Below are 56226 nucleotides of genomic sequence, written 5' to 3' on the forward strand. Positions count from 1 at the left end.
GAGCACCATCGGCGATGCACTGCTCGACACCGCCAAGCCCGTGAAGGCCCTCGTGGTCTACAACAGCAACCCGGTGGCGGTGGCGCCCGAATCGGCCAAGGTGGTGGCGGGCTTCGCGCGCGAAGACCTCTTCACCGTGGTGCTCGAGCAGTTCCGCACCGACACCGCCGACTACGCCGACTACCTGCTGCCCGCCACCACGCAGCTCGAGCACTGGGACATCCACTGCAGCTACGGCCACACCGACGTGCTGCTGAACCAGCCGGCCGTTGCGCCGCGCGGCGAGGCCCGCAGCAACGCCTGGGTGTTCCGCGAACTGGCGCGCCGCCTGGGTTTCGACGAGCCCTGCTTTTCGGAGAGCGACGAGTCGCTGTGCCGCACCGCCTTCGCCGAGAAGGCGATCGACTTCGAGCAGCTGCGCGCCCAAGGCTTCACCAGCCTGAAGCTGGCCGAGGCGCCGTTCGCCGAAGGCATGTTCCCCACGCCTTCGGGCCGCTGCGAGTTCTTCAGCGAGCGCCTGCAGGCGATGGGCATGGACGGCCTGCCCGACCACGTGCCCAACTGGGAGCCGGCCGGCAGCTCGACCGAATTCCCGCTGGCGATGATCTCGCCGCCGGCGCGCAACTTCCTCAATTCGACCTTCGTCAACGTGACCAGCCTGCGCGCCATCGAGGTCGAGCCGCTGCTCGAGATCCACGCCGACGACGCCGCCGCGCGCGGCATCGAGGACGGCGCCACGGTGCGCGTGTTCAACCAGCGCGGCGAGCACCGCTGCCGCGCCGAGGTGTCGCGCCGCGCGCGCCAGGGCGTGGTGCACGGCATGGGCATCTGGTGGCGCAAGCTCGGCATGGACGGCACCAACGTCAACGAGCTGACCAGCCAGCGCCTGACCGACATCGGCCGGGGCCCGACCTTCTACGACTGCCTGGTGCAGGTCGAAAAGGCGTGATGCGACGGCTGCGCGCGCCCGCGCTGGCATTGGCCGGCGCGCTTTTCTTGAGTGGCTGCGCCGACCTCGGCTACTACTGGCAATCGGCCAACGGCCACCTCGACATCCTGCGCGCGGCCAAGCCCGTGCCCGAATGGCTGGCCGATCCGGCCGTGGGGGCGCCGCTCAAGGCCAAGCTCGAACTCGCGCAGCGCATCCGCCGTTTCGCATCGAGCGAACTCGGCCTGCCCGACAACGCGAGCTACACCTCGTATGCCGATCTGCACCGCCCCGCGGCCGTGTGGAACGTGGTGGCCGCGCCGCCGTACTCGCTCACGCTCAAGAGCTGGTGCTTCCCGGTCGCGGGCTGCGTGGGCTACCGCGGCTACTACGACGAGGCCGCCGCGAAAACCGAGGCCGAGGCGCAGAAGACGAATGGCCTCGAAGTGGCCGTGTACCCCGTGCCGGCCTACTCCACGCTGGGCTGGATGAACTGGGCCGGTGGCGATCCGCTGCTGTCCACCTTCATCGGCTACCCCGAGGGCGAGCTGGCGCGCCTCGTGTTTCACGAGCTGGCGCACCAGGTGCTCTATGTGCCGGGCGACACGGTATTCAACGAGTCGTACGCCACGGCCGTGGAGCGCATCGGCGGCGCGATGTGGCTGCAGCGCGAAGCCGGCGATGCGGCGCGCGCCGAATACGCGCAGTTCAATGCACAGCGGCAGGACTTCCGTGCGCTCGCGCTCAACACGCGCCGTGCGCTCACGCAGGTGTACGAGTCGCCCGAAGCCAAGGCGAAGGACTGGACGAAGGTCGAGGCACAGAAGCAGGCCGCCATGGCCGACTTCCGCGAGCGCTATGCCGCGCTGAAGGCAGCATGGACCGGCCCGCGCCAGAACGCCTACGACGGCTGGGTGGCGCGCGCCAACAACGCGGCCTTCGGCGCGCAGGGCGCCTACGACGACCTGGTGCCGGGCTTCGAAGCCCTGTTCGAACGCGAGGGCCGCGACTGGCCGCGCTTTTACACTGCGGTGCGGCGCATCGCCGCGCTGGCTACGACGGAGGAGCGCCGCAGCGCCCTGCAGGCCGCCACGGGTATCCTGCACACCCATGCGCGCCACGGCCGCACACACGACAACAACGGAGACGACGGTGCCTGACATCCAAATCGAACGCAACCACACGCTGGGCATTGCCGGCGCCCGCGAAGTCGCGCGCCAATGGGTGCATCAGGTCGAGCAGGACTACGGTCTGGAATGCACCTACACCGAGGGCACCGACTGCGACCGGGCCCAGTTCAGCCGCGCGGGCATCGACGGCACGGTGGAGGTCACGGCCGACACCTTCCGGCTCGAGGCGACGCTGGGTTTCCTGTTCAGCAGCTTCAGCGACCAGATCGAGCAGAAGATTTCGCGCAACCTCGACGCGCTGCTCGACGCGCCGCAGGGCGGCACCCGCTTCGCCTGAGGCGGAGACTCTTCTTCAGGCGATGGTGTAGCCGCCATCGACCGGCAGCGCCACGCCGCTGACCATCGCCGCGCCGTCGGACAGCAGGAACAAGATCGGCGCGACCACTTCCTCGACCTGCGCGAAACGTCCCAACGGAATGTTCTTGAGCGCTGCCGCGCTCTTGGCCGGATCGGACCACGCCTGCTCGGCCATCGGCGTGAGCGTGACGGTCGGGTTCACGCTGTTCACGCGGATACCGTGCGGCCCGAATTCGAGGCACAGCGCACGCGTGATGGCGTCCATCGCCGCCTTCGAGGCGCTGTAGCAAAGGTGGGCGTCGAGCGCGACCAGCGAGGCCTGGCTCGACACGTTGACGATGCTGCCGCGCATGCCGGCCGCGATCATGGCCCGGCCGCAGCGCGCGGCCACGAGCGCCGCGGCGCGTGCGTTGACGGCCATCACGGCGTCGAAGCTCCTGGCCTGCAGGTCGATGGCGCGCTCGATGCGTGTGGTGCCGGCGCAGTTCACGACGAGGTCGAACGCGGGCAGCGGGGCGAGCGCCTTTTCCAGTGCGGCGACGTCGGCCACGTCGAGTGCCAAGGGCGAGCAGCCGGACTCGGCCTGTAATGCTTCCAGCGCGTCGGCGTTGCGACCTACGGCTGTGACTTGTGCGCCTGAGTGGGCGAGCTGCGCTGCGACTGCGCGGCCGATGCCGCTGCTGGCGCCGGTCACGAGGGCGCGCTTGCCTGAAAAGTCGAAGGTAGGTGTCATGGTGTTCTGCTCATCAAAGGTTGTGGTTCAGGGCGCGTGCACAGGCCACCGGGTACTTCCCTCCGCGAATGTCCCCCGGCCTGCGGCCTCCTCCTTGATTTCGCTGCGGGAAGCACCCAGTGTCCTGCGCACGGGAAGCGGCGCTGGTGTGCAGCCGATCAACGACCGCACTGCCCACGCTCACGTCGATGCGGTGCCTTGCGCAGCGAAATCAAGGAGGAGGGCGAAGCCCGGGGGACATTCGCGGAGCAAGGTACCGCGTCGGCGGGAGCGTCGCCCTGAACAGCGCATGCGTCATCCCAACCGATGCATCGCATCACGCAGCGCCGGGTACAGCGAGGTGTAGATCTCGAAGCGCTCCCGGTAGACCGCCTGCGCCGCAGGCTCGGGCCGCGCGCGTTCCACCAGCGTGACCCATCCACGCTCGGCGGTGGCCGCGTCGACCAGCCTGGCCCCGAGCGCCGCCAGCATCGCCGCGCCGAGGGCGGCCTCGACCTCTTCCTCGATCGTGAACACGCGGTAGCCCGTGACGTCCGCCACGATCTGCATCCACAGGTCGGAATGCGCGGCGCCGCCGACCACGATCAGGCGGTCGTCCAGCGGCTGGCCGCTGCGCCGGCCGGCCTCGATGTTGTGCTGCAGCGCGAAGCTCACGCCTTCGAGCACGGCGCGGTACAGGTGGGCGCGGCTGTGCGCGAGCGAGAGGCCGAGGAAGGCGCCCTTGGCCTGCGCGTCCCAGATCGGGCTGCGCTCGCCCATCAGGTAGGGCAGGAAGACCAGGCCGTCGGCGCCGGGCGGCACGTCGACCGCACGGCGTTCGATGAGGGCGTGCGCGTCTTCGCCGGTGCGCGCGGCCTCGGCCATCTCGGCTTGGCAGAAGGCCTCGCGAAACCAGGTGACGGCCGCGCCGGCCGTGATCGCACCGCCGAACACGTAGCTGCGGTCCGCGCCGCGGTACACGTGCGGCATCGTGATGAGCTGGTGGCGCGCGTCCACCGTCGGGCTCACGAAACCCCAGCACATGCTGGTGCCGATCATCGCGACATGGTCGCCGCTGCCGGTGACGCCCGCGCAGAAGGTGGCCACCGCCGCATCGACACCGCCAGCCATCAACGGCATGCCTTCGCGCAAGCCCAGCTGTGCGGCCCACTCGGCGCTCAGGTGGCCCACCACCTCGCTCGATTCGACGAGCCGCGGCGGCATCATGCGCGCCGGAATGCCGAGCATGTCGAGCGCCTGCGCCGACCAGCGCCGCCGCGCCGCGTCGTACACGCCGCCGATGTTGCCGGCCGAGCTGTGGTCGACCGCGAGCTGGCCCGTCAGCCGCCAGTTGATGTAGCTGTTGGGCGGCAGGAAGTGGTGCGTCTTCGCCCACACCTCGGGCCGGTGCTCGCGCAGCCACAGCATCTTGGTGAAGCCGTAGTAGCTGTCGACGCCGTTGCCCGTGATGGCCTGCAGCCGCGCCACGTCGACTGTCGCGTTCACCGCATCGACCTCGGCGGTGGCGCGGCGGTCCATCCAGATCAGGCAGGGGTGCAGCGGGCGCATGGCCTCGTCGACCGGGATGCCCGCGCCGCCGTAGAGGCTGCTCACGCACATCGCGGCGATGTCTGTCGCGGCGATGCCGCTTTGCGCCACGCAGGCACGCACGCTCTCGCACACGGCGTCGAACCAGACCTCGCAGTCCTGCTGCGCCCACAGCGGTTTCGGCGTCTCGGGCTGGTAGGCCACGCTGGCCTGCGCGTGCACCTTTCCGTCGATGCCGACCAGCAGGCACTTGGTGCTCTGCGTGCCGATGTCGACGCCGATCACGTACGTCATGCCGCGCTGCCCGACGCCTGCGGTGCAGGCTTGAGCAGCACCTTGATCGAATCGAGCGAGTTGGCCAGCGCGAAGGCGCGCTCCCATTCGGTCAGCGGAAAGTCGTGCGTCACGATGCCCTTCGAGGTGACGAGCCCGCGCGCCAGCAGGTCGATGGCGACCGGGTAGCAATACGGGCCCAGGTGCGCGCCGCGCACGTCGAGTTCCTTGCGGTCGCCGATGATCGACCAGTCGGCGCTCGTCTCCGAACCGAACACGCTGAACTCGACGAAGCGGCCGAGCTTGCGGATCATGTCCAGGCCCTGCGTCACGCCGATGGGCGCGCCGGTGGTCTCGATGTACACGTCGCAGCCGTAGCCTTCGGTGAGGCCCTTGACGATGGCGTCGGCGTTCTCGGTCTTCGGGTTGATGACGACGTCGGCGCCGTACTGCTTCGCGAGTGCCAGGCGCTCGGGCACGAGGTCGATCACGATGAGCTTCTTCGGTGTCTTGAGCGCTGCCACCTGCGTCATCATCAGGCCGAGCGGGCCGGCGCCGGCGATCACCACCACGTCGTCGAGCTGGAGTTCGCCGCGGGTCACGGTGTGGATCGCACAGGCCAGCGGCTCGATGATGGCCGCGTCTTCCAGTGAGATGCCGTCGGGGATCTTGTGCACGCGCGAGGTCGGCGGCAGGCGCATGTAGTCGGCCATGCCGCCATCGGCCACGACGCGCTGGAAGCCGAAGATGTGGTGCACCTCGCACATCCAGTACTTGCCGCTGGTGCAGAAGCGGCACTTGCCGCAGGGCACGATCTGCTCGGCGATCACGCGGTCGCCTTTCTCCACGCCGAAGTGCTCGGCCGCGCCTTCACCGAGCGCCTCGACGTAGCCGAAGAACTCATGGCCGGGAATGACCGGCGCCTTGACCCACGAGGGCTGGCCGTCGCCGCCCCAGAACATCTTCGCGCCCGAGTGGCACTTGCAGTCGGAGGCGCAGATGCCGCAGGCTGCGATGGAGATGAGCAGTTCGTTCGCGCCGATGACGGGCATTGCGACGGTCTCGAGCCGGTAGTCCTTCGGGCCGTGGCACACGACGGCCTGCATGGCGGCGAGTTCGCCGATGGCGCCCGTGGCGCCGGGTTGGAGCTTTTGATACGACATGGATTCCTTGAGATCAGGAGGGGTGCGAAGAAGTGGAGGAGAAGAGGTCAGCGGCGGGCTTCACGGCTGATGAAGATGGCGAGCAGCACGATGCCGCCCTTGATGATCAGTTGCAGGTACGGCGACACGCCGATCATGTTGAGACCGTTGTTGAGCACCGCCAGCAGCAGCGCGCCGACCAGCGTGCCCACGATGGCGCCGCGGCCGCCCGCGATGGACGTGCCGCCCATCACCACCGCCGCGATGGCGTCGAGCTCGAAGCCCACGCCCACGCCGGGCTGGCCGCTGGTGACGCGCGCGGCCTGCACGATGCCCGCGATGGCGGCCGTGAGACCGCTCAGCACATACACCAGCAGCTTGTAGCGCGACACGCGCACGCCCGACAGCCGCGTGGCTTCCTCGTTGCCGCCGATGGCGTACACGTAGCGGCCGAAGGGCGCCATGTTGAGCAGCACGTAGGCCACGAGGTAGGTGGCCAGCATGATGAGGATCGGCGCCTTCAGGCCCGCGAGCGTGCCGCTGCCGAGGAAGGCGAACGACTCGGGCAGGCCGTCGATGGGGTAGCCGCCGGTGTAGATCAGGGCGATGCCGCGCGCGATGCCCATGGTGGCCAGCGTCACGATGATCGGCGGCATGCGCAGGTAGGCCACGCAGTAGCCGTTGAACAGGCCGATCACCGCGCCCACGCCGAGCCCGAGCGGCACGGCGAGCACGGGCGGCAGGCCGAAGTGCACCATCAGCCCCGAAGCCAGCGTGCCCGACAGCGCCACCACCGCGCCCACCGAGAGGTCGATGCCGCCTGTGAGGATCGCGGCCGTCATGCCCACCGCGATGATCGCGTTGATGGACGACTGCAGCGCGATGTTCTGCAGGTTGCTCACCGAGAGAAAGTTGTCGGTCGCCACGATCATGAAGACCGAGATGGCAATAAGGCCGACCAGCGGCAGGAAGGCCGTGGAGCGACGCAGCTGCGTGAAGAACCCGCCCGCGGGCACGGGGGGCGTGGGATGGGTGGCGGTGGCAGTCATGGGGGGCTTCCGGAGGAAGAGGGAAGGGAGGGAGAGGACGAGGTCGCGTGGCGCATGATTTCGCCCGCGTTGATCGCGTCGCCCGTGAGCGTCGCCACGATGGCGCCGCCCGAGAACACGGCGACGCGGTCGCACAGGCCGACGATTTCGGGCAGCTCGCTGGAGATCATCAGGATCGACTTGCCCTGGCGCGTGAGTTCGCGCATCAGCTGGTAGATCTCGGCCTTGGCGCCCACGTCGATGCCGCGCGTGGGCTCGTCGAAGATCAGCACGTCGCAATCGTGGCCGAGCCAGCGCGCGATCACCACCTTCTGCTGGTTGCCGCCCGACAGCGTGGCCACGCGGGTGTCGATGCCCGGCGCCTTCACGCCCACGCGGCGCGAGAGCTCGCCGGCTGCGCGCTTTTCAGAGGCCGTGTCGACCACGCCCGCGCGGCGGTGCCGCCCGAGGTTGTTCAGCGAGATGTTGAAGCGGATCGTGAAGTCGGTGATCAGCCCTTCCACCTTGCGGCTTTCGGGCAGCAGGCCGATGCCGTGCGCGAGCGCCTGCGTCGGGTCGTCCAGGCGCACGGGCTGGCCGTTGCGCAGCACCGTCTTGCGGTGCGCGCGGTCGGCGCCCATCATGCCCAGCGCGAGTTCGGTGCGGCCCGACCCCACCAGCCCCGCGAAGCCGAGGATCTCGCCCGCGTGCAGGTCGAAGCGGTTGACCGGGCCGTCCTTCACGAGCTGGATCCCGGGCACCTCGAGCACCTTGCGGCCGTTCGGCGCGGGCTGCGGCTTGGGCGGAAAGCTCTGTTCGATGCGCCGGCCCACCATCATCTCGACCAGCGCGTCCACGGTCGTGGCGGCCACCTCTGCGTGTCCTGCGTTGGCGCCGTCGCGCAAAACGCTGATGCGGTCGCACACCTCGAAAATTTCATCGAGGTGGTGCGAGATGAAGATCATCGCCACCCCCTTGGCACGCAGCGCGCGCATCACCTTGAACAGGTGCTCGGCCTCGTTGGGCGTGAGCGTGGCGGTGGGCTCGTCGAGCACCAGCAGCCGCGCCTTCAGCGACAGCGCCTTGCCGATCTCGACGAACTGCTGCTGCGCCACCGAGAGCTGGCAGATCGGCACGCCGAGGTCGATCTGCACGCCCAGTTCGTCGAACACCGCGCGGGCCTCGCGCTGCATGGCGGCCTGGTCCATGAGGCCGAAGCGGTTCGTGAGGTAGCGGCCCAGGAAGATGTTCTCCACCGCGTTCAGGTACGGCACCAGGCTGAACTCCTGGAAGATGATGCCGATGCCCGCCGCGATGGCGTCGCCGTAGCCGGCGAAGTGGCACTCGGTGCCGTCGATGACGATGCGGCCCTCGTCGGCCCGGTGGATGCCGCCGAGGATCTTCATCAGCGTCGACTTGCCCGCGCCGTTCTCGCCGAGCAGCGCGTGCACCTCGCCCTGGCGCACCGAGAGGTCGATGCCCGACAGGGCCTTCACGCCCGGGAAGCGCTTGGACACGCCCTCCAGCCGCAGCATCTCCCGGGGTGGTTCGTACGTGACGGTCACGGGCGGCGCGTCCGGCAACTTACCAGCTGAAGGTCTTGGCGCCTTCGGCGTCGATGAGCTTCACGTCGACCGGCACGGCCGCGGGCACGTTGGCGCCCCACTTCTTGGCCAGCGCGATGCCGATGGCCAGGCGGATCTGGTCGCGCGGGTACTGCGCGGTGGTGGCGATGAACTTCGAGCCCGCCTTCTGCATCGCCTTGATGGCTTCGGGTGCGCCATCGACGCTGGTGAGCTTCACGTCCTTGCCGCTGGCCTCGATGGCCGCGAGCGCGCCCATCGAGCCGCCGTCGTTCACGCTGAACACGCCCTTGAGGTTCTTGTTGGCCTGCAGGATGTTCTCGGTCACGGTGAGCGCGGTGGCGCGCTCCTGCTTGCCGTTCTGCGTGCTCACGACCTTGATGCCGGGGTACTTGGCCAGCGCTTCGCGGCAGCCCTTCACGCGTTCCAGGATCGGCACGACCGGAATGCCGTCGAGGATGGCCACGTCGCCCTTCTCGCCGATGTTCTTCGCGAGGTACTCGCAGGCCAGGCGGCCGGCGTCGAGGTTCTTGGAACCCACGAACGAATCGACCGGGCCCTGCGCGTTGGCATCGACCGCCACCACGATCACGCCGGCCTTCTTGGCCGAGCGCACCGCCGACTGCACGCCGGCCGAGTCGGTCGGGTTCAGCAGCAGGATGTCGATCTTCTTCTGGATCATGTCTTCCACGTCGCCGATCTGCTTGGCCACGTCATGGCGCGCATCGGTGGTGACCACGGTGGCGCCGATGCTGGCGGCGGCTTCTTCCAATGCCTGCTTCATCGTCACGAAGTAGGGGTTGTTGAGTTCCTGGAAGGTCATGCCGATGCGCAGCGGCTGCTTGGGCGCCTGTGCCAGTGCGGCGGTGGTGCCGCAGGCGAGAGCGGCGACGAGGGCGGTGGCTTTGAGAAGGCTCTTCATTGGGTTGTCTCCTTGAGGTTGGTTGTGTGACGGTCTGCAAAAAACGCGGGCAAAGGGGCGCCCTGCGCGGCGCGGAGTGCGCCGCGCCAGGAACGACGCGGGGAACACGGGGCGGCGCGCTACGGCGGGCTGTTGGCGGCGCGCGATGCAGCGAGCTGCATGCGATGGAAATGGCGGAACTTGGTCGGCGGCATGCGCTTGTGCAGCAGGAACTGCCGGTTGAAGTTCGACACGTTGTTGAAGCCCACGTCCATGCAGACGTCGAGCACGGGCTTGTCGCTGTTGGCAAGCAGTTCGCAGGCGCGGCCGATGCGCAGCCGGTTCACGTAGCGCACGAACGACTGCCCCGTGTGCTTGCGAAACGACCGCGAGAACGCACTCGGGCTCTGGCCCACCAGCTCGGCAAGCATCGGCTCGCGCAGCTCGTCGCCCAGGTTGGCGGCGATGTGCGCCAGCACGTTGTTGATCGCGTGCGACATGAAGGCCTTCGGGTCGGGCGTGAACGCGGGGCTGGCCAGCCGCTGGCGGTCGTCGCTGGCCACCAGCAGTTCGAACAGCGACAGCAGCAGCACCACGCGGCGCAGCCCGCGCGCCTCGAGCAGCGCTTCCATGATCGGCTTGGCCGCGGCGGCGGTGGCGGCCGAGAAGAGCAGGCCGGAGGCCGACTCGGCCAGCAGCGGCTCGATGCGGCGGAACTCGGGGAAGGTGGCCGCCATGTTGCGAACCAGCGCGGCCGGAAACTGGATCACGATGCCGCGGCGCTCGACGCTCTGGCCGGCGGGCACGTCGCTGATCCAGTTGTGCGGCAGGTCGGGGCCCATGAACACGAGGTTGCCCGGCTCGAAGTGGCCGACGTGGTCGCCCACGAAGTACACGCCCTGGGTCTCGACGATCAGCTGGATCTCGTACTCGGGGTGGAAGTGCCAGCGCACCGTGCGATACGGATAGCCGTGCGCCCAGGCGGTGAACGATTCGTCACCTTGGACTTCGACGATTTCCAGATCGGGTTGCATGGCCGGCGGTCTTTCCTCTGTGTATGGCCCCCGGGTTGGGGGTGAGGCGGACTGTACGAATCGCTCCGGATACCAACAACCAGCGTTGGGGTGCGCAACTGATACTTTTTTGAGGCGCGGTCCTGCCCGGTGGCGAGGGGTACGGCGGCTCGCTGCGCTGCAGCAAACCCCTTTCTCCTCGGGGCGTGGCGCATGCCGGAGCGCAATTGCTGCGGTGCAAAAGAGCCGCTTCGCGCCGTGTCAAGATTTCATAGGTGTTTTCCCGGCCCGACCCGGTGTCCGGGGCGGCACGGCACACTCCCAAACCATGACGCAAAGCTCTCTTTCCCTTCCGGCCGCGGGTCCGCTGGCCGGCCTCAAGGTCGTCGAACTCGGGCAACTCATCGCCGGCCCGTTCGCGGCGCGCACGCTGGCCGACTTCGGCGCCGACGTGGTCAAGATCGAGCCGCCCGGCGCGGGCGATCCGCTGCGCACCTGGCGGCTGCTGAAGGACGGCACTTCCGTCTGGTGGCAGGTGCAGTCGCGCAACAAGCGCTCGCTGGCGCTGGACCTGCGCCAGCCCGAGGCGCAGGCCATCGTGCGCCAGCTCGCGGCCGAGGCCGACGTGCTGGTCGAGAACTTCCGCCCCGGCGCGATGGAAGGCTGGGGCCTGGGGCCCGACGAGTTGCTGGCCGCCAACCCCGCGCTCGTGATGCTGCGCATCAGCGGCTACGGCCAGACCGGCCCCTACCGCGACCGCCCCGGCTTCGGCGTGGTGGCCGAGGCCATGGGCGGGCTGCGCCACCTCACGGGCGAGCCGGGCCGCGTGCCGGTGCGCGTGGGCGTGTCGATCGGCGACACGCTGGCCTCGTTGCATGGCGTGATCGGCGTGCTGATGGCCATGCAGCACCGCCACGCCACCGTGAGCGCCGAATTTCCGAAGGGCCGAGGCCAGGTGGTCGACGTCGCGCTGTACGAGGCGGTCTTCAACTGCATGGAAAGCCTGCTGCCCGAGTACGCCGAATTCGGCGCGGTGCGCGAGGCCGCCGGCAGCGCGCTGCCGGGCATTGCGCCCACCAACGCCTACCGCTGTGCGGACGGCGGCTACGCCATCGTCGCGGGCAACGGCGACAGCATCTTCAAGCGGCTCATGGCCTGCATCGGCCGGCCGGACCTCGCGGCCGACCCGGCGCTGGCCGGCAACACCGGGCGCGTGGCGCAGGTCGGGATGCTCGACGCCGCCATCGGCGACTGGGCCGCGCAGCGCACGGTGACCGAGGTGCTGGCGGCGCTCGATGCGGCGCACGTGCCGGCCGGGCGCATCTACACCATCGCCGACATCGCGGCCGACCCGCACTACGCCGCGCGCGGCATGCTGCAGCAGGTGAAGATGCCGGACGGCAGCGCGCTCGCGGTGCCCGGCTTCGTGCCCAAGCTGTCGCTCACGCCGGCCGGCCACCGGCGCAATGCGCCGGCGCTGGGGGCGGACACGCAGGCGGTGCTGGAGGAGATCGGTTTGAGCGCGGAGCAGATCGTCGCGCTGCAGGAGCGCGGGATCGTCGGCTGATCGGTCAGCCTCGGAGGGATTCGATCAGGTCGATGTACTTCTGCTTCGCCTCGTCGGCCGTGGCGCCCTTCTGGGCGGTCCACGCGTCCCACTTGGCGCGCGCGACGATGTCGCTGAAGCTGGGCTTCTTGGCGGTGTTGTCGCCTTCGGTCGCCTGCTTGAACAGGGCGTAGATTTTCAGCAGGGTTGGGTTGTCGGGGCGCTCGGCCAGCAGCTTGGAGTTGGCCTGGGCGGCTTCGAATTGGGCGTTGAGGTCGGACATGAGGGAAGAAAAAAGGAGATAGCAAAAGACGCGATCTTAAGCAGGGGGCTGAGAAATCCTCGGATTGCACGGCGCCGGAGTTTGTGGGGCTAGCGGCGTATCGGGACCGTTGCTCAAACTGATTCGTCAAGATGATGCTTGCACTAGCTGCCTAGCTCGTAGCAACGCTTACTATCTTTTGATGTGATTTGTAACAGGCATTGCAATGGACCGGTCGATACGACAAGCCAGGGATCTAAGGGAAAAGGAGCCGCTGACTACGATTGTGGGCAAACCTCACGATGGTCGAGCCGTAGTCCGGCCTGTGAGTCAAGTGACGTTGCGATTAAAAGCGATAGAAAATCGGGACCAGTTTGCGGCGACCGTTGACAACATCCTCCGATGGATGAACAAGCGGGCTGGTCAGACACTGCCTGAAGCGGCGTGGCAAAGACAGTCGTTTGAGTTATCGGAAATCGGGGCTCAACGGACCGCTGCCGTTGCCCTTAAGGAGCCGAAATATTGGGCGGCACGGCTGGACGATGCTGATAAAACTGTTCCGCTGAGAACTTGGGTTACGGAGATTGGTGTCGGAGTTGATGTCAAGGGGGACGTGCTTTTCGGGGTTCGCCTTGTTTGTGCCACTCGCGGAGTGGATGAGCCTTTCGATCGAAGCGTACCTGGGTTTGTCAAATCCATTCTCAGTTCAGGCGTAGTCGAACTCGACGGTGTAGTTCTTGAGAAAGAGCCACGCTTTGTACAGTCGGAGGACGACGTCGCAAATCTTGTCGCATTGCTCGAGTCTGCAGATCGTCAAGCCGATGTCGTGGTTTTTTCGTTGCCTGAGGGCTCGGAAAATTTTGCGGAAACTGCAGCCTCAAGTGTGCGGGTTCACGCAAAACTTTACGGGGTTGCGCATGTAGTTGTGATTGACGGGCCTGCAAGCTTCATGCTGACTGACGCGGTTGGGCGCGAGCTTTCAGTTTTTCGACAGGCTGTGCGTGTGTATCGACCTGGATTTCGGTCGTGGCTTGATGATTCGAGCAAGCATCCCTTGATCTTGCCCAAACGGATTGCAGGGTGGGAGGATGGTGGCTCAATAGCGTTTGAGCGATGGATATCGAACCAATTGCTAGCCGGATCTGTCCGCGGTCGAGAGCGACGTGATCGATTGCCCTCCTTCAATGTCGTGCGTCAGCATGCCGCTCAAGCAGAAATGCATAGTTTGCGAAATGCAGGAGGAAGCGATGCAGAGATCCTCAAGCTTTATGAGCAAGACAATGATCAGCTTCGGACTGAGCTAAAGGAACAGAAAGAGCAGTACGATGGACTGTTGGCGGCGGCCGATGTTGAGAGAGATGCTTTAGTACAAGGGGCCGAGGCAGCGCGAGCCCAAGCACTTGAACGTCTGCATCGCATACGCATATTAGAAGGCCGGCTCAAGCAGCATGCGGAGCATCGGGAAATCGCAATTCCGGAGTCGTTGGATCAATTTGAGGATTGGTGTAATGAAAACCTAACGGGCGCCGTAGAGTTGGTCGGGAGGGCGTTTCAGGGGGTGCGAAAGTCCAACTATTACGATCCACAATTCATATATAGATCCTTGCTCTTGCTTCGCGATCACTATGTTCCGATGCGGATCGGGGGATCTTCTGAGCGACGCCAAGCCTATCAAGATGCGTTGAATGAACTAGAACTCGAGGAGAGTCCGACCGGGGACGGCATAAATTACGCAGCCGATCTCTACTCAGTTCAGTATGGGGCGGTTCGAAGGTCGCTGGACCGACATCTAAAAGGCCGAAACTCGCGGGATAGGAGATTTGGCTTCCGCTTGTATTTTTTTTGGGATGAAGAGGAGCAAATGGTCGTGGTCGGTTGGCTACCGTCTCATTTGAACAATCGCGCTAGCTAGTTGATCACACTAACTATGAAGTTGATCTGCTGAAACTTTCATAGCTCACCTCAATCCGTCAGGCCGGCGCGCGCCAGCTCCACATCCAGCCGCTCCCGCGCATCCGCCGGCGTCAGCGTCGCCGCCTTCTCGTACAGCCCGTTCGCCTCGCCGAGGCGCGACTCGCCGTGCAGCATCAGCAGCGCACGCGCGTACTCCATCATCCCGGCCGCCGATTGCGGGTGCAGCGCCAGCCCGCGCTCGAACAGTTCGATCGAGGTCTCGGCGCGCACGCCGTAAGTCATGCGCCCGACCAGCGCGCCGACCTTGTCGATCACTTCGGCGTGGAAGGCGGCCAGCGCGAGGTGCGCGTCGCCGTGCTCCGGCTGCAGTTCGATCACGTGCTCCAGCGCACCCTTGAGCTTGGTGCCCAGGCCCTGCGCCAGGGCGCGCGCCACGCTGATGCCCTGGCTGTAGCGGCCCAGCGCGTAGGCCTGCCAGTAAAGCGCCTGGCAGTTGTCGGGCTCGGCGGCGACCTGCGCGCCGGCGCGCTCGATCACCTGGCGGAACATGGCGAGCCGCACGGCCTCGCGCGGCTCCAGGTAGTTGGCGTAGATCGCGGTCGCCTGGTTGGCGAGCGCCAGGCCGTCGGGGCCGTGGCGCAGGCCGAGGGCGGCGGCGCGTTCGAACTCGCCGCTGTGGTACAGCGCCCAGCCTTCGGCCAGCGGTGCGTCGGGCGCGGGTGGCGGCAGCGCGTGGCCGGCGTGCAGGCGCGGCCAGTGCGTAAGCAGGCTGCGCGCGTCGTAGCGGGGCACGTCGGGGTAGGGAAGGGGCGTCCAGGGTTCGGTGCCGGCGGTGGCCGTGGCCGCGGCAGGGCCGGCGGACAGCAGCGAGAGCGGTTTGAAATCGGAGTGGGGCATGGATGTTCTAGGCCGCCATATCGACCGTCGGTGGCACGGGGCTGGGGTCGCTGGCGGCGCTTTCGCCGTTGTAGGCATTGCTCAGCGCGAGCAGGTGGCGGCGCTGGTCGCGTGCGAGGTAGGGCGCGAGCAGGTGCAGCGTGTGGTGGCCGCCGCGCATCAGCGCGCCCTGCGCGTGCGCGGGCTCCAGCGCCTGGCGCGGGTTGCGCACGTACTCGTAGCTGAGCCAGTAGGTCAGCACGACGACCATGCTCTGGGCCAGCGTGTCGACCTCGTGCGCGTCGATGTCCAGGTGGCCGGCGCGGCTCAGGCCGGCGATCAACTGGCGGATGGCGCGCGCCTTGTTCTTGAGCACGAGCTGGAACTGGGTCTCCAGATGCCGGTTCTTGCTCAGCAGGTCGTTGAGGTCGCGGTACAGGAAGCGGTAGCGCCAGATCAGCTCGAACAGGCTGTGCATGAAGAACCAGGCGTCCTCCACGTCGTGCACGCCCTCGCTGGCGTGCAGCAGCTCGTTGAGCTCGGCTTCGTAGCCTTCGTAGAGCTTGTTGATCAGCTCTTCCTTGGCGGGGTAGTGGTAGTAGAGATTGCCGGGGCTGATGTTCAGCTCGCCGGCCACCAGCGTGGTCGACACGTTCGGTTCCCCGAAGCGGTTGAACAAATCCAATGCAGCTTCGAGGATGCGTTGCGCAGTGCGGCGTGGCGCCTTCTTTGCCATGTCGGTGCCCCCGTGGTTTCTCTTGGTCTTGGGGGCACTCTAGCGCATGTGCGCTGCACCATGAACGGTGCAGGACATGTTTTGCGGCGTTGAATTTTTGTGCAGTGCCGCAATTACAGAACGATGTCAGCCGGCCTTGGTGCGGCGCAGGGTCTTCTTGGCGGCGGGGGCGGTGGCGGCCTTGCGCGCGGCGGACTTGCGGGGCGCCGTGGCGGCGGTCTTGGCGTCGCGCTGCTTGAGCTGGGCTTCGAGCGCCTCGACGCGCGCCTGCAGCGCGGCCACGTCGGCGGCCGAGGGCACGCCGAGTTTTTCGAGCGCGCGCGCCACGCGGTCTTCGAAGATGTTCTCGAGCTTGCCCCACTGGCCGGCGGCCTTGGTGCCGAACTCGCTGGCGAAGCCGGCCATGCGCTGCTGGGCCTGGGCCAGCGTTTCTTCAGCGGCCTGCTGGGTCTTCTTCTGCATGCCGGCGCCGTCCTTGACCAGCGCCTCGAAGGCCTTGCTGCCTTCCTGCTGCATCTTGGCGAAGGCGCCGAGGCCGGCCAGCCAGATCTGCTGGGCCGAGTCCTTGATGCGGTCGGTCTTGTCGTTGCTGTCGTCGTCTCGGGAGGTGGCCATGCGGTGTGTTCCTTGGGATGCAATCACACGACTCTAGCCGCCCGGGCGCGCCGTGGTTAGGGCGCGCCGCCTATCCCCGCGCCCGTGATCAGGGCGTGCCGCCGGCGGCGCGGCTGGCGTCCAGGTGCGCCTTGGCGCGCTCGGCCAGCGCCATTTCGCCGGGCGTGCCGGGCACGAAGGCTTCCACCGGCAGCGGCCGGCCGTGCGAGTCGACCGAGACGAACACGATCAGGCATTCGGTGGTCTTTTCCATCACGCCGCCCTTCATGTCGCCGCTGCGCACCTCGACCGAGATGTTCATGCTGGTCTTGCCGGTGTAGGCCAGGCGGGCCTCGACCTCGACCAGGTCGCCGATCATGATCGGCCGGTGAAAGCGGATGCTGCCGATGAAGGCGGTGACGCAGTAGCGCTTGGCCCAGCTGGTGGCGCAGGCGTAGCCGGCCTCGTCGATCCACTTCATGACCGTGCCGCCGTGGACCTTGCCGCCGAAGTTGACGGTGCTGGGTTCGGCCAGGAATCGGAGGGTGATGGAAGACATGGGGCGCCTTTTTTCTGTGGGCTGTGGGTGGGGAGCCGCGATTATGCGAGCGCCCGGGCGTCCTTTGGCGCTCGCCCGCCGCTGTTCAGCTGCCGCTGAACAGCTGGGCCAGCGTGCGGCGCAGCCAGGCGTTGCCCGGGTCGGCGTGAAAGCGCTCGTGCCAGTGCTGCTTGACCGCGTAGGCGGGCAGCGTGAAGGGCGGCGCCAGCACCTTCACCGGCTCCTGCGTGGCCAGCACGTTGCCCAGGATGCGCGGCACCACCACGATCAGCTCGGTGTGGGCCACGATGCGCGCCACGCTCAGGAAGCTCGACAGCCGCACCACCACGTTGCGCTTGAGGCCCAGGCGCGCGATGGTGGTGTCGACGATGGCGTGCCCCGTGCCCGAGCTGGACACCACCGCGTGCGCCTCTTCCTCGAAGCGCTTGCGCGTGAGCTTGGCGCCGATGCGCGGATGGTTCTGCGCCGCCAGGCAGACGAAGTTCTGCATGAACAGCACCTGCTGGTAGAAGCCCGCGTCCAGCTGCGGCATGAAGCCCACGGCCAGGTCGACGTCGCCGTCCTGCAGCCGGCGGCCGCTGTGGGTGGAAATGATCTCGGTCTCGATGTGCACGCCCGGCGCCGCATGGCGCAGGTGGTCGAGCAGGCCGGGCAGCAGCACCACCTCGCTGATGTCGGTCATGCAGATGCGAAAGCGCCGCTGCGCGCGCGCCGGCTCGAAGCTGCTGCGGTTGCCCTGCGCCTGCGCCAGCTGCGCCAGCGCCTCGCGCAGGTTCGGGTAGATGCGCTCGGCGTGCGGCGTGGGCTGCATGCCCTGTGCGGTGCGGGTGAACAGGCGGTCGTCGAAGTGCGCGCGCAGCTTGTTCAGCGCCGTGCTGGCGGCCGCCTGCGCCATGCCCAGGCGCTCGGCGGCCTTGGTGACGTTGCCGGTCTTGTAGACCTCGTCGAACACGGCGAGCCATTCGAGATCGAGCTTGGACATGGGGTGAGGCGGGACGGAGCCCTGAAGGCGAAAGGCACCATTATCGAAATTTCGAATTCCGTGTATTGGCATGCGGTCTTGAGGAAATAGTGGTGCGGGTCAACAATGCCGCCAACGGAGACACCGACCCCATGAACCCCGCTTCTTCCCATGCCGCCAGCGTGCCGGCCAACGCCGCCGAGCGCCGCGACTACTACGCCCGCATCCGCCCGCTGAACCTCTCGCCGCTGTGGGAGTCGCTGCACGCGCTGGTGCCGCGCGAGCCCGCGAGCCCGTGCGTGCCGGCGCTGTGGCGCTACGACGAGATCCGCCCGCTGCTCATGGAGTCGGCCGACCTCATCACCGCCGAAGAGGCCGTGCGCCGCGTGCTGGTGCTCGAGAACCCGGCGCTGCCCGGCAACGCGTCGATCACGCAGTCGATCTACGCCGGCCTGCAGCTCATCATGCCGGGCGAGGTGGCACCGTCGCACCGCCACGTGCAGTCGGCGCTGCGCTTCATCGTGGACGGCAAGGGCGCCTACACCACCGTGGGCGGCGAGCGCACGACGATGCACCCCGGCGACTTCATCATCACGCCCTCGTGGGCCTGGCACGACCATGGCAACGAAGGCATCGAAGGCGTGACCGAGCCGGTGGTGTGGCTCGACGGGCTCGACATTCCCATGCTGCGCTTCTTCGACGCCGGCTTCGCCGAGAACGACGACGCCAAGGTGCAGCACGTGGCGCGGCCCGAAGGCCACAGCCTGGCGCGCTTCGGCCACAACATGGTGCCGGTGCGGCACGACCACACCTCGGCCACCTCGCCGATCTTCAACTACCCCTACCTGCGCAGCCGCGAGGCGCTGGCCCAGTTGCAGAAGCAGGAGGCGCCCGACGCCTGGCTGGGCCACAAGCTGCGCTACATCAACCCGCTGACGGGCGGCTCGCCGATGCCGACCATCTCGACCCAGCTGCAGCTGCTGCCCAAGGGCTTCGCAGGCCAGGCGCACCGCGCCACCGACGGCACCGTCTACAGCGTGGTCGAAGGCCATGGCACGGCCGAAATCGCCGGCCAGCGTTTCGACTTCGGCCCGCGCGACACCTTCGTCGTGCCCTCGTGGGCGCCGCTGCGCCTGTCGTCGCCGAACGAAGACACCGTGCTCTTCAGCTTTTCCGACCGCCCCGTGCAGCAGGCCATGGGCATCCTGCGCGAAGCCTTTCTCGAAGACGCCTGAAAGCGCGGCGACCTTCTTTCCTTCTTTTTCTTGTTTGTCTGATGTGCCGTCCCACGCGGCAGGAGCTTCCATGTCCTTCGTCTTCACGCCCCCTTCCATCGTCGGCCTGCCCATCGTCGGCTCCGACCAGCAGTTCCCCGTGCGCCGCGTCTACTGCGTGGGCCGCAACTACGCGGCGCATGCGCGCGAGATGGGCTTCGACCCCGACCGCGAACCGCCGTTCTTCTTCTGCAAGCCCAACGACGACGCCTCGGTCGTGCCCGTGGCCGAAGGCGCCACCGCAGCCATTCCCTACCCGCCGCTCACGAGCAACTACCACTACGAAGCCGAGCTGGTGGTCGCCATCGGCAAGGGCGGCAAGGACATCCCGGTCGACCAGGCCGCCAGCCACATCCACAGCTACGCCGTGGGCCTGGACATGACGCGCCGCGACCTGCAGATGAAGATGCGCGAAGCCGGCCGCCCCTGGGAGATCGGCAAGGCCTTCGACTTCTCGGCCCCCATCGCGCCGCTGCGCACGCTGGCCGACGTGGGCGAGATCAACGCCGGCGCCATCACGCTCGAGGTCGACGGCCAGGTGCGCCAGAACAGCGACATCACGCACCTGATCTGGTCGGTGAACGAGGTCATCGCCAACCTGTCGACGCTGTTCGCGCTGCAGCCCGGCGACCTGATCTTCACGGGCACGCCCGAAGGCGTGGGCGCGGTGAAGCCGGGCCAGACGATCAAGGTCAGCATCGAGCGTCTGCCCTCGCTCACGGTCCGTATCGACTGAGCGCCCCGGCCCGCGCATGACCTTCTCGAAGCATCCTCCCTCCGTGCTGCTCGTCGGCGGCGGCATCGGCGGCATGGCGGCCGCGCTCGCGCTCGCACGCCTGGGCGTGGCCATCGACCTGCTCGAACAGAGCGCCGTCATCGGCGAGATCGGCGCCGGCCTGCAGCTCGGCCCCAACGCCTTCGCGGCGCTCGACGCGCTGGGCGTGGGCGAGGCCGTGCGCCGCAGCGCGGTGTTCACCGACCGGCTCGTGATGATAGACGCGGTCGACTGCAGCGAAGTCGCCTCGGTGCCCGTCGGCGAGGCCTTCCGCGCGCGCTTCGGCAATCCGTATGCCGTGAGCCACCGCGCCGACCTGCACGGCGCGATCCACGAGGCCGTGAAGCAGCATCCGCTGATCCGCTTCCACACCTCGGCGCAGGTCGAGGCGATCGACACCGGCACGCACGGCGTCACCGCCGTCACGCGCGACGGCCGCCGTTTCCAGGCCGACGCCATCGTCGGCTGCGACGGCGTGAAGTCGGTGGTGCGCGCCAAGCTCATCGGCGACGCGCCGCGCGTGTCGGGTCACGTGGTCTACCGCGCCGTCGTGCCCGCGGCCGACATGCCCGCCGACCTGCAATGGAACGCGCCCGTGGTCTGGGCCGGCCCCAATTGCCACCTCGTGCACTACCCGCTGCGCCACGGCGAGCAGTACAACCTGGTCGTCACCTTCCACAGCCGCGACGCCGAAGAGTGGGGCGTCACCGACGGCAGCAAAGAAGAGGTGCTGTCGTACTTCGAGGGCGTGCACGCCCGCCCGCGCCAGCTGCTCGACCGCCCGACCTCGTGGCGCCGCTGGAGCACCGCCGACCGCGACCCCGTCGAGCGCTGGAGCGACGGCCCGGCCACGCTGCTGGGCGACGCGGCGCATCCCATGATGCAGTACCTCGCGCAGGGCGCCTGCATGGCGCTCGAAGACGCCGTGACGCTCGGCGAGGCCGTGAAGGCCTGCGACTTCGACATGACCGCCGCCTTCCAGCGCTACGAGCAGGCTCGCATCGCACGCTGCGCGCGCGTCGTGCTGTCGGTGCGCGAGATGGGGCGCCTGTACCACGCCCAGGGCGTGGAGCGCCTGGTGCGCAACAGCCTGTGGACCGGGCGCACGCCCGAACGCTTCTACGATGCGGTCGAATGGCTGTACGCCTGGCGGCCCGAGCATTGCCTGGGCGAGACGCACGCGCCGCGCTGACACGGTTTTTTCACCCGATCCCTACCAACGAGGCCGAAGGCCCAGGAGACACCCCATGAACTTTCCGCGCGCATTGCTGACGACCGCCGTCCTGGCCCTGACCGCCGCTTCCGGCGCCTGGGCGCAGGGCAGCGATTACCCGAGCAAGCCGGTGACGCTGATCACCCCGTTCGCGGCCGGCAGCGGCCCCGACGCGGTGCTGCGGCTCGTGTCCGACAAGCTCTCGCGGCTGTGGAACCAGCGCGTGGTGGTCGACAACCGGCCCGGCGGCGGCGGCTTCATCGCCATCGACCAGGCGCGCCGCGCCGCGCCCGATGGCTACACGCTGCTGCAGCTGGACAGCGAGCACATCGCCGCGCTGCCGCACCTGTACAAGTCGCGCAACTTCGTGACCTTGCAGCACTTCGACCCGGTCGCCTCGCTGTTCCGCACGCCCTTCTTCGTGGCCGTGGCCACCGAGTCGAAGTGGAAGACCATGGGCGACCTGATCGCCGCCGCCAAGGCCAACCCCGAGGGCATCGTCTACGGCTCGTGGGGCGTCGGCAGCCCGGGCCACCTGGGCGCGCAGCAGCTCGAAGCGCTCACGGGCATCCGCATGCGGCACGCGCCGTACCGCGAGGTGTCGCAGCTGTATTCCAACGTGGGCACCGGCGAGGTGCCGTGGGCCTTCGCGAGCATCCCGTCGAGCCAGGGCATCTACAAGGCCGGCAAGCTGCGCTACATCGCCGTGGCCGCGCCCAAGCGCATCCCGCAGATGCCCGACGTGCCCACCATGGCCGAGGCCGGCGGCCCGGCTTCGCTGGAGGTCAACTCCTTCGTGTCGCTGCTGGCGCCCAAGGGCGTGTCGGCGGCCGTGAAGGCCAAGATCAACGCCGACGTGGCCAAGGTGATTGCGGACCCCGACATCCGCGCCCGCTTCGACACCTTCGCCTTCGAGCCGCTGGCCTGGTCGCCCGAGGAGATCGAGCGCAACGCCGAGGCCAAGTCGAAGGTGTACGGGGAGCTGGTGCGCCGGGGCAACATCAGCCTCGACTGAGGAGGGGGCGCCTTGCCCAGGGCTCGGCGCGCCAGTTAAGCTGGCTCTCTTTGCATTTTTGTTTACCTTTTAACTGTCTTTTTCCATGCAAGCCACCAAGAGAGCCCTCCTGATCGCCTGCGGCCTGGCCGCCACCGCGGCGCTGCCGCTGTCCGCCAGCGCCGACACCCCCGCGTGGCCGACCAAGCCGATCCGCCTGCTGGTGGGTTTCCCGGGCGGCTCCACGCCCGACATCGCGGCGCGCACCATCGCCGAGCCGCTGTCCCGCGCGCTGGGCCAGCCGGTCGTGGTGGACAACAAGGCCGGCGCCTCGGGCAACATTGCGGCCGACCAGGTGGCCAAGGCCACCGACGACCACACGCTGGGCATCGTCATCAACGGCAACCTCACGTCGTCGAAGATGCTGTACCCCAAGCTGCCGTACGACCCGGCGAAGGACTTCACGTACCTGTCGCTGATCGCCACCGCGCCGCTGGTGCTCGTGGCGCAGAACAGCCTGCCTTCGGGCACGGCCTTCTTCGACGCCGCGCGCCAGGCCGGCGACAAGTGGAACTACGGCTCGGTGGGCGTGGGCTCGGTCGGCCACTTGGGCATGGAGCTGCTCAAGAGCCGCGTGAACGGTTTCAAGCCCGAGCACGTGCCCTACCAGGGCAACCCGCAGGTCGTCACCGGCATGCTGGGCGACCAGGTGCAGATGGGCCTGATCCCGCCGGGCGTGGCCATGCCGCAGATCCGCGCTGGCAAGCTCAAGGCCGTGGGCCTCACGGGCGGGCGCAGCGCGCTGGTGCCCGAGATCGCCCCGCTGGCCGATGCCGGCGTGAAGGACTTCAGCCTCGAGGTGTGGGTGGCGCTGCTCGGCCCGGCCAGCCTGTCGAAGCCCGCGCAGGCGCGCATCAGCCGCGAGATCGAGATCGTCATGAAAGACCCCGACGTGCGCCGCAAGCTCTTCGAGCAAGGCTGGCAGGCCGTGGGCACCTCGCCCGACGGCATGCGCACGCGCGTGAAGGAAGAGGCGGCGATCATGAGCAAGATCATTTCGACCCGCGGCATCAAGCTCCAGTGATGGCGACGACGCAGCAACAACACACCCTGACCGAACCGGCACGCGCACTGCCGGTGTTCGGCGACTTCGACGTGGTCGTGGTCGGCGGCGGTCCCGCCGGCATTGCCGCCGCCGTGAGCGCCGCGCGCCACGGCGCGCGCACGCTGCTGGTGGAGCGCTACGGTTTTCTCGGCGGCATGGGCACCGCGGGCGGCGTGACCAACTTCGCGGGCCTGTACGGCAAGCGCCGCGGCGAGATGACGCAGCTGGTGCGCGGCGTGGTCGACGACCTCATCGACCGCATCGCCGGCTTCAACGGCATGAACGCGCCGCAGAACGGCATGGGCGGGCGCATCTGCGTGCGCTCGTACGACACCTCGGCCTACAAGCTGGCCGCCGACCAGCTGCTCGAAGCGGCCGGCGTGCAGATGCTGTTCCACGCGTATGCCGCGGCGGTGCTGCACGACGGCGCGCGCATTGCTGCGCTGGTGGTCGAAACCAAGTCGGGCCGCCAGGCGATCCGCGCCAATGCCTTCATCGACGCCAGCGGCGACGCCGACGTGGCGGCCTTCGCGGGCGTGCCCTTCGAAGTGGGCGACGGCCACGGCAGCGGGCTGTTCCCGACCACCATGTTCCGCATCGGCCAGGTCGACGCGCCGGCCGCGCTGGAAGCGGTGGGCGAGTTCTCGGCCATCAACGGCTTCATGGCGCGCGCCGAGCAGCAGCATCCGGGCAAGTACAGCTTTCCGCGCGAAGGCGCGATCCTGCGGCCCAACAAGGACCCGCGCGAGTGGCGCGCCAACGTCACGCAGATCCGCAACGCCGAAGGTCGCGCAATGAACGGCGTCGATGCGCGCGAACTCAGCGACGGCGAGCTCGAAGGCCGGCGCCAGATCGCGGCGTACTTCAAGTTCCTGCAGGCCGAGGTGCCGGGTTTCGCGCCGTCGGCCATCGTGGAGATCGCGCCGCAGGTCGGCATCCGCGAGACGCGGCGCATCCAGGGCCTGTATGCGCTCGGGCGCGAAGACATCCTCGGCTCGGCCACCTTCGACGACACCATCGGCCTGAACGCCTGGCCGATGGAAATGCACGCCGACGGCCGCATCGAATGGGCCTTCCCGCGCGACGAAGCCAACGCCTACAACCACCTGCCGTGGCGCATGCTGGTGCCGCAGACGCTCGACAACCTGCTGGTGGCCGGGCGCTGCGCCTCGATGACGCACGAGGGCCAGTCGGCCGCGCGCGCCAGCGGCGGCTGCTTCGTCATGGGGCAGGCGGCGGGCACCGCGGCGGCTTCGCTGGGCAGCGGGCGCTTCGCGGCGATCGACGTGGCGGCGCTGCAGAAAAAGCTGCTGGCCGACGGCGTCGACCTGGACCGTTGAGCGCGGCGCGGCGCTAGAGTCCGGGGCTGGATGAACTCGAACCCCGGACACACCGTGCCTCTTTCTTCTTCGCTGTCGACCCCCGCGCGTCGCTTCTTCCTGGCGCTGGCCTGCGCCGCCTTCGGCCTGCTGCAGGTGGGCTGCGCCAGCACCCCCGAGGGCGACCCCGTCCACGGCAAGGACCGCGTGCTGAGCTTCGTCGCGGCCAAGGACGGCCGCAAGGTCGCCATCGCCGGCGACAAGTACCACTACGTGTTCGACGGCGACCCGTCCGTGGCCGCGCTGCTGCGCTGGGACGGCCGCACCAAGGTCACGCCCGCGCTCATCGGCGAACTGAAGGTGGCGCGCAACCAGAGCTTCGAAGGCCAGTACGTGCTGATGGCCTTCGACGCCGACCTGACCCCCGAAGACCGCAACTTCCTCGTCCAGACCGGCTTCGCGAAGGCCGAGGTGAAGTACGGCGACCGCACTGGGCCGGTGCTGCGCTACTTCGGCACGGTCTACGGCAAGCGCTACGCGGCGGTGGCGCTGAAGTCGGCCGACACGGTCGATTTCTCGCGGCGCCAGTACCTGAAGTACGTCGAGCAGGAAACGCTCAGCGGCCCCTTCACCCAGGCCGCGCGTTCGCCGCTGGCGTACGGCGCCGACGGCGCGATGCTGCTGGGCGGCGTGCCGGTGCGCATGGTGGATGGCGGCACCGATCACGGCTGCAGCCTGCGCCTGATGCTGGACATCTGCTTCTTCAAGTAGGCCCGCCGGGCGCCGCTGACCGGGCCGCGACAGCGCGCGGGCGCGGCCTTTGCTATCGTCGTGGATTGCTTTTCTGCGCCGAATCCCTTCCCCCGATGACCCCCGAACCCGTCCTTGCCGCCCGCCTCGTTGCCGACCTCGTCGCCCTCATGCAGCTCGAACCCCTGGGCGGCGACCGCTTCCTGGCCCAGAGCGAGGACATCGGCACACCCGCCGTCTTCGGCGGCCAGGTGCTCGGCCAGTCGCTCATGGCCGCCAGCCTCACGGTGGGCGCCGAGCGCCCGGTGCATTCGATGCACGCCTACTTCCTGCTGCCCGGCGAGCACGCGCCCATCGAGTACAGCGTCGACCGCGTGCGCGACGGCCGCAGCTTCACCACGCGCCATGTGGTCGCGCGCCAGCAGGACCGCATCATTTTCGAGATGTCGGCCTCGTTCCAGACCGTGGACGAGGGCGTCGAGCACCAGTTCCCCATGCCCGCGGTCGAAGGCCCCGACGGCCTGACCAGCGAACTCGACCAGCGCATCGCGCTCGGCGACCGCCTGCCCGAGCCCTGGCGCTCCAAGGCCATCCAGCCGCACGGCATCGAGTACCGGCGCGTCGATCCCGAAGACCTGCTGCGGCCCGAGGTGCGCCCGACCGAGAACCAGAGCGCCATCTGGATGCGCGCCATCGCGCCGCTGCCCGACGACCTGACGGTGCACCGCGCGCTGCTGGCCTACGCCTCCGACCACGGCCTGCTGCGCGCTGCCATGCTGCCGCACGGCCTGAGCTTCATGAGCGGCCAGGTGCGCCCCGCCAGCCTGGACCACGCGATGTGGTTCCACCGCGATTTCCGCTTCGACGACTGGCTGCTCTACGTGGTCGACTCGCCCAGCGCGGGCGGCGCGCGCGGCCTGTGCCGCGGCAGCCTCTACACGCGCGACGGCCGCCTCGTGGCGTCGGCGGCGCAAGAGGGCATGCTGCGCATCCGCAAGCCGGGATCGCCGCGCACGCCGATCACGGGCTGAACGGCCTGCCTCTTCTTTCAACACCCATTCACTCGCTCACTCCGGCCATGAAGATCTTCTTCTCTCCCGCGTCTCCCTTCGTGCGCAAGTGCATGGTCGTGGCCCACGAGCTGGGCGTGGCCGATCGCATCGAGAAGCTCCCGAGCGCGGCCGGCCCGGTGAAGCGCGACGCCCGCATCCTGCCGACCAACCCGCTGGGCCAGGTGCCGACCTTTCTCACCGACGACGGCCAGGCGCTGTTCGACAGCCGCGTGATCTGCGAGTACCTCGACACCGCGTACGCCGGCGGCCTGTTCCCGGCCACCGGGCCTGCGCGCTGGGCGCGCCTGACCGAGCTGTCATTGGCCGACGGCATGACCGGCGCCGCGCTGCTCGCGCGCTACGAGACCATGCTGCGCCCCGAGGCGCTGCGCTGGAGCGACTGGACCGACGGCCAGCTCGACAAGGTGCGTACCGGCCTCGAATGGCTGGAAGCGGCGGCGCCGTCGTTCGGCGATCGCGTCGACATCGGCACCATCGCCTTCGGCTGCGCGCTGGGCTACATGGACTTCCGCTTCCCCTCGGTGGACTGGCGCGCCCAGGCGCCGAACAGCGCGAAGTGGTTCGCCGTGTTCAACCATCGGCCGTCGATGCAGGCCACGTTGCCGACGGCCTGAACGATGACGTTCGACGATCTCTCGCGCCGCACCGGCATCGAAATTCCCCCGCTGCTGCAACAGCTCCTCGCCAGCGGGCCGCCTGATCTGGTCGGCTTCCCCGACTTCGAGTGGCTGGACGCCGAGCAGGCGGCCAACGACCTCGATGAGTGGCTCGACGCCAAGTGGCAGGACGGCCGTCGCTTCCTGCCCTTTGCGCAATCGGGCGCGGGCGACGCCTACTGCCTCGTGCCGCTGGATGGCGGCGCCGTGGGCGTGGCCTTCGTGTGGCACGACGACGAGGAAAGCAGCGTCGGCCATGGCTCGTTCGCCGATTTCGTCTGTGCGAAATTCCTGGAAGCCTTCGTCGACCTGAGCTACCTCGGCGACTGGGACCTGTCCGAGCCCGAGATGGCCGAGCGCATCGCGGCCGACGTGGCCACCGTCACGGCTTTCATGGACGACACGGAAACCGCCGCCTACCTGCGGGCGCTGAGCCGGCAGCCGCTGGTGTCGCGGCCTTTCAAGACGGGCCCGCGCGCCAGGCCCGAGCAGGTGCCCTCGCTGATGCCGCAGGCCGAGTTCGAGGAAGACCTGAAGCGCTTCACCCTGCAGGACAGCGCGCCTTTCCCCGTGAAAGCGCGCTGGGACATCGAGGGGTAGGCTACGGGGTTTCATCCGAAGGAGGAACCCACCATGTCAGATCAGAAAGTAGCCATCGTCACCGCCGGCGGCAGCGGCATGGGCGCCGCCGCGGCGCGCAAGCTCGCGGACGACGGCTTTCGCGTCGCCATCCTGTCCTCGTCGGGCAAGGGCGAGGCGCTGGCGCAGGAACTCGGCGGCATTGGCGTGACCGGCTCCAACCAGTCGAACGAGGACATCCAGCGCCTCGTGGACAAGGTCATCGCCGAATGGGGCCGCATCGACGTGCTCGTGAACAGCGCCGGCCACGGCCCGCGCGCGCCGATCCTGGAGATCAGCGACGACGACTGGCACCGCGGCATGGACGTCTACTTCCTGAGCGCCGTGCGCCCCGCGCGCCTCGTGGTGCCGCACATGGTGAAGCAGGGCGGCGGCGCGATCATCAACATCTCGACCTTCGCCGCCTTCGAGCCCGACCCGGTGTTCCCGACCTCGGGCGTGTTCCGCGCCGGCCTCGCGGCCTTCACCAAGCTCTTCGCCGACCAGTACGCCAAGCACAACGTGCGCATGAACAACGTGCTGCCCGGCTTCATCGACAGCCTGCCCGAGAAAGAAGTGTTCCGCGAGCGCATCCCGATGGGCCGCTACGGCCGCAGCGCCGAGATCGCCGCCACCATCGGCTTCCTCGCCTCCGAGGGCGCGGGCTACATCACCGGGCAGAACCTGCGCGTGGACGGCGGCATCACGCGCTCGGTCTGAACCCGGCAAAGGCGCCCATGACCGTCCCCACCCCGGTGCGCCAGCACATGGACCGCACCATTGCGTCCTACGAAGCGTCCGCGCGCGACTACAACGCGATCGTGGCGGGCCACCGGCCGCCCGAGATCGAGGAGTCGGTGCGCCGCATGATGCAGCGCGTGCCCGCCGGCGGCACCGTGCTCGAGATCGGTTCCGGGTCGGGGCAGGACGCCGATCTCGTCGAATCCCTGGGCGGGATCGTGAGGCGCACCGATGCGGTCCAGGCGTTTCTCGACCTGCAGGCCGAGCGCGGCAAGAAGGGCGAGCTGCTCAACGTCGTCACGGATGCGCTGGGCGGGCCCTACGACGCGATCCTGGCGATGTGCGTGCTGATCCATGTCGATCGCGCGCAGATCGCGCCGGTGCTGCGCAAGGTGTTCGACGCGCTCGCGCCCGGCGGGGTTTTTCTCGCGGCCATGCGCATCGGCGAAGGCGAGACCCTTGGCGACTACCAGACCGTGTACTGGTCGAGAGACGCGTTCGCCGAAGCGCTGGCGGCGGCGGGCTTTCACCTGCAATGGGACAGCCAGTGGATCGGCCGCGACGACGTGACCTGGGCCAACTTCCTGGCGTGCCGTCCGCGCTAGCGGACGAACGAGCGAAGACTCACACGCCCAGGTAGCGCGTCCACAGCGACCGGTCGGCGTCGAGCGCGGCCGAGTCGCCCTGCCACACCACGCGCCCGCGTTCGAGGATCACGTGGCGGTCGGCCAGCGGCAGCAGGCGCTGCACATACTTGTCGACCACCAGGATCGCCTCGCCTTCGGACTTCAGCGTGGCGATGCAGTGCCAGATCTCCTCGCGGATCACCGGCGCCAGGCCTTCGGTGGCTTCGTCCAGGATCAGCAGGCGCGGGTGCGTCGACAGCGCGCGCGCAATGGCCAGCATCTGCTGCTCGCCACCCGAGAGCTGGTTGCCTGCGTTGGCCTTGCGCTCCGACAGGCGCGGAAAGAGCTTGTACAGCGCCTCCACGGTCCAGCGTGGCGCGCTGCCGGGGCGGGGCCGTGCGAAGGCGCGCAGGTGCTCGTCCACGCTGAGGTTGGGGAACACATGGCGCCCCTCGGGCACGATGGCCATGCCGCGCCGCGCGATCGCGTCGGGCCGGTGGCCGCCGATGGCCGCGCCGCAGAACTGCACGCCGCCGCGCATCGGCGCGATCGTGCCGGTCAGCACCTTCAGCAGCGTGCTCTTGCCCATGCCGTTGCGGCCCAGCAGCGCCATCACTTCGCCCGCACCGACGCGCACGTCGATGCCGAACAGCACCTGGCTGGCGCCGTAGCCGGCTTCGATGGCGGTGGCCTCGAGCAGGGTGGATTTTGTGGTCGTGGTGCTCATGCGTGTCCTTCCGCTTCGGTGCCGAGGTACACGGCTTGCACATCGGGGTGGCCCCGCACTTCGTCGGCCGTGCCGCTCATCAGCACCTTGCCCTGCACCAGCACCGTGAGCCGGTTGGCAAGACGGAACACGGCGTCCATGTCGTGCTCGATGAGCAGGATGGCCATCGATTCGCGCAGCGATTCGATCAGATCGACCATGCGCGCCGACTCGTCGGGGCCCATGCCGGCCATCGGCTCGTCGAGCAGCAACAGCTTGGGCTCGGCGGCCAGCGCCAAGGCCACGTCGAGCGCGCGCTGCGCGCCGTGCGGCAGCGTGCCCGCGATGCGGTGGCGCTCGCTGCCCAGGCCCACGCGGTCGGCCAGCGCATGGGCGCGGTCGACGAGGTCGCGTTCGTTCGCACGCGGTGCCAGGAAGCGCAGGCTGCTGCCCGCATGGGCCTGCGCCGCGAGCATCAGGTTGTCGTGCACCGTTTCCTTGGCGAACACGCGCGTCACCTGGAAGCAGCGCGACATGCCGGCCGCCACGCGCTGGTGGTCCTTGTAGGCCGTGATGTCCTGCCCGTCGAGCATCAGCCGGCCCGCGTCGGCCTCCAGCAGGCCGGTGATGAGGTTCACCAGCGTGGTCTTGCCCGCGCCGTTGGGACCGATGAGCGCATGCACCTCGCCGCGCTCCACCGTGAGGCTCACGTGGTCGGTCGCCAGCAGGCCGCCGAAGCGCTTGACCAACCCTTCGATTCTGAAAAGGCTCATGGCTTGGCGCTCCCTGCGGCCGTTGCAGCGGAAGCCGCTGCTGCTGCGACCGTGCGGCGTTTTGTCGACAGTGCGGCGAGGCCGCGCGGGGCCCAGAGGGCGACGGCGATCAGCAGCAGGCCCAGCGGCATGTGCCAGTGCTCGGTGTGCTGCTTGAGCGCTTCCTCCAGCACCAGCCAGACCACGGCGCCCACCGGCCCGCCCCAGCTGCGGCCCAGGCCGCCGATGACGACCATCACCACCAGCGTGGCCGACTGCGTCCAGTGCATGGTCGCCGGGCTCACGAAGCCGTTGCCGCCGGCCAGCAGCGCGCCAGCCAGCCCGGCGATCGCGCCCGCGATGGCAAAGGCGACGAGCTGCAGCCGGAACACCGGGTAGCCCAGCGCGCGCATGCGCGTCTCGTTGTCGCGGATGCCCATCAACGCATGGCCGAAGCGCGCCTGCGTGGCACGGTGCAGCCACCACAGCGCGAGCGCCACCACCACGAGCACCACCCAGTAGAAGGTCGACTCGTTGCCCAGGTCCAGGCCCGGCAGCAGCGCGGGGCGCGACATGAGCGTGTAGCCGTCGTCGCCGCCGTACTTGCGCAGCGACACGACGACGAAGTACAGCATCTGCGCGAAGGCCAGCGTGGTCATGATGAAGTACACGCCGCGCGTGCGCAGCGCCACCGTGCCGATCAGCGCGGCCACGAGGCCCGCCACCAGCGCGGCCAGCGGCCACAGGACCCAGGCCGACATCACGCCGGCATCGCTGAGCGCCACCACCGTGTAGGCGCCCATGCCGATGAAGCCCGCGTGCCCGAGCGCCACCATGCCGCCGAAGCCCAGGATGAAGTTCAGGCTCGCGGCGGCCAGCGCGACGACGAGCACGCGCCGCACGAAGCCGATGTAGAAGTCGAGCCCGAACAGCGGCGCGACCAGCGGGAAGGCCGCGAGCGCCACGAGGAGCAGCCCGAGGCCGAAGGTGCGTGACGAGGGTTTCATGCGCGGGCGGAGAAAAGGCCCGAGGGCCGGAAGATCAGGACGACGACCATGAGCGCGTACATCGCCACCTCGGCGAACAGCGGCCCCAGGTCGGCCGCCGTGGCGGGCGGCAGCGTGGCGCGCAGCAGCATCGGCACGAAGGCGCGGCCGATGGTGTCGACCACGCCGACCAGCAGCGCGGCCACGAAGGCACCGCGCACCGAGCCGATGCCGCCGATCACCAGCACCACCAGCGCCGGGATCAGGATGGCTTCGCCCATGCCCACCTGCACCGCGACGATCGGGCCCATGAGCGCGCCGGCCAGCGCGGCCAGTGCCGCACCGAGCAGGAACACGCCGTTGAAGATGCGGCCCACGCGCACGCCCATCAGCTCGGCCATCGGCCGGTCGGACGCACCCGCGCGCACCCGCATGCCGATGCGCGTGTGGTTCACGAGCACGTACAGCGCCAGCGCCATCAGCAGGCCGCCCGCGAGCACCACGAGGCGGTACGAGGGGTAGGGCAGGCCGTCCATCAGCTCGACCGGGCCCGAGAGCGCGGCCGGCGTGGGCGCCATCACGGGCGAGGGGCCCCAGATCATCTTGACGATGTCGTCGGCCACCAGGATCACGCCGAAGGTGGCGAGCACCTGCGCCAGGTGGTCGCGCTTGTAGAGGCGGCGCATCAGCAGCACCTCGATGAGCAGCGCCACCACCACGGTGACGAGCACCGCCACCACGATGGCGGCGGCGAACGAGCCGGTGCGCGTGTGCGCCTCGGCTGCCACATACGCGCCGGCCATGAACAGCGAGCCGTGCGCCAGGTTCAGCACGTCCATGATGCCGAACACCAGCGTGAGGCCCGCCGCCAGAAGAAAGAGCATCAGGCCGTAGCCGATGCCGTTGAGCAATTGCTCGAGGACGAGGATGCCGCTCATGGAAAGACGAGCCGCATCACTTCATGTTGCACTTGCTGGCGTAGCTGTCGCCGTAGCTTGTCAGCACGGTGTTGATCAGCTTGTTCGTCACCTTGCCTTGCGCGTCCTTGCCGATCACGCGCAGGTAAAAGTTCTCGATGGGGAAGTGGTTGTTCGCGTACTTGAAGGTGCCGCGCGTCGAGGCGTAGTTGGCCTTCTTCAGGGCGGCCACCACGGCCTCGCGGTTCTGCGCGTTGCCGCCGGCCTGCTTCACGGCGGCGTCCATCGCGAGGATCGCGTCGTAGGCCTGCGCGGCGTACACCGACGGGTAGCGGCCGTTGTATTCCTTGCGGAACGCGGCCACGAAGGCCTTGTTGGCGGCGTTGTCCAGGTCGTGCGCCCAGTGCGAGGTGTTGAACAGGCCGAGCATCGGCTCGCCCACGGCACCGATCACGTCCTCGTCGGCCGAGAAGCCGCTGGTGACCAGCGTGATGTCCTTCGACAAGCCTGCGCCCACGAACTGCTTGATGAAGTTGATGCCCATCGCGCCGGGCAGGAAGAAGTAGATCGAGTCGGGCTTGGCCGCGCGCAGCTGCGCGAGTTCGGCGGCGTAGTCGATCTGGCCCAGCTTGGTGTACAGCTCGTCGGCCACCTGGCCCTTGAACTGGCGCTTGAAGCCGCCCAGCGCATCCTTGCCGGCCGGGTAGTTGGGGGCGATGAGCACGATCTTCTTGAACGCGCGGTCCTGCGCGAACTTGCCGGCGGCCTCGTGGAACTGGTCGTTCTGGTAGGCGGTGCCGAAGAAGTAGGGGCTGCACTGCGCGCCGGCGAACTGGCTCGGGCCGGCGTTGGCCGACAGGTAGGGCACCTTGGCGTTGAACAGCGTCGGGCCCACGGCCAGCGCCACGTTGGAGCCGATGGGGCCGCTGAAGATGTCGATCTTGTCGCGCTGGATCATGCGGTCGACCAGCTGCTTGGCCTGGTCGGGGCTGCCGGCCATGTCGGCCTGCACGAACTCCACGTCCTGCCCGCCGAGCTTGCCGTTCAGCTGCTTGATACCCAGCGCGAAGCCGTCACGCGCCTCGGCGCCCAGGGCTGCGAAAGGCCCCGAGATGTCAAGGGCCAAACCCACCTTGACCGGCGCGGCCACGGCCGACACCGAGGCCCCGAGGGCGGCGCCGCACAGCAGCAGCGAGATCAGGGTGCGCGGCAGCGCGGGCGATTTCAGGAACGTGGGGCGCATCGGGTTCTCCGGCTAAGGAAGGGTTGAGACAACTGAACTGTTGATAGTTAAATACTTTAGCCGTAAACAATTCGGTGTCAACGGTACTAGCACGAATGGTGCCAGTGAACCGTGTCGCCTTCGCCGCGCCGGACCCTCGCGAAAGGTTACGCAAACGTCAACCGAACGGACTTGCGGTGGCGAACCAGAGGCCGATGCCGGTCGCGATGATGAAGGCCCCGTCGGTCACGCCTGCGACCAGGAAGAACTTGGTCTGCAGCGTGTCGACCAGCTCGGGCTGGCGCGTCGTCCCTTCGAGAAACTTCTGGCCCACCAGCGCGATGCCGATGCACGAACCCAGTGCGGCAATGCCGATCAGCAGGGCAACGGCGAGCGGGAGGATGTTGAAGCCGGTCATGGTTTTTTCTCCTGGTTGATGAATCGATGGACCCACTGTTCCAGAACGGGTGCATCGAATCCATGACGCGGGAGGTCATGCGCCAGACGAAAAAAAGGCCGGCCGTCGAAACGGCCGGCCTGGGGTCAGGCGCGAAGCGGGGTGCTTAGGGCAGCTGTGTCCAGTTCTGGTTGTTGCCGCCGTTGCAGGTCCAGGTGATCAGCGCCGTGTCCTGCGTGGTCGAGCCGTTCGGCACGTCCAGGCACGAACCCGAGGCGCGGTTGCGCACTGTGCCGCCCACCAGGCTCCACTGCGCCGTGTTGCCCGACGAGCAGGCCACCTGCACGACGGCCGCATTCGTGGTCGCCGTGCCGTTCTGCGCCAGGCACAGGCCGCTGTGCTCGGCGATGAACTGCACGTAGCCGCCGGTGACCGGCGTCATCGTGAACTTCTCGTTGCCCGCGTTGCCGCACGGCCATTGCACCGCCGTCGCGCCGCTGGTGGTCGAGGCGCCCTTGATGTTCACGCACATCGTCGGGTTGAGGTCGGAGCGCAGCCGCGTGACCACCGCCGGGGCGGTGTCCTGCGAGCGCACGTACTCGCGCAGCGCCACCACGTCGTTCGCCGGCAGGCTGGAGGCGTTGCCGTGGCCGCCCGCAAGCAGGTCCTGCAGCGTGGCCGCCTGGCCGTTGTGGAAGAACGCGGTGGTGTTCCAGGTGCCCGACAGGGTCGGCGTGTCGAAGCCCACGCCCGCCAGCGGCTGGTTGCTGCCCTTGCCCGACGAGGCCTGGATGGTGCCCACGTCGTGCCGCAGGCCGTCGCGGAAGGTGGCGCCCGTGTGGCAGGTGGCGCACTGGGCCGTGTTGAACACGGTCTGTCCGCGCACCGCGTCCACGCTCAGGCTGCCGTCCGCGGCGCGCGCCGGGCTGCGCATGTACTTGTTGAGCGAACCCAGGTACACGGCCAGGTCGTCCAACTGCGCGCTCTTGCCGGCCTTCGGCGCCCCCAGCGGGGCCTGCGTGGCGGCCCAGTCGGCGTTGCTCAGGAAGCCGGTGCCGCCGAACTCGTTGCGGATGTCGTTCTCGAAGTCCTGCACTTCGTCGAAGTTGGCCGTCCAGTGCAGCTTGCCGTGGCTGGTGCCGCGCCGCCCCTGCAGGCTGATGGTGCGGCGCAGGCCTTCGCCGCGCTGGGTGAAGTCCCACACCATGCCGTCGTCGCCGCCGTCCGCGTGGCAGCTGGCGCAGGAGATGTAGTTGTCCTTGCTCATGCGCCGGTCGGCCGCGTTGTAGAACACCTGCTTGCCGCGCAGCGCCGCGGCCGCCATCGGCTCCTGCGCCACGGTGGCCACGTTCTGCAGGAAGATCGCCGCGTTGGTCTCGGCCGACAGCACCTTCGCCACGTCGTGCACCGACACCGAGCGCGCCAGGAAGTTGTTCACGAACAACCGCTTGCGCGCCGCATCGAGGTACAGGCCGTGCGGGGCGCTGCTGGCGTTGATCTCGCCGCGCACCGCGCGGGTGTAGCTGTCGACGATGGCGACACGGTTGCCTTCCATCTGCGCCACGAACAGGTAGTCGCCGGCGGGCGAGTACAGCGCGGCGCGCGCGGGGGCGCGGTCGTCGAAGTCGATCTGCTCGGAGAACACCTCTGCGGCGCTTTGCAGGTTCACCTGCGACAGGATGGAACGCACCGTCTGGTCGTGCGGCAGGTCCTTGCCGTCGCGGAAGCGGCCGCGCACGATGTTGTCCTTCTTCGAAGGCAGCACGGCACGCGAGCCGTCGGGCGAGATCACCACCTGGCTCAGGTAGTTGGCCACGCCGCGCGCGCGGCTCTCGGTGTCGACGGTCGTGGTGTCCACCGGCAGCGGGATGGTCTGCAGCGCGGTCAGCGACTGCAGGTTCACCTTGTGCAGCTGGCCGCCCGTCATCTTCGACTTGAAGCGCGTGACGTAGGCCACCTGCGAGTCGGCGCTCACGGCGATGCCGCGCACGCCGCCCTCGAGCGCCAGCGCACCGGTGGTGGTGCCGTTGCTGGGGTCGAAGCTCATGAGCACCGACTTGCTTTCCAGCGTGAGCAGGCCCTTGGCGCCGTTGGGCGTGAAGGCCACGCCGTACGGGCCGCTGCCGTAGGCCAGCGGGATCGACACCGACTGCGAGCCGTCGGCGGCGTTGAGCGCCACCAGCTTGTCCTCGCCCTGCACCGCGACCCAGATGCGGCCGTCGGGGCCCACGGCCAGCGTCTTGGCCTCGTCGCCGACGCGCACTTCCCACAGCTTGGCGAGGGTCTGCGCGTCGATGGCGGCCACCGTGCCGCTGTCGGGGTTCACCGAGTACACCCGGCTCGCATCGCCCGCGATGTTGGTCGTGTGCGTGGGCGCGGTCGCGGTGACCGGCGCGATGACGGTCACGTTGTAGGTGTAGTAGGTCTCGCGGCCGCTGCTGTCCTTCACCGTCAGGGTCACCGTGTAGTGGCCGGGGGTGGTGTAGGTGTAGCTGGTGTTGGGCTGGTTCGAGAACGCCGTCTGCGTGCCGTTGCCGAAGTTCCAGCGGAACTGCACGCCGCTGGCGCCGAGCGTCGCGGGGTTGAAGCTCAGCTGGCCGTTGACCAGCTTGGGCCCGCCGCCCAGGCCCGGGTCGCCGATGATGGCCTGGCCGCGCAGCGTGTCCACCTCGGCCTGGCCGAGCACGCGGCCGTACACGCGCACCTCGGCCAGCGTGCCCTTAAAGAGCGCGGTGTTGCCCTGGATCTGGCCCATGACCTGGAACTTGGTCGACAGGCCCTTGGTGCCGGTCGGCCCGGTCGAGGTGGTCTTCACGCCGTCGACGTACACCGCCTGCGCGCCCGAGGCCGCGTCGCGCGTGAGCACCACGTGGTGCCAGTTGCCGTCGTTCACGGCCGCGGTGGAGGTGGTGCCGCCGTCGTTGCCCACCGAGAGCTTGATGCGCCCGCCGGTGTCCAGCCAGCCCCAGAACACGTCGTCGGTGCCGCCCGACTGGTCGCGACCGAAGATGCCGGGCGCGGTCCAGGAGTTGGCGCCGCCGGCCTGCGTGGTCTTCATGTAGAAGCTCAGCGAGGCGGTGCCACCCAGCGCGCTGGCCACGGTGTCGTTCTTCAGCGGCACGCCGGCAGTGCGGTTCGCGAAGTTCAGGCCGATGCTCTCGAACGCGTCGCCGGTGGCGGGCGTGCCGTTGTTGGCGCCGATCTGGTCGCCCAGGTTGCCCGTCAGCGGCCAGTGGTGCATCAGGTTGATGTCGCTGGCATTGCCGGTGTTGAAGGTGGAGCGGTAGTCGGCGCCGATGGCGTTGCCCGCATAGTCCTTCACGCCGTTGGCCGGCAGGAACACCTCATAGCTGGTGCCCGGCAGCAGCGGCTGCGCGGGATGGAAGTTGACGATGCCCAGCTGCACGCTGTAGGTGCCCGCCAGCGTGTTGCCGCCCACCGGACGCACGATGAAGGTGTTGCTGTTCACGCTCTCGGGCAGGATGTTGTCGGTCATGCCCAGGCCGATGCGCGAGCTGAGGGCCTGCTGCTTCGCACCGTTGGCGGGCGAGACCTGCTTCACTTCGGGCTTGGTGGTGTCGGGGTCCACCGCATGCACGACGAAGCCGCTGCCCGAGCCGTGGTCGTTGCCCACGAAGACGAGGTTGCCGAACATCGCGACCTGGCCGTTGTCCGAGTGCGAGAAGTTCGGGTCGTCCTCGCGCAGGATGCTGCCGCGGCCCACCTCCACGTGGTTGAGCGGGTTGCTCACGTCCACCTTGTGGATGCGGGTCTGCGCGCCCTGGATGACGTAGTTGTCCTGCGTGGCGCAGTACAGCTGCTCGTCGATGACGAGCCGGTTGTCCTCGGCCACGAAGCGCGAGCGGTCGCTCAGGTCGTAGCTGTACATCTTGGCGCCGCTGCCGCGCGCGGAGGCGTGCACGCTCTTGCCGTCGAAGCAGGTCGCGTAATAGAACGGCGTGGCGCCGGCGATCGAATCGAGCACCTTGGGGTTGAGCGGGTCGGAGATGTCCAGGCTCGCGAAACCGCCGTTGCTTTCCATCGCGGTCAGCACCATGTGGTTGCCCATCGTGAAGATCGGGCCGAGGCGGAAGCCGCCGAGTTCGCCCGTGGGCACCGGGTTGGGCTTGCCGGCGCCGCGGTTGGCGACCACCGCGTTCGCGGGGTCCGTCGCGTCGACGATGAACATGCCCCGGCCGGCCGAGGCCACGTACAGGTAGGGCGCCTGCCACCACAGCTGCCAGGACACGTTCTCGTAGTCGCCCGAGTTGACGCCGGGCAGCGCCAGCTTCTTCACCTGCTTGATGTCGTTGATGTCGGTGAAGTCCCAGAACTCGACGCCGTTGATGCTGGGCAGCACGACGTAGGTCTTGCCGTCGATCTTCGCGGTGCCGAAGGAATGGGTCTCGCGGAATTCCTTGGTGCGGCCGCCTGTGGCGTCGTCGGGCTCGTAGATCTTCTTGACGAGCCTGATCTGGCGCGGGTTCGACACGTCGTACAGCAGGAAGCCGCCGGGGCCGAGGCCGCTGTCCGGCGCGAAGGAGGTGAGGAAGTAGCCGTTGACCATGATGCCGGCGTTCATGCCGTAGTCCTTGCGGCCCGGGTACGTGGCGGGCACGTCGCGCGCCTCGTAGGCGTCGCTGTGCGCCGGGTCGAGCGGGTGCGCGGCGCTGGTGATCATCGACACCGGCTTGAACAGTTCCGCCGAGGTGTAGGTGAGGTTGCCCAGGCCCGGCCCCTGCAGCGGGAGCGGGTCGGCCACGACAGCGGCAGCCGCCGTGGCCATCTTGTTGAGGGTCGTCATCGGACTGACCCCGGTGATTGCCGCATGCGTCAGCAATGTGACGCACGGCACCAGGAACGCCATCAGGAAATACCGGATCTTCATCGTCGCCTCCAGGTTGTTTGAAGTTCGCAGGGAACCCTCTTGTCCTTGGTTCTCTCGATTCACTCGGTCGCTTGCAGGGAAAGCGCACGCGCAGGCGCGCCCCCGGCGGGCAACGCATGCGTTGTCCGCCGTCCACTTCTTCTTCTGTCTTGCTCTCCCGCTGGTTGGCGCTGGCGCCTTCCGCGTGGAAGGCGTCAGCGCCTGGGCGCTGTTACTTCACGCCGCCCGATTCGTAGATAGCCCAGGCCGCTTCGGCGCTGGCACCGTCGTGGATCATGGCCATCAGTGCGCTCACCACCGCCGAGGGGTTGGCGTGCTGGTAGACGTTGCGGCCGTACACCATGCCGACGGCGCCCTGGTCCAGGAGCACGCGCGAACGCGCGAACACCTGCTGCAGGTCTTCGCGCCCGCCGCCGCGCACGAGCACGGGGCAGCGCGCGGCCTGCACCACGCGGTGGAAGTCGGTGGCATCGGTGGTGGGGTCGGCCTTGACGATGTCGGCGCCCATCTCGCGCGCCAGGCGCGTGAGCGTGACGATCTTCTCGGCGTCGCCGTCCACCATGTAGCGGCTGGTGGCGGTGGGCGCCTGCATCACCAGCGGCTCGATCATGAGCGGCATGCCGTAGCGGTCGCAGTCGGCGCGCACGCGGGCGATGTTCTGCACGCACTGGCGGAACAGGTCGGGCTCGTCGGGCAGCATGAACAGGTTGACGACCACGCAGGCCGCATCCATCTGCACGGCGGGCAGCACCGGGTCGTCCTGGTTCTGCAGCACGGCCCACATCACGCGGTGGTGCACGGCGTTGTAGGGGTTGCCCATGTCCAGGCGCATCACCAGCGCGGGGCGATCGCGCCCGGGCCGGTCCTGCAGCAGGTCGGACTGCCCGTAGTTCAGCTGGATCGCATCGGGCTTCGCAGCCACGAGCTTGTCGATCACGCCGGGCATGTCCTCCAGGCCGTCCAGGAAGGTGGGTTCGTTGCACACGCCGTGGTCCAGGGCGATGTCCAGGCAGCGGCCGTTGTGCAGCAGGCGGTTGAGCCGCGCGGTCTTGTCTTTCGACATGAAGGAAGAACTCCGTGTTGAGGAAAAAGGAAGGGAAGAAATGCGCGCGCTCAGGCGAGCGCGTCCAGGTGGCGCTTGGCTGCAGCGTCGATGAGCTGCAGGGCTTCGCTGTCGAGCACGACCGCACCGGCGCCGGCGTTTTCAATGGCCTGCTGGCGCACGCGCGCACCGCACAGCGCCACCGAGACGGTGCCGCGGGCCACGGTCCAGGCGATCATCATCTGGCCGAAGGAGCAGCCCAGGTGCGTGCGCAGCGGCTCCAGCGTGTCGAAGAAGGCCTTCAGCTTCGCGCGGTTGGCTTCGCTGAAACGCGGGTTGGTGGCGCGCTGGTCGTCGCCCTTGAACTCGCGCGCGGGGTCGATGGGGCCGGCCAGCAGGCCCAGCGCCAGCGACGAATAGCCCAGCACCGCCACGTTGTGCTCGGCGCACAGCGGCGCCAGCGTGGTCTCGATGCCGCGGTCGATGAGGCTGTAGAGCTCCTGCGCCGCATCGACCGGGCCGTGCTTCAGGTACTCCGACAGAATCTCGGGCGTCGCGTTGCTCACGCCGATGGCGCGGATCTTTCCCTGTTTCTTGAGGGCCAGCAGCGCGTCCATGGTCTCGGCCACGGGCGTGGTGTGGTCCTGCCAGTGCGTGATGTACAGGTCGATGTAGTCGGTCTGCAGGCGCTTCAGGCTTTCTTCGCATTCATGAAAGATCGAGTCGCGACCGAGGTAGCGGTACACCGGGTGGCCGTCTTCCTCGAAGAAGTGCGTGCCCTGCTGCGTGTGCCACACCAGGCCGCACTTGGTGGCGATCACGGCCTCGTGGCGGCGGCCCTTGAGCGCGGTGCCGACGATGCTCTCGGAGCGGCCCAGGCCGTAGGCCGGTGCGGTGTCGATCAGGTTCACGCCCGCATCGAGCGAGGCCTGGATGGCGATCACGGCAGCGGCGTTGTCGCCGCCGCCCCACATCCATCCGCCCATGGCCCAGGTGCCCAGGCCGATGGCCGAGCTTTCGATGCCCGAGGGGCCCAGGGTGGTCTTCTTCATCTGCGTTGCGTTGCTCATCGCTTGGTCTTTCTCGTGTTCAGGATGTGGTCGATGGTCACGGCCGCGAGCAGGATCAGGCCCTTGATCACGTCCTGCCAGTAAGGCGACACGTCGAGCAGGATCAGCGAGCTGGTCACCACCGACAGCAGCGCCAGGCCGAGCACGGCGCCGAGCACGGTGCCCGAGCCGCCCTTGAGGCTGGCGCCGCCGATCACGGCCGCGGCAATCACGTTGAGTTCCATGCCCATGCCGAAGGTCGGCGTGGCGGCGCCGAAGCGCGCGGTGTAGATCACGCCGGCCAGGCCCGCCGACGCGGAGCACAGCACCGTGACCCAGAACTTCACGCGGCCCACGCGGATGCCGGCGTACAGCGCGGCCTTCTCGTTGCTGCCGGTGTAGAACACGCGGCGCAGCAGGGTGGAGCGGCGCAGCACGAAGTCGCTCACGATCACGATGGCCAGGAAGATCAGGATCACGGCCGGCACGCCGAACAGCGTGCCCTGGCCGATGAACTTGAACTCGGCCGGCAGCGAGAACAGCGACTGCGGCGTGCCCTGCGTGAGCGCCAGGCACAGGCCGCGCACGATCACCATGAAGGCCAGCGAGGCGATGAAGTGGTTCAGCCCGATGCGCGTGACGCAGCCGCCGATCATGGCGCCGATGAGGCCGCTGGCACCGATGGCCACGAGGCTCGCGAGCCACGGGTCCATGCCCATGAGAAAGAGCTTGCCGGTCACCACCATCGCGAAGCACACCACCGAGCCCACCGACAGGTCGATGCCGCCGACGATGAGCAGGATGGTCATGCCCACCACCACGATGCCTTCGATGGAGAAGGACAGCAGCATCGCGCGCACGTTGTCCCAGGTGAGGAAGTAGGGCGATGCGAAGCTCATCGCGACGCACAGCGCCACGATGATCAGCACCAGCCCGGCCTCGCGCATGCTCGTGAGCTTGTTGGCCTGCTTCACGGGGTCTCCTGTTCGGCGGGGTTGCAGGGAGCCGGCCGTGGCCGTGGCCGCGGCGCCTGCATCGATTCTGGTCGGAAAGTTCATGCCATTGCCTCTTCGGGTTCGCAAAGTCCGGAGGCCAGCCGCAGCAGGGCTTCCTCCGTCATCTCGTCATGGGCCAGTTCGCCCGCCAATCGCCCTTCGCGGATCACCAGTGCGCGGTCGCACAGGCCGATGATCTCGGGCAGTTCGGAAGAGATCACCACCACGCCCACGCCCTGGTCGGCCAGGTCGCGCAGGATGTGGTGGATCTCGGATTTCGCGCCGACGTCCACGCCGCGCGTGGGCTCGTCCATCAGCAGCACCGCAGGCTGCGTGGCCAGCAGCTTGGCGATCGCCACCTTCTGCTGGTTGCCGCCCGACAGGCTCGACACCTCGATCGCCACGCCGTCCGACTTCAGGTTGAGCTTGGCGCCCAGCTGCACCGCGAGCCGGTGCTCGGTGGCGCGCTGCAGCAGGCCGAGGGCCGAGCTGACGCGGCGCAGCGCCATCGACGAGATGTTCTGCGCGATCGGCAGGTCGAGGAACACGCCGGCCGCCTTGCGGTCTTCGCTCAAGTAGGCGATGCCTTCGCGCAGCGCGTCGCTGTACTTGCGGATCGACAGCGTCTTGCCGTTGAGCCGCACTTCGCCGCGCCGCGCGGGGCGCAGGCCGCACACGGTCTCGGCCAGTTCGCTGCGCCCGGCGCCCATCAGGCCGGCAATGCCGAGGATCTCGCCACGCTTCAGCGTGAAGGAGATGCCGTGCACGCGGTCGTCGTCGGCGATGTTGTCGACTTCGAGCACGGGGCCGGCGTTCGCATCAGCGGCGGCGGCTTGCTTGGGCGGGTAGTAGTTGCCCAGGTCGCGCCCGACCATGCGGCGCACCAGCTCGTCGGGCGTCATGCCTTCGAGCGGGCCGCTGTGCACGTTGCGTCCGTCGCGCAGCACGGTAGCGCGGTCGCAGTGCGTGAAGATCTCGGCCATGCGATGGCTGATGTAGATGATGCCGATGCCCTGCGCCTTGAGGTCGTGCAGCACCCGGAAGAGCGCGGCCGATTCGTTGTCGGTGAGAGCGGCGGTGGGCTCGTCGAGGATGAGCACCTTGCAATCGAGCGTGAGCGCCTTGGCGATCTCCACCAGCTGCTGGCTCGAAATGCTCAGGTCGCGCACCAGCGCGGCCGGGTCGATGTCCTGGCCCAGGCGCGCCAGCACTTTTGCGGCGCGCGTGTTCAGCGCGGAGAAGTTCATCCACGCCTGCTTGCCGGCGTTGATTTCCGGCATGAAGATGTTCTCGGCCACGGTGGCGTCGGCGCACAGGGCGATTTCCTGGTGCACCAGGCCGATGCCCAGGCGCATGGCGTGGGCGGGGCCGTCGATGACGACCTTCTGGCCGCACAGCACGATCTCGCCTTCGTCGGGCTGGTGGATGCCGTCGATGATGTTCATCAGCGTCGACTTCCCCGCGCCGTTCTCGCCGCACAGGGCGTGGATCTCGCCGGCCTGCAGCGAGAAGTCCACGCCCGAGAGCGCGCGCGAAGCGCCGAAGCGCTTCGCGATGCCGCGCAGTTCAAGCAATGCGGCAGGGGTGCTCACTCGCCGATTCCCTTGGTGCCACGGCGGGCAAGGTACTTGTCCCAGTAGAAGTCGTCGGCGTTGGCCTTGCTGACCACGGCCAGGCCGTTGTCCAGGAAGGGCACCGACATCGGGTTCGTGCCGTTGCGCTTGGCGTCGTTCATCGGATCGATGAGGCCGGGGTTCTTGGCCAGGAACAGCATCATCATGCCCATGTAGCCCTGCATGCCCTGGTTCGGGTTGATGGCACCGAACACGTCGCCCGACTTGATCATGTCCAGGATCTTGGCGTTGACGTCGCAGCACATCACCTTGATGTTCTTCTTGGTCTCGACCTTGGCCTGCGCCGCGCCGAGCGCCGAGTTGGCCTCGGGCATGAAGAGGGCGCCCAGGTTCGGGTTGGCCTGCGCCAGGCTCAGCACGGCCTGGTAGGCCTTGTTCGGGTCCTGGTTGCTGGCGGCGCGGCCGACCAGCTTCATGCCGGGGTGCTTGGCCTTCATGCGGTTGACGAAGGCGGCGATGCGGCGGTCGTGGTTGTCCTGGCCCGGGTTCTCGAGCACGGCGTACTCGCCCTTGCCGTTCAGCGATGCGGCGATGGCGTCGGCGGCCTGGTTGCCTTCGCGGTCGTTGTCGGAGGTGATGAACGAGGTGCGCTTGGAGTTGGGCGAGTCGGCCGCGAAGGTCACGACCGGGATGCCCATCGCGGCGGCGCGGTTGATGGGTTCGATGAACGGGTCGGGGTTCATCGGGTGCAGCAGGATGCCGGCGGGCTTGCGCGCCAGTTCCTGTTCGAACGATGCGAGCTGCTTGTTCACGTCGTACTCCGGCGTGCCGGTGTAGCGGGTGCGAACGCCCAGCGTGCGGCCGAGCTGCTTCATCATTTCGTAGACCGGGAACCAATACTCGACGCCCGAGACCATCACGTTCATCACGTAGACGTCGCTGGCATTGCCGCGCAGGCCGGCACCCGCCGCGGGGGCTGCGGCTTGCTGTTGCGCGAACGCGCTCGCACCGGCCAGGCCGATACCGGCAGCGGCCGCGGACTTCAGGAAATTACGCCTCATTCTTTGTCTCCTCACGTTGACTGGCAGAGCTTTCGGCCCGCCGTTGGGTGGCGGACCTGTGGACCGTGGTGTCACGACAGTTGTTATGACAGGATAGAATGTAATGGCGGGCCGTTTCTCCCGATAACTAGGGGAAACGCTACTGGTGACAGCCTTTTTTTCCGCCGAAGCTGTTATGACATGAAGACCAAAATACTGATCGGCATCGACATGGGCTCGAGCAGCCTGAAGGCGCTGGCCCTGGACGCGGGGAGCGGGCGCAGCCTGGCCGTGTCACGCCTGCCCCTGCGGCATGCGCGGCTGCCCGGCGGCGGGTGCGAGGTGGGCGCGGCGGCGATCCGCGCGGGGCTGACCCACGTGCTCGCCGACGTGGCGCGCCAGCTCGGCCCGCGCGCCGCGGACGTGGGCGCCATCGGCTGCACCGGCCACGGCGCGGGCCTGTACGCCCTCGATGCACACAACGAACTCGTCGGCGGCCGCGCCGTCGCCTCCACCGACCAGCGCGCCGATGCGCGCGCGCTCGCCCTCTCGGCACGCCACGGCGACCGGCTGTTCGCGGACGTCGGCTGTCGCCCCTGGCCCGGCCAGCCCACGGTGATCGCGGCCGAGCTGCTGGGCGCCGACGCCGTGCAGCGCGGCGAGCTGCACCGCCTGCTGTTCGCCAAGGACTACCTCGGCTTCCTGCTGACCGGCGAGATCGCCACCGACGCGAGCGACGCCAGCACCGCGGGCCTGCTCTCGCTGGCCACCGGCGACTGGTCGCCCCTGGCCTTCGAGGTCGCGGGCATCGACGGCCTCGGGCCGCGCGCCTTCGGCCCGCTCGTGCCCAGCGGCCAGACGATGGGCCGGCTGCGCGCCGCCGAGGCGGCGCTGTGCGGTCTGCCCGCCGGCATTCCGGTGGCGATGGGCGCCATCGACCTGCTCGCCTCGATGACCGCCATCGGCGCCGAAGACCGAGGCCGCGCCGTGTCGGTGCTGGGCACGTGGTGCGTCAACGCCGTCATCGGCCCGGTGATCGCGCCGCAGCCGGAGGTCGCGGCGCTCGTCAACTTCGGCCGCACGCGCGAGCGCCTGTACATGGAGAACAGCCCCTCGTCGATGGCCAACATTGCGTGGCTGGCCGGCGCGCTCGGGCTGCCCGATGCGCGCACCGTGGTCGACCTGGCCATGGGCGTGCCGCTCGGCGCGAACGGGCTGCGCTTTTTGCCCTTCATCAACGGCGGGGGCGGCATCACGGCCGGCTTCGTCGGGCTCAAGAGCCACCACACGCCCGCCGACATGGCGCGCGCCGTGGTCGATGCCGTGGCCGCGCTGCATGCGCGCCACACCGCGCGCCTGGCGTCGCAGGGCCTGCCGGTGTCGGCCTCCAGCGTGCTGGGCGGCGGTGCCAGCGATGCGCGCCTGGTGCGCCTGCTCGCGGCGCTGCTGGGCCACCCGGTCGAGCGCTGCGCCGACGACGAAACCGGCGCGCGCGGCGCCGCCCTCTATGCCGCGATGTCGCAGGACCTCGACGACGCGGGCCCCGCCAGCCCGCTGCGCGCGCCCTGCGAACTCATCGAACCCGACGCGCGCGACGCGCGGGCCCATGCCGATTTCAACGCCGAATTCAACGAACTGATCGATCGCATGTCTCCTGTCTTCAACCATCTTTCGGGCGGTGCGTCATGAGCGCGTGGCAACTGCCCTTTGTCCGCCCAGCCTCTCTTGAGGGCCGCCACTTCTCGACGGTGATCGTCGGCGCCGGCATCAACGGCGTGGGTGTGTTCCGCGACCTGTCGCTGCAGCGCGTCGATTGCCTCATCGTCGACAAGGGCGACTTCGGCGCCGGCGCCAGCAGCGCGCCCTCGCGCATGATCCACGGCGGCCTGCGCTACCTGGAAAACGGCAGCTTCTCGCTGGTGGCCGAGGCCACGCGCGAGCGCAACCTGCTGCTGCGCAACGCGCCGCACCTGGTGCAGCCGCTGAAGACCGTGGTGCCGCTGTCGAGCTTCTTCGGCGGGCTGCTGAGCAGCGCGCTCAAGTTCTTCGGCCGCACGCCGCCGCAGCGCACGCGCGGCCTGCTGGCCGTGGCCGCGGGCCTGCGCCTGTACGACCTGCTGGGCCGCCGCCAGCGCGTGATGCCGGGCCACCGCATCAGCCGCGTGCCCACCAACGACCGCCGCCTGTTCCGCGCAGCGATCCGTTGGACCGCCACCTTCTTCGACGCCTGGATCAGCCATCCCGAGTGGCTGATCCTCGAGCTCATCGGCGACGCCTGCCGCGACCAGCCGCGCTCGGCCGCCGCCAACTACTGCCGCGTGACGGGCTGCGCGGGCAACATCCTCACGCTGCGCGACGAGATCACCGGCGCGCTGGTGCGCGTCACGGCCGACACCGTGGTGAACGCCACCGGCGCCTGGCTCGACCGCAGCGCGGCCGTGCTCGGCGGCGCCGGCCCGCGCGTGATGGGCACCAAGGGCTCGCACCTCGTGCTCGACCACCCGGCGCTGCGCGACGCGCTCGAAGGCCGCATGGCCTACTTCGAGGCGGTGGACGGGCGCGTGTGCATCGTCTACCCCTTCCTCGACCGCGTGCTGGTGGGCTCCACCGACATCCCGGTGGAAGACCCCGACCAGATCGTCACCGAGCCGGCCGAGATCGACTACCTCATCGACGTGCTGCGCGAGGTGTTCCCCAACATGGCCTTCGACCGCCAGCACGTGATCTACACCTACGTCGGCGTGCGCCCGCTGGCGCGCTCCGACGCCGACAAGCCGGGTCAGATCTCGCGCGACCACTCGGTGGTGGTCGACCCGCCGAGCGCCACGCGCGACGTGCCCATCGTCGGCCTCGTGGGCGGCAAGTGGACCACCTTCCGCGCGCTGGCCGAAGAAGCCACCGACCACGTGCTGCGCCACCTGGGCCGCTCGCGCACCGCCTCGACCGAGTCGCTGCCCATCGGCGGTGGCGCCGAGCTGCCGGCCGACGCGGCCGCCACCGAACGCTTCATCGACAAGATGACGGCCGGCTCGGGCCTGGGCCGCGCACGCGCGCTGGGCCTGCTGCGCCGCTACGGCTCGAAGGCGCTGCCGCTGGCGCAGCGCCTCGCGGCCTCGGGCGACACGCCGCTGCGCCACGCGCCCGAGTACTCGGCGGCCGAACTCTCGTACCTGTGCATGGAGACCGGCGTCGTGCACCTGGACGACCTCGTGATCCGCCGCACGCTGCTGGCCATCCGCGGGCTGGTCACCGACGACGCGCTCGCCGAGATCGCCGCCGTGGCCGCCGAAGCCCTCGGCTGGGACGCGGCCCGCGCCCACCAGGAACTCAGCGCCTGCGCCGCCGCCCTGCGCGAGCGGCACGGCGTGCGCCTGCAGCCGGTGGCGGCCCACGAGCCGGCACCTTCCGCTTTCGATGCATCATTGATGGCCAGCCCCGTCCTCGGCCCGACCTAACGTGACCCTTTCCACCGCCCCCGACACCGTGTCGACGACCTCGCTCGACCGCAACTCCGAATCGCCGCTGTGGGCGCAGTTCCGCGACGCCATCCGGCTGCAGATCCTGCAGGGCGTGCTGCCCATCGGCGCCAAGCTGCCGTCCGAGGCCGAGCTGGGTGAGCAGTTCGGCATCTCGCGCATCGTGGTGCGCGAGGCGCTCGCCGACCTGGTGCGCAACAACCTCATCTACAAGATCAAGGGCCGCGGTGCCTTCGTGTCGGCGCGCGAGCGCGACGAAGATTTCGTCTCCACCGTGCTGGGCTTTTCCGACGAGATGGAACGCAAGGGCCGCTCGGTGCGCACGCAGATCCTCGTGCAGGAACTGCGCGCCGCCACCGCGCAGGAGGCCGCCGCACTCGGCCTCACCGAAGACGCGCAGGTGGTCGGCCTCAAGCGCCTGCGCAGCGTCGACGGCGAACTGCGCCTCCTGGTCGAGACGGCCGTGCCGGCCGACCTCGCGCCGGGCCTGCACCGCACGCGGCTGGACGACCGCTCGCTGTACGACGTGCTGCGCCGCCAGTACGGCGTGCGGCTGGTGCGCGCCGAACGCTGGATCGACGCCGTGCTGCCCGACGCGGAAACCTGCCGCCTGCTCGACCTGCCGCAGCCCGAGCCGCTGCTGCGCATCGAATCGATCGCCTACGGCGCCAACGGCCGGCCGCTGGAACACTACCGCGCGCTGCACCGCTGCAAGACCAGCCGCCTGCACGTGCAGACGACGACCTGAGCTCAGGCCTTCGCGCTGCTGCTGCGTGAAGGCAAGAGCACCGAGGCGATGGCGACCATCATCAGCGCCACCGCCACCCAGTCTTGCCAGTGCACGACCTCGCCGAGCCACACGGCGCCGCTGAACACGCCGAGCACGGGGATGAACATCACGCTCAGGGTCGAGGCCACCGGCGGCAGGCCGCGCGCCAGGTAGAACCAGGCCGCGTGCGCGAAGCCGAAGATCAGCACCGCGTTGTAGGCGATCGATCCCCAGGTCACGGCGCCCGGCGAGCGCCATTGGTCGCGCTCGAACAGCAATGAGAGCACCGTCATCACCACGGCCGTCATGGCCGTCATCCAGAACGAGAGCGTGAGTGTGGGCAGGCCGATGCGCGTGTGGCGCAGCAGCTGCGTGCCCAGCGCCCAGGTGGCGGCGGCCACCAGCGCCAGTGCCACGTAGCCGGGACGGCCCGCGAAGTCGGTGAGCTCGTGCCACAGCAGCAGCCCGACGCCGATGGCGCAGGCGCCCACGCCGGTCCAGGCGCGGCGCGTGAGCACGGCCGAGAACAGCAGCGCGCCGATGACGGCGGAGAACACCGGCATCGTGTAGCCCAGGATCGCGGCGCGCCCGCCCGAGAGCGCCTTCACCGCCAGGATGATGCAGGCGTGCCAGACGAACATGTTGGTCGCGCCCAGCCACACCAGCTCGGGCCAGGCGCTGCGCGGCACGCGGAACGGCACCTTCATCACCACCAGCGCGATCGCCAGCACGGGCACGCCCAGCCAGATCGAAATCGCGCGGAAGGCCAGCGGCGGGTAGTCGGCCACGCCGAGCTTCATCACCGGCCAGTTGAAGCCCCACGCGAGGGTGAGGAGCACGAGAAGAACGAACTGGCGCGGCGTGAAGGAAGGCATGGGCCGCGATTGTGGCGCGGCCCGCGCATTCGTGCTGGCGGCGCGGCTACAGCAGGCGCTTGAGGTAGCGCCCCGTGTGGCTCGCCTCGTTCGCCGCGATGTCCTCCGGCGTGCCTTCGCCCACCACCGTGCCGCCGCCGGCACCGCCCTCGGGGCCCATGTCGATGAGCCAGTCCGCGGTCTTGATGACGTCCAGGTTGTGCTCGATGACGACGATGGTGTTGCCCGCGTCGCGCAGCTGGTGCAGCACCTTGAGCAGCAGTTCGATGTCGGCGAAGTGCAGGCCGGTGGTCGGCTCGTCGAGGATGTAGAGCGTGCGGCCCGTGTCGCGCTTGCTGAGCTCGAGCGCGAGCTTCACGCGCTGCGCCTCGCCGCCCGAGAGCGTGGTGGCCGACTGGCCGAGCTTGATGTAGCTGAGGCCCACGTCGAGCAGCGTGCGCAGCTTGCGCTCGATGGTCGGCACGGCCTTGAGGAACTCGTGCGCCACCTCGACCGTCATTTCGAGGATCTGCGCGATGTTTCGGCCCTTGTACTGGACCTCGAGCGTCTCGCGGTTGTAGCGCTGGCCGTGGCAGACCTCGCAGGGCACGTACACGTCGGGCAAAAAGTGCATCTCGACCTTCACCACGCCGTCGCCCTGGCAGGCCTCGCAGCGGCCGCCGGCCACGTTGAAGCTGAAGCGGCCCGGGCCGTAGCCGCGCTCGCGCGCGGTGTTGGTCTCGGCCATCAGCTCGCGGATGGGCGTGAACAGGCCCGTGTAAGTGGCCGGGTTGCTGCGCGGCGTGCGGCCGATGGGCGACTGGTCGACGTTGATGACCTTGTCGAAATACTCGATGCCTTCGACCGATTCGTGCGCGGCCGGCTCTTCGTGCGCGCGGTACAGCGTGCGCGCCACGGCGGTGTAGAGCGTGTCGTTCACCAGCGTCGACTTGCCCGAGCCCGAGACGCCGGTCACGCAGGTCAAGAGGCCCACGGGGAAGGCCACGCTCACGTTCTTCAGGTTGTTGCCGGTGGCGCCGACCACGCGGATCTCCTGCAGGTCGGTCTGCGAGGCCAGGTGCGCGGCCTCGCGCGCGGCGCGGCGTTCGGCCGCGGGGCTCTGCGGAAAGCGTGAGGGCTTCTTGCCTTCGTTGAAGGCCGGCTTCTTCACGGCCGGCAGCCAGGCGGTGCGGTGCTTGGGCACCTCGATCTTCTTCACGCCCGAGAGGTACTGGCCGGTGAGCGATTCGGGGTTGGCCGACACCTGGGCATACGTGCCCTGGGCCATCACGCGCCCGCCGTGCACGCCGGCGCCGGGGCCCATGTCGATGACGTGGTCGGCGGCGTGGATCATGTCCTCGTCGTGCTCGACCACGATCACGCTGTTGCCGATGTCGCGCAGGTGTTTGAGCGTGCCGATGAGGCGGTCGTTGTCGCGCTGGTGCAGGCCGATGCTGGGCTCGTCGAGCACGTACATCACGCCCGTGAGGCCCGAACCGATCTGCGACGCGAGGCGGATGCGCTGCGCCTCGCCGCCCGAGAGCGTCTCGGCGCTGCGGTCCAGGCTCAGGTAGTTCAGGCCCACGTCATTCAGGAATTTCAGGCGCAGGCCGATCTCGCGCACCACCTTGTCGGCGATGTCGGCCTTGGCGCCGCGCAGCTTGAGCGTGCTGAACCAGGCGTAGGCATCGCGCAGCGTGAGGTGGCTCAGTTCGAAGATGGCCATGCGCGGCGGCTCGCCGCCGTTCGCGCCCACGTGCCCGGCGTCGTCCACCAGGAACACGTTGCGCGCCTCGCGCCGCAGCCGCGAGCCGCCGCAGTCGGGGCAGGGCTGCTGGTTGCGAAAGCGTGCGAGGTCTTCGCGCACCATCACCGAATCGGTCTCGCGGTAGCGCCGCGTCATGTTCGGGATGATCCCCTCGAAGGGATGCTTCTTCGTGAGCTTCTTGCCCGCGAAGTTGCCCGACTCCATGGTGTAGTTGAACTTGATCTCTTCGCCGCCCGAGCCGTGCAGCAGCGTCTGCTGCACCGAGGCCGGCAGCGATTCGAAGGGCGCGTCGACGTCGAACTTGTAGTGCTTGGCGACGCTCTCGACCATGCTGAAGTAGTAGCCGTTGCGGCGGTCCCAGCCCTTGATGGCGCCGCTGGCGATCGACAGCGACGGAAACGCCACCACGCGCACCGGGTCGAACACCTCGCGGTGGCCCAGGCCGTCGCAGCTCGGGCAGGCGCCCACGGGCGAATTGAACGAGAACAGGCGCGGCTCGAGCTCCGACAGCGAGTAGTGGCAGATCGGGCAGGCGAACTTGGCGTTGAACAGGTGTTCCTTGTCGGGCGCCCCCGCAGCGCCATCGGCGCTGCCTTCCGGCTTTGCACCCAGCTCCAGCGCAATGGCGCGGCCCTCGGCCAGGCGCAGCGCGGCCTCGAAGCTCTCGGCCAGGCGCTGCTGCATGTCGGGGCGTGCGCGCAGGCGGTCGATGACCACGTCGATGTCGTGCTTCTCGGTCTTCTTGAGCTTGGGCAGGTCGTTGTATTCGTAGGTCTGCCCGTCGACACGAAAGCGCACGTAGCCGGCGGCCTGCATCTCGGTGAAGAGCTCGAGGAATTCGCCCTTTTTCTCGCGCGCCACGGGCGCCAGGATCATCAGCCGGGGCTCGTCGGGCAGGGCCAGCACCGCGTCGACCATCTGCGACACCGTCTGCGCCTGCAGCGGCAGGTGGTGATCGGGGCAGAAGGGCGTGCCGGCGCGGGCGTACAAGAGGCGCAGGTAGTCGTGGATCTCGGTCACCGTGCCCACGGTGGAGCGCGGGTTGTGGCTGGTGGCCTTCTGCTCGATGCTGATGGCGGGCGACAGGCCCTCGATCACGTCGACATCGGGCTTGTCCATGAGCTGCAGGAACTGCCGCGCATAGGCCGAGAGGCTTTCCACGTAGCGCCGCTGCCCCTCGGCATACAGCGTGTCGAACGCCAGGCTCGACTTGCCCGAGCCCGACAGGCCGGTGATCACCACCAGCTTGTTGCGCGGGATGTCGAGATCGACGTTCTTCAGGTTGTGGGTGCGCGCGCCGCGGATGCTGATGCGCTGCTGGGCGAGCAGGGCGCCAAGGTAGGCGTCACGCTCCGGGGTGTCTTCAGTGGTGGGTGAATTCAAGGGGTGCGGTCGTCCGAGGGCAACCGGACATGATAGAGGGGCTGGCTTCGCCTGTCATGACCAGGGGATGGACGGCGGCGGACGCCCCCGCCCAGGCCGGCCAGCGCCGGGCCGATTTCGGCTCAGGCAGAATGGAGGGTTCCTCTCAACCTCCTCCTTCATCTACTTATCAGGGGCAGTGCATATGGCATCGGTCAATAAAGTCATCGTCGTCGGCAACCTGGGGCGCGACCCCGAAATGCGGACATTCCCGAGCGGCGATCAGGTCGCAAACGTCACCGTGGCCACCACCGATCGCTGGAAAGACAAGCAAAGCGGTGAGATGCGCGAGGCCACCGAATGGCACCGCATCGTGTTCAACGGCCGCCTGGCCGAAATCGCCGGCCAGTACCTGCGCAAGGGCTCGCAGGTGTACGTCGAAGGCTCGCTGCGCACGCGCAAGTGGACCGACAAGGACGGCATCGAAAAGTACACCACCGAAATCCGCGCCGACCAGATGCAAATGCTGGGCAGCCGCCAGGGCCAGGGCGGCCCGTCGGGTCCGAGCGACGACGACGGCGGCTACTCGCAAGGCGGGGGCGGCGGCGGTGGTTACTCGCAAGGTGGTGGCGGCGGTGGCGGCTACGCCCCGCGTGCTCCCGCAGCCGCACCGCGTGCCCCGGCACCGGCGCCGCGTCAGGCGCCGGCCAAGTCGTCGTCGGGCTTCGACGACATGGACGACGACATTCCGTTCTAAAACCGGCTCCTTGAGCTTTTCAATGAAGGCCTGCCTTTTCGAAGGCAGGCCTTTTTTTTGCCTTTTTTATTTCGAATTCTCTCCATGGGCGGTCGTGCCCGGGAAAGTGCTGTTTTGCCAAGGAAGTGCAGCCTCTGTGTTCGTCTGGCCGTTGAGCGCAGGGGAAGCGTTTGACGTGAGGCCCTTTTCGACGGCAATGACTGTGTTCAGAGGGGCAAATCCCGGCGGCAACCAACCCATTGGCTCCGGCCGTTCTGCTGAATAGCGTCGTTCAGCAGCGCATCGCCGGAGATGGTCGGCCGTCGCGAAGAAGCAGGGCGTCGCACGGCCACGCTGTCTGCGGACGTCGGGGTGGTCGCAGGGGGCCGCACGGATCGCGGTCGACCGGCTCGCCGCGATTGGTCCGCCTCGGCGCGCGGAATTGGTCCTTGTCCCGCACCGTGCGGCGTCGGAGCATGCAGGCCATAGAACACCGAGACAAGCACGACATGCAGAGCGCCGCTTCCCATTGCCCGCCATCGACCGTCGCACGCGCCGAAGTCCAGGCCCTGCGGTCCTCGAAGATCCGCGAGGTCGCCAATGCGGGCATGGACCGCAAGGACATCCTGCCTTTCTGGTTCGGCGAGCCCGACGAGGAAACGCCGGACGAGATCTGTGGCGCTGCGATCGCCGCACTCGAGAACAGGCGCACCTTCTACGTCCAGACGCTGGGCGAGCCCGCGTTGCGCCAGGAGATCGCCCGGTACCTGTCGCGCTGGCATGGCCCGATCGGTATTGAACGGATCGCCGTGACGAGTTCGGGCACGCATGCGCTGATGCTGGCCCTGCAGGCGCTGCTGAACCCCGGCGACCGCGTCGTGGCCGTGACGCCGCTGTGGCCCAACCTGGTCGAGATGCCCAAGGTGCTGGGCGCGCACGTGGAGACCGTCGCATTGCAGTTCACCGCGGCCGGTTGGGTGCTCGACGAGCAGCGCCTTCTGGAAGCGCTTCGGCCGGGCACCCGCGCGCTGCTGCTGAACGCGCCCAACAACCCGACGGGCTGGACCCTTTCGCGCGAGGCGCAGGAAGCGATCCTCGCGCACTGCCGGCGCCTGGGCATCTGGATCGTCAGCGACGATGTCTACCAGCGCATCAGCTTCGATGCGCCGTGCGCGCCGTCCTTCCTGGACATCGCGACGCCCGAGGACCGGGTCATCAGCTGCAACTCCTTCTCCAAGGCCTGGCGCATGACCGGATGGCGCCTGGGCTGGATCGTCGTGCCGCCGGCGATGCTGGGCGACATCGGCAAGCTGATCGAGTACAGCAGCACCTGCGCGCCGCCCTTCGTGCAGGCGGCGGGGGTGGTCGCCCTGGCGCGCGGGGAAGATGCCATTGCCCGGACGGTCGAGCGGCTGCGCCAGGGCAGGGACCACCTGGCGGCGCGCCTGGGGAGCGTGCCGGGGGTCGAGCTCGCCGCGCCCGCGCGCGGCGCGATGTACACCTTCTTCCGTGTCGACGGCGTGACGGACAGCCTCGCGTTCTGCAAGCAGCTCGTGGCCGAGGCCGGGCTGGGGCTGGCGCCCGGCGTGGCCTTCGGCCCCGAGGGCGAAGGCTACCTGCGCTGGTGCTACGCGAGCGGCACGCCGCGCCTGGACGACGGCGTTCGCCGCCTGGCCGCCTACCTGGAACACCACCCAACCACACGATGAGGATGCGATGAACACCCAAGACATTGCGGGCGCCCTTTGGCAAGCCATGGAGGACGGACGCCACATGCCGTCGGAATGGGCCGGGAAGTTCTCCCTGCAGCAGGGCTACGAGGTGCAGCTGGCCTTGTTGCACAAGCGCCTGGCCAGGGGCGAGCGCCAGACGGGCTGGAAGGTCGGCCTCACCGCCGAGGCCATGCGCGTGCAGCAGCAGGTGCACGAACCCTGCTTCGGCTATCTGCTGGAAAGCGGCCGGCATGCGAGCGGCCAGGCCTATCGCTTTTCCGAGCTGATCGCGCCGGGCTTCGAGAACGAGCTGTGCCTGACCATCGGCAAGACCCTGCGCGGACCCGGCGTGAGCCTGGAGGAGGTCGCTGCCGCCGTGACGCATGCGGCACCGGCCCTGGAGATCGTGGAGGTTCGCGGTCCGTTCGCCGGCAACCTGGCGCTGGCCATGGCGGACAACGCGCAGCAAAAGGCCTATGTGACGGGGGCGGCCGTGCCGCTGACGGCCGACAACCGCGACCTGGCCGGCGCCAACGTGACGGTGCAGGTCGACGGCGCCGTCAGCGAGACGGCCTCCGGCTCGGCGGTCATGCAGGGCGGCGGGCTGCTCTCGGTGCTGTGGCTGGCGAACAAGCTGGCCGAGTTCGGGCTGGCCCTCGAGGCGGGGATGCAGGTGATGTCCGGCTCCTTCACACGGCAGTACCGCGCGTCGCGGGGCATGCGGGTGCATTCCTCGTTCGACCGCTTCGGCACGGTCGCCGCGAACTTCATCTG

50 protein-coding genes (2 of these 50 running past the window's edge) are annotated in these 56226 nt (G+C 68.6%); 23 read left to right on the top strand and 27 right to left on the bottom strand.

All coding sequences use genetic code 11. The features are described 5' to 3' along the window. The 3 genes in view from ACAM42_RS01940 to ACAM42_RS01950 are tightly spaced (each overlapping or abutting the next) and all read left to right on the top strand, a layout consistent with a single transcriptional unit that may run on beyond the window. On the top strand, positions 1-949 hold the 3' portion of the coding sequence (locus ACAM42_RS01940; protein ID WP_369630951.1) for a molybdopterin-dependent oxidoreductase. Its footprint begins 1112 nt before the window's first position; the window shows 949 of its 2061 coding nt (coding positions 1113-2061); its start codon lies off the left edge, out of view; it ends in the stop codon at positions 947-949. Further along, the gene (locus ACAM42_RS01945; RefSeq protein ID WP_369630952.1) at positions 949-2088 is read left to right on the top strand and encodes an aminopeptidase; all 1140 of its coding nucleotides are present in this window, start codon (positions 949-951) and stop codon (positions 2086-2088) included. Before ACAM42_RS01940 ends, ACAM42_RS01945 begins: the two co-directional genes overlap by 1 nt. After that, positions 2081-2395 carry a polyhydroxyalkanoic acid system family protein gene (locus tag ACAM42_RS01950; RefSeq protein ID WP_062476134.1) on the top strand — a complete coding sequence of 105 codons (315 nt, stop codon included), beginning with the start codon at positions 2081-2083 and terminating at the stop codon, positions 2393-2395. The genes ACAM42_RS01945 and ACAM42_RS01950 overlap by 8 nt, the downstream gene beginning before the upstream one ends. Before the next feature lie 15 nt (positions 2396-2410). Here ACAM42_RS01950 and ACAM42_RS01955 read toward each other — a convergent pair whose 3' ends face one another. The 7 genes from ACAM42_RS01955 to ACAM42_RS01985 all read right to left on the bottom strand — a co-directional run bounded on the left by ACAM42_RS01955 (position 2411) and on the right by ACAM42_RS01985 (position 10636). Next, positions 2411-3148: an SDR family oxidoreductase gene (locus tag ACAM42_RS01955; protein ID WP_139704238.1), complete on the bottom strand. Its 738-nt coding sequence runs from the start codon at positions 3146-3148 to the stop codon at positions 2411-2413. A 294-nt stretch (positions 3149-3442) separates the two neighbouring features. After that, on the bottom strand, positions 3443-4969 hold the full coding sequence (locus tag ACAM42_RS01960; RefSeq protein WP_369630953.1) for an FGGY-family carbohydrate kinase: 1527 nt from the start codon (positions 4967-4969) through the stop codon (positions 3443-3445). After that, the gene (locus ACAM42_RS01965) at positions 4966-6111 is read right to left on the bottom strand and encodes an alcohol dehydrogenase catalytic domain-containing protein (RefSeq protein ID WP_369630954.1); all 1146 of its coding nucleotides are present in this window, start codon (positions 6109-6111) and stop codon (positions 4966-4968) included. The genes ACAM42_RS01960 and ACAM42_RS01965 overlap by 4 nt, the downstream gene beginning before the upstream one ends. A 47-nt stretch (positions 6112-6158) precedes the next feature. Next, positions 6159-7139, bottom strand: a complete 981-nt coding sequence (locus ACAM42_RS01970; protein ID WP_369630955.1) for an ABC transporter permease — start codon at positions 7137-7139, stop codon at positions 6159-6161. Then, a complete protein-coding gene (locus ACAM42_RS01975; RefSeq protein WP_369632708.1) occupies positions 7136-8653 on the bottom strand; it encodes a sugar ABC transporter ATP-binding protein in 1518 nt (505 codons plus the stop codon). Before ACAM42_RS01975 ends, ACAM42_RS01970 begins: the two co-directional genes overlap by 4 nt. 49 nt (positions 8654-8702) lie before the next feature. Beyond that, a complete protein-coding gene (locus ACAM42_RS01980) occupies positions 8703-9623 on the bottom strand; it encodes an ABC transporter substrate-binding protein (RefSeq protein ID WP_062476114.1) in 921 nt (306 codons plus the stop codon). A gap of 119 nt (positions 9624-9742) precedes the next feature. Next, complete coding sequence (locus tag ACAM42_RS01985; protein ID WP_062476111.1) at positions 9743-10636, bottom strand: AraC family transcriptional regulator; 894 nt, start codon at positions 10634-10636, stop codon at positions 9743-9745. Between the two features lie 307 nt (positions 10637-10943). Here ACAM42_RS01985 and ACAM42_RS01990 point away from each other — a divergent pair, with 307 nt between their 5' ends. Beyond that, complete coding sequence (locus ACAM42_RS01990; protein ID WP_369630956.1) at positions 10944-12182, top strand: CaiB/BaiF CoA transferase family protein; 1239 nt, start codon at positions 10944-10946, stop codon at positions 12180-12182. A gap of 4 nt (positions 12183-12186) precedes the next feature. Here the strand turns inward: ACAM42_RS01990 and ACAM42_RS01995 are convergent, their stop codons facing one another. Further along, complete coding sequence (locus ACAM42_RS01995; protein ID WP_062476104.1) at positions 12187-12444, bottom strand: acyl-CoA-binding protein; 258 nt, start codon at positions 12442-12444, stop codon at positions 12187-12189. 304 nt (positions 12445-12748) lie between these two features. Between ACAM42_RS01995 and ACAM42_RS02000 the strand changes: the two genes are divergently transcribed. Next, positions 12749-14335 (top strand): hypothetical protein, encoded by a 1587-nt coding sequence (locus ACAM42_RS02000; RefSeq protein ID WP_369630957.1) that lies wholly within the window; start codon positions 12749-12751, stop codon positions 14333-14335. A 50-nt stretch (positions 14336-14385) separates the two neighbouring features. Here the strand turns inward: ACAM42_RS02000 and ACAM42_RS02005 are convergent, their stop codons facing one another. The 5 genes from ACAM42_RS02005 to ACAM42_RS02025 all read right to left on the bottom strand — a co-directional run bounded on the left by ACAM42_RS02005 (position 14386) and on the right by ACAM42_RS02025 (position 18084). Next, positions 14386-15234, bottom strand: a complete 849-nt coding sequence (locus ACAM42_RS02005; protein ID WP_369630958.1) for a hypothetical protein — start codon at positions 15232-15234, stop codon at positions 14386-14388. A 7-nt stretch (positions 15235-15241) separates the two neighbouring features. Then, complete coding sequence (locus ACAM42_RS02010) at positions 15242-15949, bottom strand: TetR/AcrR family transcriptional regulator (protein WP_369630959.1); 708 nt, start codon at positions 15947-15949, stop codon at positions 15242-15244. Positions 15950-16075: 126 nt separating this feature from the next. Continuing rightward, a complete protein-coding gene (locus ACAM42_RS02015) occupies positions 16076-16564 on the bottom strand; it encodes a phasin family protein (RefSeq protein WP_095950710.1) in 489 nt (162 codons plus the stop codon). Positions 16565-16652: 88 nt separating this feature from the next. Then, positions 16653-17102 carry an acyl-CoA thioesterase gene (locus ACAM42_RS02020; RefSeq protein WP_062476095.1) on the bottom strand — a complete coding sequence of 150 codons (450 nt, stop codon included), beginning with the start codon at positions 17100-17102 and terminating at the stop codon, positions 16653-16655. 85 nt (positions 17103-17187) lie between these two features. Then, entirely contained in the window at positions 17188-18084 is an 897-nt protein-coding gene (locus ACAM42_RS02025; RefSeq protein WP_062476092.1) for a LysR family transcriptional regulator, read from the bottom strand. A 131-nt stretch (positions 18085-18215) separates the two neighbouring features. Here ACAM42_RS02025 and gtdA point away from each other — a divergent pair, with 131 nt between their 5' ends. From gtdA to ACAM42_RS02085, 12 genes are all read left to right on the top strand, one after another. Continuing rightward, entirely contained in the window at positions 18216-19298 is a 1083-nt protein-coding gene (gene gtdA, locus ACAM42_RS02030) for a gentisate 1,2-dioxygenase (protein ID WP_369630960.1), read from the top strand. 70 nt (positions 19299-19368) lie between these two features. Further along, positions 19369-20073, top strand: coding sequence for a fumarylacetoacetate hydrolase family protein (locus ACAM42_RS02035; RefSeq protein WP_056584092.1), 705 nt, complete (start codon positions 19369-19371; stop codon positions 20071-20073). Between the two features lie 16 nt (positions 20074-20089). After that, entirely contained in the window at positions 20090-21304 is a 1215-nt protein-coding gene (locus tag ACAM42_RS02040; RefSeq protein WP_369630961.1) for a 3-hydroxybenzoate 6-monooxygenase, read from the top strand. A gap of 55 nt (positions 21305-21359) precedes the next feature. After that, on the top strand, positions 21360-22340 hold the full coding sequence (locus ACAM42_RS02045) for a tripartite tricarboxylate transporter substrate binding protein (protein ID WP_307696882.1): 981 nt from the start codon (positions 21360-21362) through the stop codon (positions 22338-22340). An 85-nt stretch (positions 22341-22425) separates the two neighbouring features. Further along, positions 22426-23403, top strand: coding sequence for a tripartite tricarboxylate transporter substrate binding protein (locus tag ACAM42_RS02050; RefSeq protein WP_062476081.1), 978 nt, complete (start codon positions 22426-22428; stop codon positions 23401-23403). Continuing rightward, positions 23403-24764, top strand: coding sequence for an FAD-dependent oxidoreductase (locus tag ACAM42_RS02055; RefSeq protein ID WP_062476078.1), 1362 nt, complete (start codon positions 23403-23405; stop codon positions 24762-24764). The genes ACAM42_RS02050 and ACAM42_RS02055 overlap by 1 nt, the downstream gene beginning before the upstream one ends. 54 nt (positions 24765-24818) lie before the next feature. Further along, on the top strand, positions 24819-25514 hold the full coding sequence (locus ACAM42_RS02060) for a hypothetical protein (RefSeq protein ID WP_369630962.1): 696 nt from the start codon (positions 24819-24821) through the stop codon (positions 25512-25514). Between the two features lie 95 nt (positions 25515-25609). Continuing rightward, on the top strand, positions 25610-26524 hold the full coding sequence (locus tag ACAM42_RS02065) for an acyl-CoA thioesterase II (RefSeq protein WP_307636132.1): 915 nt from the start codon (positions 25610-25612) through the stop codon (positions 26522-26524). A gap of 47 nt (positions 26525-26571) precedes the next feature. Beyond that, positions 26572-27180 (top strand): glutathione S-transferase, encoded by a 609-nt coding sequence (locus ACAM42_RS02070; protein WP_070063435.1) that lies wholly within the window; start codon positions 26572-26574, stop codon positions 27178-27180. A 3-nt stretch (positions 27181-27183) separates the two neighbouring features. Next, positions 27184-27822, top strand: a complete 639-nt coding sequence (locus ACAM42_RS02075) for an SMI1/KNR4 family protein (RefSeq protein ID WP_369630963.1) — start codon at positions 27184-27186, stop codon at positions 27820-27822. A gap of 33 nt (positions 27823-27855) precedes the next feature. Then, a complete protein-coding gene (locus ACAM42_RS02080; protein WP_369630964.1) occupies positions 27856-28560 on the top strand; it encodes an SDR family oxidoreductase in 705 nt (234 codons plus the stop codon). 17 nt (positions 28561-28577) lie between these two features. Beyond that, complete coding sequence (locus ACAM42_RS02085; RefSeq protein WP_369630965.1) at positions 28578-29186, top strand: class I SAM-dependent methyltransferase; 609 nt, start codon at positions 28578-28580, stop codon at positions 29184-29186. A gap of 19 nt (positions 29187-29205) precedes the next feature. On the opposite strand, the gene ACAM42_RS02090 is transcribed toward ACAM42_RS02085, so the two are convergent. The 12 genes from ACAM42_RS02090 to ACAM42_RS02145 all read right to left on the bottom strand — a co-directional run bounded on the left by ACAM42_RS02090 (position 29206) and on the right by ACAM42_RS02145 (position 44796). Beyond that, positions 29206-29934 carry an ABC transporter ATP-binding protein gene (locus ACAM42_RS02090; RefSeq protein WP_070063431.1) on the bottom strand — a complete coding sequence of 243 codons (729 nt, stop codon included), beginning with the start codon at positions 29932-29934 and terminating at the stop codon, positions 29206-29208. Then, the gene (locus ACAM42_RS02095; RefSeq protein WP_062476055.1) at positions 29931-30686 is read right to left on the bottom strand and encodes an ABC transporter ATP-binding protein; all 756 of its coding nucleotides are present in this window, start codon (positions 30684-30686) and stop codon (positions 29931-29933) included. Before ACAM42_RS02095 ends, ACAM42_RS02090 begins: the two co-directional genes overlap by 4 nt. Continuing rightward, positions 30683-31672 carry a branched-chain amino acid ABC transporter permease gene (locus ACAM42_RS02100; RefSeq protein WP_369630966.1) on the bottom strand — a complete coding sequence of 330 codons (990 nt, stop codon included), beginning with the start codon at positions 31670-31672 and terminating at the stop codon, positions 30683-30685. The genes ACAM42_RS02095 and ACAM42_RS02100 overlap by 4 nt, the downstream gene beginning before the upstream one ends. Further along, a complete protein-coding gene (locus tag ACAM42_RS02105) occupies positions 31669-32589 on the bottom strand; it encodes a branched-chain amino acid ABC transporter permease (protein ID WP_062476050.1) in 921 nt (306 codons plus the stop codon). The genes ACAM42_RS02100 and ACAM42_RS02105 overlap by 4 nt, the downstream gene beginning before the upstream one ends. 16 nt (positions 32590-32605) lie before the next feature. After that, positions 32606-33811, bottom strand: a complete 1206-nt coding sequence (locus ACAM42_RS02110; RefSeq protein ID WP_369630967.1) for an ABC transporter substrate-binding protein — start codon at positions 33809-33811, stop codon at positions 32606-32608. Between the two features lie 157 nt (positions 33812-33968). Continuing rightward, positions 33969-34208 (bottom strand): F0F1 ATP synthase subunit C, encoded by a 240-nt coding sequence (gene atpE, locus ACAM42_RS02115; RefSeq protein WP_062476044.1) that lies wholly within the window; start codon positions 34206-34208, stop codon positions 33969-33971. A 145-nt stretch (positions 34209-34353) separates the two neighbouring features. Continuing rightward, on the bottom strand, positions 34354-39075 hold the full coding sequence (locus ACAM42_RS02120) for an RICIN domain-containing protein (protein ID WP_369630968.1): 4722 nt from the start codon (positions 39073-39075) through the stop codon (positions 34354-34356). 211 nt (positions 39076-39286) lie between these two features. Next, positions 39287-40138: a class I fructose-bisphosphate aldolase gene (locus ACAM42_RS02125; protein ID WP_369630969.1), complete on the bottom strand. Its 852-nt coding sequence runs from the start codon at positions 40136-40138 to the stop codon at positions 39287-39289. A gap of 50 nt (positions 40139-40188) precedes the next feature. Next, the gene (locus tag ACAM42_RS02130; protein ID WP_095950694.1) at positions 40189-41187 is read right to left on the bottom strand and encodes an aldo/keto reductase; all 999 of its coding nucleotides are present in this window, start codon (positions 41185-41187) and stop codon (positions 40189-40191) included. Continuing rightward, positions 41184-42224 carry an ABC transporter permease gene (locus tag ACAM42_RS02135; RefSeq protein WP_070063424.1) on the bottom strand — a complete coding sequence of 347 codons (1041 nt, stop codon included), beginning with the start codon at positions 42222-42224 and terminating at the stop codon, positions 41184-41186. The genes ACAM42_RS02130 and ACAM42_RS02135 overlap by 4 nt, the downstream gene beginning before the upstream one ends. Then, positions 42221-43753: a sugar ABC transporter ATP-binding protein gene (locus ACAM42_RS02140; protein ID WP_369630970.1), complete on the bottom strand. Its 1533-nt coding sequence runs from the start codon at positions 43751-43753 to the stop codon at positions 42221-42223. The genes ACAM42_RS02135 and ACAM42_RS02140 overlap by 4 nt, the downstream gene beginning before the upstream one ends. Continuing rightward, positions 43750-44796 (bottom strand): substrate-binding domain-containing protein, encoded by a 1047-nt coding sequence (locus ACAM42_RS02145; protein WP_056584185.1) that lies wholly within the window; start codon positions 44794-44796, stop codon positions 43750-43752. Before ACAM42_RS02145 ends, ACAM42_RS02140 begins: the two co-directional genes overlap by 4 nt. A 180-nt stretch (positions 44797-44976) precedes the next feature. Between ACAM42_RS02145 and ACAM42_RS02150 the strand changes: the two genes are divergently transcribed. From ACAM42_RS02150 to ACAM42_RS02160, 3 genes are read left to right on the top strand one after another with little or no spacing between them, the layout of a single operon-like run. Then, positions 44977-46464 (top strand): FGGY family carbohydrate kinase, encoded by a 1488-nt coding sequence (locus tag ACAM42_RS02150; protein ID WP_369630971.1) that lies wholly within the window; start codon positions 44977-44979, stop codon positions 46462-46464. Next, the gene (locus tag ACAM42_RS02155) at positions 46461-48230 is read left to right on the top strand and encodes a glycerol-3-phosphate dehydrogenase/oxidase (RefSeq protein ID WP_369630972.1); all 1770 of its coding nucleotides are present in this window, start codon (positions 46461-46463) and stop codon (positions 48228-48230) included. Before ACAM42_RS02150 ends, ACAM42_RS02155 begins: the two co-directional genes overlap by 4 nt. A gap of 1 nt (position 48231) precedes the next feature. Then, positions 48232-48999 (top strand): GntR family transcriptional regulator, encoded by a 768-nt coding sequence (locus tag ACAM42_RS02160; RefSeq protein ID WP_172438465.1) that lies wholly within the window; start codon positions 48232-48234, stop codon positions 48997-48999. Between the two features lie 2 nt (positions 49000-49001). Here the strand turns inward: ACAM42_RS02160 and ACAM42_RS02165 are convergent, their stop codons facing one another. Both ACAM42_RS02165 and uvrA read right to left on the bottom strand, forming a co-directional pair. After that, complete coding sequence (locus tag ACAM42_RS02165; protein ID WP_369630973.1) at positions 49002-49895, bottom strand: DMT family transporter; 894 nt, start codon at positions 49893-49895, stop codon at positions 49002-49004. 46 nt (positions 49896-49941) lie between these two features. Then, the gene (gene uvrA, locus ACAM42_RS02170; protein ID WP_235926913.1) at positions 49942-52971 is read right to left on the bottom strand and encodes an excinuclease ABC subunit UvrA; all 3030 of its coding nucleotides are present in this window, start codon (positions 52969-52971) and stop codon (positions 49942-49944) included. A 238-nt stretch (positions 52972-53209) separates the two neighbouring features. Between uvrA and ssb the strand changes: the two genes are divergently transcribed. The 3 genes from ssb to ACAM42_RS02185 form a co-directional block, all read left to right on the top strand. Further along, positions 53210-53761 (top strand): single-stranded DNA-binding protein, encoded by a 552-nt coding sequence (ssb, locus tag ACAM42_RS02175; RefSeq protein ID WP_369630974.1) that lies wholly within the window; start codon positions 53210-53212, stop codon positions 53759-53761. Between the two features lie 488 nt (positions 53762-54249). Then, positions 54250-55449, top strand: coding sequence for a pyridoxal phosphate-dependent aminotransferase (locus tag ACAM42_RS02180; RefSeq protein ID WP_369630975.1), 1200 nt, complete (start codon positions 54250-54252; stop codon positions 55447-55449). Positions 55450-55456: 7 nt separating this feature from the next. Beyond that, positions 55457-56226, top strand: the 5' portion of a protein-coding gene (locus tag ACAM42_RS02185; protein WP_369630976.1) for a 2-keto-4-pentenoate hydratase. Its footprint extends 1 nt past the window's final position; only the first 770 of its 771 coding nucleotides appear in the window; the start codon lies at positions 55457-55459; the stop codon is cut by the window's right edge — 2 of its three bases fall inside, at positions 56225-56226.

The organism is Variovorax sp. V35, assembly GCF_041154465.1.
Lineage (GTDB): Bacteria > Pseudomonadota > Gammaproteobacteria > Burkholderiales > Burkholderiaceae_C > Variovorax > Variovorax boronicumulans.

Bases quoted from the DNA above. Each gene is read 5' to 3' on its own strand.
- ACAM42_RS01945 (WP_369630952.1), top strand. From the start codon at position 949: ATGCGACGGCTGCGCGCGCCCGCGCTGGCATTGGCCGGCGCGCTTTTC.
- ACAM42_RS01955 (WP_139704238.1), bottom strand. From the start codon at position 3,148: ATGACACCTACCTTCGACTTTTCAGGCAAGCGCGCCCTCGTGACCGGC.
- ACAM42_RS01960 (WP_369630953.1), bottom strand. From the start codon at position 4,969: ATGACGTACGTGATCGGCGTCGACATCGGCACGCAGAGCACCAAGTGC.
- ACAM42_RS01965 (WP_369630954.1), bottom strand. From the start codon at position 6,111: ATGTCGTATCAAAAGCTCCAACCCGGCGCCACGGGCGCCATCGGCGAA.
- ACAM42_RS01970 (WP_369630955.1), bottom strand. From the start codon at position 7,139: ATGACTGCCACCGCCACCCATCCCACGCCCCCCGTGCCCGCGGGCGGG.
- ACAM42_RS01975 (WP_369632708.1), bottom strand. From the start codon at position 8,653: ATGCTGCGGCTGGAGGGCGTGTCCAAGCGCTTCCCGGGCGTGAAGGCC.
- ACAM42_RS01980 (WP_062476114.1), bottom strand. From the start codon at position 9,623: ATGAAGAGCCTTCTCAAAGCCACCGCCCTCGTCGCCGCTCTCGCCTGC.
- ACAM42_RS01985 (WP_062476111.1), bottom strand. From the start codon at position 10,636: ATGCAACCCGATCTGGAAATCGTCGAAGTCCAAGGTGACGAATCGTTC.
- ACAM42_RS01990 (WP_369630956.1), top strand. From the start codon at position 10,944: ATGACGCAAAGCTCTCTTTCCCTTCCGGCCGCGGGTCCGCTGGCCGGC.
- ACAM42_RS01995 (WP_062476104.1), bottom strand. From the start codon at position 12,444: ATGTCCGACCTCAACGCCCAATTCGAAGCCGCCCAGGCCAACTCCAAG.
- ACAM42_RS02005 (WP_369630958.1), bottom strand. From the start codon at position 15,234: ATGCCCCACTCCGATTTCAAACCGCTCTCGCTGCTGTCCGCCGGCCCT.
- ACAM42_RS02010 (WP_369630959.1), bottom strand. From the start codon at position 15,949: ATGGCAAAGAAGGCGCCACGCCGCACTGCGCAACGCATCCTCGAAGCT.
- ACAM42_RS02015 (WP_095950710.1), bottom strand. From the start codon at position 16,564: ATGGCCACCTCCCGAGACGACGACAGCAACGACAAGACCGACCGCATC.
- ACAM42_RS02020 (WP_062476095.1), bottom strand. From the start codon at position 17,102: ATGTCTTCCATCACCCTCCGATTCCTGGCCGAACCCAGCACCGTCAAC.
- ACAM42_RS02025 (WP_062476092.1), bottom strand. From the start codon at position 18,084: ATGTCCAAGCTCGATCTCGAATGGCTCGCCGTGTTCGACGAGGTCTAC.
- gtdA (WP_369630960.1), top strand. From the start codon at position 18,216: ATGAACCCCGCTTCTTCCCATGCCGCCAGCGTGCCGGCCAACGCCGCC.
- ACAM42_RS02035 (WP_056584092.1), top strand. From the start codon at position 19,369: ATGTCCTTCGTCTTCACGCCCCCTTCCATCGTCGGCCTGCCCATCGTC.
- ACAM42_RS02040 (WP_369630961.1), top strand. From the start codon at position 20,090: ATGACCTTCTCGAAGCATCCTCCCTCCGTGCTGCTCGTCGGCGGCGGC.
- ACAM42_RS02045 (WP_307696882.1), top strand. From the start codon at position 21,360: ATGAACTTTCCGCGCGCATTGCTGACGACCGCCGTCCTGGCCCTGACC.
- ACAM42_RS02050 (WP_062476081.1), top strand. From the start codon at position 22,426: ATGCAAGCCACCAAGAGAGCCCTCCTGATCGCCTGCGGCCTGGCCGCC.
- ACAM42_RS02055 (WP_062476078.1), top strand. From the start codon at position 23,403: ATGGCGACGACGCAGCAACAACACACCCTGACCGAACCGGCACGCGCA.
- ACAM42_RS02065 (WP_307636132.1), top strand. From the start codon at position 25,610: ATGACCCCCGAACCCGTCCTTGCCGCCCGCCTCGTTGCCGACCTCGTC.
- ACAM42_RS02070 (WP_070063435.1), top strand. From the start codon at position 26,572: ATGAAGATCTTCTTCTCTCCCGCGTCTCCCTTCGTGCGCAAGTGCATG.
- ACAM42_RS02075 (WP_369630963.1), top strand. From the start codon at position 27,184: ATGACGTTCGACGATCTCTCGCGCCGCACCGGCATCGAAATTCCCCCG.
- ACAM42_RS02080 (WP_369630964.1), top strand. From the start codon at position 27,856: ATGTCAGATCAGAAAGTAGCCATCGTCACCGCCGGCGGCAGCGGCATG.
- ACAM42_RS02085 (WP_369630965.1), top strand. From the start codon at position 28,578: ATGACCGTCCCCACCCCGGTGCGCCAGCACATGGACCGCACCATTGCG.
- ACAM42_RS02090 (WP_070063431.1), bottom strand. From the start codon at position 29,934: ATGAGCACCACGACCACAAAATCCACCCTGCTCGAGGCCACCGCCATC.
- ACAM42_RS02095 (WP_062476055.1), bottom strand. From the start codon at position 30,686: ATGAGCCTTTTCAGAATCGAAGGGTTGGTCAAGCGCTTCGGCGGCCTG.
- ACAM42_RS02100 (WP_369630966.1), bottom strand. From the start codon at position 31,672: ATGAAACCCTCGTCACGCACCTTCGGCCTCGGGCTGCTCCTCGTGGCG.
- ACAM42_RS02105 (WP_062476050.1), bottom strand. From the start codon at position 32,589: ATGAGCGGCATCCTCGTCCTCGAGCAATTGCTCAACGGCATCGGCTAC.
- ACAM42_RS02110 (WP_369630967.1), bottom strand. From the start codon at position 33,811: ATGCGCCCCACGTTCCTGAAATCGCCCGCGCTGCCGCGCACCCTGATC.
- atpE (WP_062476044.1), bottom strand. From the start codon at position 34,208: ATGACCGGCTTCAACATCCTCCCGCTCGCCGTTGCCCTGCTGATCGGC.
- ACAM42_RS02120 (WP_369630968.1), bottom strand. From the start codon at position 39,075: ATGAAGATCCGGTATTTCCTGATGGCGTTCCTGGTGCCGTGCGTCACA.
- ACAM42_RS02125 (WP_369630969.1), bottom strand. From the start codon at position 40,138: ATGTCGAAAGACAAGACCGCGCGGCTCAACCGCCTGCTGCACAACGGC.
- ACAM42_RS02130 (WP_095950694.1), bottom strand. From the start codon at position 41,187: ATGAGCAACGCAACGCAGATGAAGAAGACCACCCTGGGCCCCTCGGGC.
- ACAM42_RS02135 (WP_070063424.1), bottom strand. From the start codon at position 42,224: ATGAACTTTCCGACCAGAATCGATGCAGGCGCCGCGGCCACGGCCACG.
- ACAM42_RS02145 (WP_056584185.1), bottom strand. From the start codon at position 44,796: ATGAGGCGTAATTTCCTGAAGTCCGCGGCCGCTGCCGGTATCGGCCTG.
- ACAM42_RS02150 (WP_369630971.1), top strand. From the start codon at position 44,977: ATGAAGACCAAAATACTGATCGGCATCGACATGGGCTCGAGCAGCCTG.
- ACAM42_RS02155 (WP_369630972.1), top strand. From the start codon at position 46,461: ATGAGCGCGTGGCAACTGCCCTTTGTCCGCCCAGCCTCTCTTGAGGGC.
- ACAM42_RS02165 (WP_369630973.1), bottom strand. From the start codon at position 49,895: ATGCCTTCCTTCACGCCGCGCCAGTTCGTTCTTCTCGTGCTCCTCACC.
- ssb (WP_369630974.1), top strand. From the start codon at position 53,210: ATGGCATCGGTCAATAAAGTCATCGTCGTCGGCAACCTGGGGCGCGAC.
- ACAM42_RS02180 (WP_369630975.1), top strand. From the start codon at position 54,250: ATGCAGAGCGCCGCTTCCCATTGCCCGCCATCGACCGTCGCACGCGCC.